Raw genomic sequence first — 57,089 nt, forward strand, 5'->3', positions numbered from 1 at the left:
AGTCGGATCCGCCATATGGGATGTTGCCTTTCCGATACAGAAATTATTGGTATTCAGCCTTGCAAGTATGCAATACAGATACAACTAGCATCGACGTCCGCAGTTTGTGCATGTCGCTCCACGTAACTTCGATAGAATGGTTTCTGTTTTTTTTATAAGAGTCCATTTCTCCATCTCTTGCATCTCTTGTTCTAGCTCAGTTACATGTGCCCAATATGAATTGAAGTGAGCCTTTTCCGGGGATTCAATCAGATCTTCAACAATGGATGCGAGTTTGTCTAACGCTGCCTTTTTCCGATAAAGTTCGACTACATCCAATGACTCAATTTCATTCGTCATCGAGATATTGGAGGCTGTGTTTTCTCGATTCAGCGCTTTTACCCATTGGCCATGTGCGAGCTTGTTGCGAAGCTGACTTGGATCGAAAATATACTTATCAATATATTCAAGTAGCTTTTGGCGAACATTTGGAAGATGATTACTCTGCCCCGCAGGAACTGATTTTAGGGTGAGTTCAACACATTTTTCCCAGCCAGCTTTGACGCCGCTAGCATTTGTTGCAGACTTTATTTGACTGACGAAACTGAGCTCTAGCCCATATGGGGTATGTATTAGTTTTGAGAATTTTGCTTCGGCGAGTGCGCAATAGTTTAGCGCTAAGAATTTGGTATTGATTTTAACTGCCGGAGTATTCTTCGTGCGAATAGCGTCATTAATCTGGCGGTTCAAGTAGGACCATGCCTTTTCAAGTTCCCGCACATTTTGCGTTTGCGCCTGAAAAACTAAAAGGCGCTGACTATTGTCAATCAATGCACATTCCTCGGATGAGGTAGCTAGAGTGCACTCATAGAATGCACTCTAGCTACCTGGAATCGAACCAGGGTTTCACCTTGCGGCGCGTCTTAGCCAAACTAGACGATAGCTCCACAACTATTCTAGCACGTGCTGGGTTAAGTTTCTTTAGGAAATTCTGCGAACACGGCAGGTACGGGATGAGCAATTGACGGCTAACTTGCCCTGTTTAGTTACTTAAGTATTGCACGAAATAGACCGGAGCCGAGGACTGTGAATCCACCAATGCGAAACGCCGATCTGCATGGATCGGCGTTTCGTGAGGGATGTTCTTAGTGGCCTCGGCGCGGAATCGAACCACCGACACAAGGATTTTCAAAACAAGGCTCTGCTGTTCGCGCCTGCAAGTGAATTGGCCCCTCAGCTAGTTACCGCGACTGGCGGCGATTACTGAACGCGCCAAGGATTTCCTTGGCGCATCGGTTTTGGCTGTTGTCGCTGATAAGTACGCGATGCGGCAGTTTTGGGGCCGCTAGAATGGCGTGATCAGCGCAGTGTTTTTGGACCGGCGAACCGGGGATGGACAGGTGACGCTAGAAACGGAAAAACCGGGGCGTCGCGGACATCGTTCAGGTGGCCGTGTCGCGCTTGATTATTAGACTTGCCCATCTTGGTTACGCGACAGGCGTTGGACAGTCTGCGACCATGTCCGTGCGAATTGGATGAACCCCTCGCTATATGCTTGCATTCTTTGCTAAGCGCGCTTTCACCCGTTCAGTAGTCCACGCAACAAATTTTTCATAGAATACAGTGACTATTTCGGCGGCGGGGCCTGCCGAGGTCAAGCTGAACCCATGCCGCTCCCACTTTGTTGTTAAGCCAGGTCTATATTTATCCCATGAAACCTCATCATATTCCATGAAGGAAAAGAATACCTGAACTGTAGTTTTTGAGATTACAAAAGTAAACCAAGCTGCATATTGTATAAGGTTCGGATGCCTTGGTTTTAGAATCATGCGGTATGCCAAAAAAGGCAATCCTTCAACAGCACTTTCTAACCCAGTGACTATTGGCCGAGTCTTTGTGATCATTTTTGACTCGCCACCTGCAATACGCAAGAAAGCATTTATTCCACCACTTTCGACCTCATACGTCTCCGTACCTATTGTCGGTGAGGCAAAGTACTCCTGTTCTTTATTCGTCTTGACCCAATCCCCTAATGTTTTTGGATTGGGTACCGAATCATAATCATCAAACCATTTTGGAAAAATCTCATAGATTCCGTCAAGTTCGGAAGGTGGCGGTGAAATTTCTAATGCGGTTTTCAATGCAACCACAAATGAGCAGGCTTCATCAAGCGTAACGTAACGCTGAGCGTCTGCTTCTACCAATGCAAGTAGAGATGGTGGTTCGATCACTGCAATTGACGAGCTAATTTCGGGTGAGCCGAGACTGTCCAAAACATCCTCCTCATGGGATGGTCTGATAATGAGCGTATTGATCTTTTCACGCGCCTCTACAGGATAAGTTCCAAAGACTTCAGTGTAATCAGCTTGGCTAACGAAAAGTGGGCGTTGCTGTGCTCGTGTCGAAAATGCGTCGGAGATTGAATCAATAACGTCTTTGTATCTAATTGAGTCTGCGCTTGAGGTTGCTACTGACTTCACAAATTCGTATGTGAAATCGCTAATATTTTCATCCGCATACGACCTCTGATCGCTTTGAGAGCTAAAAAGAAAATAGCAGTTGGAGAAAGTATTGGTACTCTTAATATAATCGTCAAATGACGAGCCGTCCTTAATATAAAGTGTCCCAGAATAACAGGCATCTACTACCTTAATAGTCAAATTTGGAGACAAACTTTTAAGCATTGCGTCAAGTTCAGAATTTGCTAAGCTCGTAGCTGCAACACGTGATTTCGAATAATCGCGTAATAGATAGTTGAAGCCATCGTCGGTGTAGTCACCGTGGCCAGTGAAGTAGAAAAAAAGATCTTGGATATCGTCATGCTGAAATCTCTGCACTGTTTCTGCAAGTTTTGCCTTAAGGGTTTGTGCATCACTAGACGGAATAGTAATGACTTCGGAAAAATGTCCGCCGAGGCGCAGCACCATATCTACCAGTTCGACGTCCGCCTTGCATGCGGGCAAATGAACGGTTGTGTCCACGTAGTCCGTGACACCTAAGATGATCGCTATATTTTTTTGCATGTTCGACCTGACGGAAATTGATAAGCGACCATAGTACAAAAAACGGAACGTCAAACCGGCGCGTTGCGGAAGTCGTTCAGGGGGCGGGACTGCCTTATCTGTCGTGGCGGGATTAGCCGATAGACAGCCGTAGGACAGTCGGGCGATCGATAAGTCTACTTCTCACGCCTCGCTACGAGTTATGCTCCAGCGCCGAATATCTCATCGTAGGTAGATGAATTAATGAACTCATCAGTTACAGGGACTTTATAGTTCGGTAAATTTGAAGCATAGCCATAAAATGTTCCAAATGTTGGATCACGACCGAGTGCGCCAGGCGACGTGACATTTGATTTATAGAGGATAGCCGCGCTGGGATCTATGAATCCTGAAGCGACAAAGCAATCTGCTACAAGCTCAGAGCAGAAATAACTACCTTTCTGGGCCGGTGAAGGAGCAAGATTTCCTGCAAAGAAGGCATGAAGTTGATCGTGTAACGTCAGCTCGTGAACTTCCCGCCTGCTACGAAATTTCACTACATCTCGAAGGTTATATTTTGCTTTCGATGCAATAATTGAATCTATAAAAGTCATCAACGCCTGAATACGCTCTACGGGTCGCCAAGCGTCAGGTTGGCGAAAAATAGCTACGTGATCGTATCGTTGTACAAGGGATTGAAGGCCAGTTTTAGTTACGCCGTCAGAAACCGTTGATTCCGCAGCATTGTCAGAGTCAATGCAGATCGCTGCATGTGTATATTCACTGCCTGTTGCGCGAGTTATGACCATACCTGCAGGATCAAATTTCTCGTCTTTGTAGCAGAGAAGAATATCTCCCGCACGAAGTTTACTGATTGGAACTAGCTTATTCGTGTCATCACTGTTCATGTTAAAATCTTTCGAAGGATCGGTACGTCATCTAAGAGGCGAAGGTATATCAGTTCTTGGCCGCTAGGCCAGAATATGCCGGATATGCCGAATTTTATTGATAGGAAGACCCAGCCGATCGTCGGCTCGTCCGAAAGGCTTACGTGATGGCGATGCTAAATTTGTCGTAATCGAAATTAATAGTCCTATGGTTCGAAATAAAATTCTCCCAGAAGGGACGACTTTCACCTGCTATTTCAATAAGGAGTTCTTTTACGTTGTGTTCTTTTAAAATATCAATTGTCTTATTGGTCAAGGCCGTGCCAACTCCTTTTCGCTTGTGATTCGGTGCTACGTAGAGTTTGTAAAGCTCCGACGCATCATCGCCCCAAATTATTGTGGCAACGCCGAGAATTGAACCAGCCTCTTCTGCCACGATGGATGAAGAGTTAAACGAAGCCTTTATATCTACAATGCCCGGCTCCGGATTTTTGTCAAGGATCAGTTGGATTTTGCTTAGCTGCTCTTCGGAAGCTGGGTAGATAAACTTCATTTTTTTGTGATTGGATGGTTGGGTTCCTACGAGTGTAGCAGACAGCGGCACCATTAATCGTTGGCCTTTGGGATTTTTGATTTGTGGATCAGGACTTGTTGACGAGGTTCGATACCAGCTGCGAGGTATTGCGAAGCGTGCTGGACGCGAGATGGGCATAGCGCTGCGTGGTCACACTGGAGGCATGCCCTAAAAGCAACTGTACCTGATACAGCGATGCACCTTCATTGACCAGCATGCTGGCGAATGCATGGCGGCAGTCGTGCAGTCTGCATCGTTCCACCTTGGCTGCGGCGAGGATGCGGCGCCACGCCTTGGTCGGGTTATTGAGCGGCTTCATCGGGTCTTTGCCGGGGAATATCCACGGAGAGTCGTCCAGACGCGGCGCGCTCTTGAATACCTCAATGGCGGCATCATTGAGGACAACGTGACGGGAGCGACCGCTCTTGGTCTTGGGCAGGAACAGCGATCCCTTTTCCAGGTCCAGGTGCTCATGGCGGCTTTGTAGGATTTCTTCCCGGCGCAGGCCGGTCAGAATCAAGGCTGAAATCGCGCTTGCCGCCACCGGGTTCATGTCCAGCGGGGCCACTGCCAATATGCGGCGTATATCTCCCCGTTGCTGCCCCTGAGTGGCCACGAACAAGGCCGTGGGCGGTAATGTTCAGATAGCCCTTTTTTAGGTTATGTTGCAGCCCATTCGCGTCTCTGAATGAACTATTTCGTTTCCCCTCAGACTTCACATCAAAATGGAAGCCATCAGGTAGCTGATAAGAATATTTCCATCCATCAGGGAACTCTGGGTCTCCGTGGCGAGGGCTGTCGTCGTCCCAAATCCAGCGGCCTGTGGACGCTGATGCGATTTGTGATTGGCTGAGCCTCAAGGCTCCGAAAATGAACCGGAGCCGAGGACTACGAATCCACGAATGCAAAACGCCGATCTGCATGGATCGGCGTTTCGTGAGGTATGTTCTTGGTGGCCCGGGGCGGAATCGAACCACCGACACAAGGATTTTCAATCCTCGTGCCACCAGTTATTTCCACGCCTGGCATGGCTTTCATGTCCCTGGTTAGCGTAAGGAGTAGGGCAGTCGCATTAACTAGCGGTTTTTAGTCGCAGAATTGTGGCGCTAGTTGCAATTACTTTGGCGCCCTACGCGTGTCACTCAACAGCTTACACGTCGATGTTGCCTGCACGCAGAGCATTGTTCTCGATGAACGCCCGACGTGGTTCAACATCGTCCCCCATTAGCGTAGTAAAGATCTGATCCGCAGCAATCGCATCCTCAATCTGCACCTTCAGCAAACGGCGCACGGTCGGGTCCATGGTGGTTTCCCACAGCTGATCCGGATTCATCTCACCCAGACCTTTGTAGCGCTGCTTGGACACCACACGTTCCGCCTCGTCACGCAGCCACTGCATCGCCTGGTGGAAATCGACCACGGCCGATTCCTTGGTGCGCTCGCCTTCGCCGCGGCGCACGTAGGCGCCTTCGCCGATCAGGCCCTTGAACGTGGCTGCCGCGCTGGCCAGCACGTTGTAGTCCGCGCCCTGCACGAAGTCCGCATCGATCGAGCTGACCTTGATGTTACCGTGATGCATACGCTCGATGCGCAGCGCGTGCTTCTCGGACAGTTCATCCGAAATCACCGTCACTTTGACCGCGATATCGTTGATCTCCGCCACCAGCGCGCGGGCCGATGCATCGGCCAGCTCCTGCGTGCTCAGATCCAAGGTCACACCGGTCATGATGGCGGTCAGCGCCGCACGGTCGATCACGCGCGTCAGGCGCGTCATGATGACGTTGGCCAGGTTGAACTGACGCACCAGCTCGCCCAGCGGTTCGCCGACGATAGGATCGGCGCCTTCGCGCGGCACCAGCGCGGCGGTGTTCAGCGCCACGTTCATCATGTAGCTCGCTTCTTCCGCGTCATCCTTCAGATAGCGCTCGTCGCGGCCGGCCTTGACCTTGTACAGCGGCGGTTGCGCGATGTAGATGTGGCCGCGCTCGACCAGCTGCGGCATCTGGCGATAGAACAGGGTCAGCAGCAGCGTGCGGATGTGGGCGCCGTCGACGTCCGCATCGGTCATGATGATGATGCGGTGATAGCGCAGCTTCTCGACGTTGAATTCGTCCGGGCCGATCGACGTGCCCAGCGTGGCGATCAGCGTGGTGATCTGTTCCGACGACAGCATCTTTTCGAAGCGCGCCTTCTCCACGTTCAGCACCTTGCCTCGCAGCGGCAGAATCGCCTGGAACTTGCGGTCGCGGCCCTGCTTGGCGGAACCGCCTGCGGAGTCACCCTCGACGATGTACAGTTCGCACAGCGCCGGATCTTTTTCCTGGCAGTCGGCCAGCTTGGCCGACAGGCCCAGGCCGTCCATGATGCCTTTGCGGCGGGTCAGGTCGCGGGCCTTGCGGGCCGCTTCGCGCGCGCGCGCCGCTTCGACGATCTTGCCGCAGATGATCTTGGCGTCGTTCGGTTTTTCCTGCAGGTAGTCCGACAGCGTCTTGGCGACGATCTCTTCGACCGGGCCGCGCACTTCGGACGACACCAGCTTGTCCTTGGTCTGCGACGAGAACTTCGGCTCGGGCACCTTGACCGACAGCACGCAGGTCAGGCCTTCGCGCATGTCGTCGCCGGAGATTTCCACCTTGGCCTTCTTGGCGAATTCCTGCTCTTCGATGTACTTGTTGATGACGCGGGTCATCGCGGCGCGCAGGCCGGTCAGGTGGGTGCCGCCGTCGCGCTGCGGGATGTTGTTGGTGAAGCACAGCACCTGTTCGTTGTAGGCGTCGTTCCACTGCATCGACACGTCCACCGAGATGTTGGTGCCCTGGTCCGACATGCGTTCGCCGGTGGCCTGGAACACGGTCGGGTGCAGCACGGTCTTGGCTTTGTTGATGTACTCGACGAAGCCGCGGGTGCCGCCTTCGAACGCGAAGATCTCTTCCTTGCCGTTGCGCTGGTCGGTCAGCTTGATGTTGACGCCGTTATTCAGGAACGACAGTTCGCGGATACGCTTGGCCAGGATCTCGTAGTGGAATTCGACGTGGTTGAAGATTTCCTCGTCGGCCCAGAAGTGCACGTCGGTGCCGCGCTTGTCGGTGTCGCCGATGACCTTGATCGGCGAGACGGCGAAGCCGTCCTTCTCCGCCAGTTCGCGGTTCTGCGGCACGCCACGGACGAACTCCATGTAGTGCACCTTGCCGTCGCGGCGGATGGTCAGCTTGAGCAGCTTCGACAGCGCGTTCACGCACGATACGCCCACGCCGTGCAGGCCGCCCGACACCTTGTACGAGTTCTGGTCGAACTTGCCGCCGGCGTGCAGTTCGGTCATGACGATCTCGGCGGCGGAGCGCTTCGGATCGTGCTTGTCGTCCATCTTCAGGCCGGTCGGCACGCCGCGGCCGTTGTCGGTGATCGAGATCGAGTTGTCCGAGTGGATGGTGACGTGGATTTCCGTGCAGTGGCCGGCCAGCGATTCGTCGATCGAGTTGTCCAGCACTTCGAACACCAGGTGGTGCAGGCCGGTGCCGTCCGAGGTGTCGCCGATGTACATGCCGGGTCGTTTGCGGACTGCTTCCAGACCTTCGAGGATCTGGATCGATGAGGCGCCGTATTCTTCGGTGTTGACCGGTACTGGTACTGGATTCTCTTCTGGGATGGCGGACATGTGCTGCTTTCTCTGTTATCGATTACTTACGTTCTTACGGCTGCTGCAAAAGGCTAAGCTTCAATGCGTTATATGCGCATCGGCATGACGACGTACTTGAAGTCGGCATTGTCCGGGATCGAGATCAGCGCGGACGAGTTCGAATCGCCCAGCGCGACGTTGACCTGGTCGCACTTCAGGTTGTTCAACACGTCCAGCAGATAGGTCACGTTGAAGCCGATGTCGACGCTGTCGCCGCCGTAGTCGATTTCCAGTTCTTCCACGGCCTCTTCCTGGTCCGCGTTGGTCGAGCTGATCTTCATGCTGCCCGGCGTGATGATGCAGCGCACGCCCTTGAACTTGTCACTGGTCATGATGGCGGCGCGTTGCAGCGAACGCAGCAGCTCATCGCGGCCGATCGTGAATTCGTTCTTGTAGCCCTTCGGGATCACCCGCGTGTAGTCGGGGAACTTGCCCTCGACCAGCTTGGAGATCAGTTCGATGTCGGCAAAGGTCAGCTTGACCTGGTTGGCGGCGATGTCCAGCTGCACGGTCTCGTCGTTCTCTTCCAGCAGGCGCTGCAGTTCGATGATGGTCTTGCGCGGGATGATCACTTCCTGGCGCTCGAACGATTGCTCGGTCTCGACCTGGCAGAACGCCAGGCGGTGGCCGTCGGTGGCCACGGCGATCACGTTCTTGCCGTCCAGGACCAGCAGCAGGCCGTTCAGGTAGTAGCGGATGTCCTGCTGGGCCATCGAGAAGTGCACCATGTTGAACAGGTGCTTCAGCGTTTTCTGCGGCAGCGTGACGGAGGCGCTGTAGCTGTCGGCCTGCTGCACGGTCGGGAATTCCTCGGCGGCCAGCGTCTGCAGCGCGAAGCGCGATTTGCCGGTCTGCACCGTCAGGCGCTTGTTCAGCAGGGTCATCGTCACGTCGCCCGATTCAGGCAGCGCGCGCAGGATGTCGAGCAGCTTGCGCGCGGCCACGGTGGTGCCGGTCACTTCGCTGCCGGAACCGATCTCGGCGTTGGTGGTGATCTGGACTTCGGTGTCGGTCGACAGGAAGGATACGCTCTCGCCCTCTTTGCGGATGAGGATATTGGCCAGAATCGGCATAGTGTGCCGACGCTCGACAATACCGCTCACGATCTGCAGTGGCCGGAGAAGGGTATCTCGGGTGGTTTTGACCAATTGCATAGTTATCCTCAATAGTAAAGATTAAACGATATTTTTATAACAATGTTGCCTTGTGAGCAGACGTGCTTTTTTGCCTAGATCATAAAGCCAAACCTACTGTCCGGCTAGCCTTTCAGCGTTTGCTCCAGCACGTGCAGCTCGTGGTTGCATTCCGGGTTCTTGGTGCGGTCCAGCGCGATCTTGCGCACCGCGTGCAGCACGGTCGTGTGGTCGCGGCCGCCGAACAGTTCGCCGATCTCCGGCAAGCTCTTTTGCGTCAGCTCCTTGGCCAGGTACATCGCGATCTGGCGTGGCCGCGCGATGTTGGCCGGGCGACGCTTGGAGTACATGTCGGCCACCTTGATGTTGAAGAAGTCCGCCACCGTCTTCTGGATGTTCTCCACCGAGATCTGGCGGTTCTGCACCGACAGCAAATCCTTCAGCGCTTCTTTCACGATGTCGATCGTGATGTCCTTGCCGTGGAAGCGCGAGTACGCCAGGATCTTGCGCAGCGCGCCTTCCAGCTCGCGCACGTTCGAACGCAGGTGCTTGGCCACGAAGAAGGCGACGTCGTCCGAGAAGGTGACCCCTTCCTGCTTGGCTTTTTTCAAAAGAATCGCCACGCGCATTTCCAGCTCCGGCGGCTCGATCGCCACCGTCAGGCCGGAATCGAAGCGCGAGATCAGGCGGTCGTCCATGCCGGTGATTTCCTTCGGATAGGTATCCGAGGTGATGATGATCTGCTTCTTGGCAGCGATCAGCGCTTCGAACGCATAGAAGAACTCTTCCTGCGTGCGGCTCTTGCCGCCGAAGAATTGAATATCATCGATCAGCAGCATGTCGAGCGAGTGATAGTAATGCTTGAAGTCGTCGAAGCCCTTGCGCTGGTAAGCCGTCACCACGTCGCGCACGTACTGCTCGGCGTGGATGTAGCGGATCTTGGCGCCCGGCTGGTCGGCCATCACCTGGTTGCCGATCGCGTGGATCAAGTGGGTCTTACCCAGGCCGACGCCGCCGTAGAAGAACAGCGGGTTGTACGACACGCCCGGGTTGTTGGCCACCTGGATCGCGGCGGCGCGCGCCAGCTGGTTGGCCTTACCGGTGACGAAGCTGTCGAAGGTCAGGTCGGTGTTGATGCGGCTCTGTTCGCGGCGCGGCGCGGCCGAAGCCGGCAACTCCGGCACCGACGGCACCGGATCGGCCATGCGCGCGTTGCCGCTCGGGACGCCACCGTTGTAGTCGGGTACGGGCGCCACGGTCGCGGCCTTTTTCGGCATAGCCAAGCGCGGATCGAGCACGAACTGCACCTCGGTAGGCGCTTCCCAATACTGGCAGGCCAGGGCCGTGATGCGGTTGGCGAACTGGCTCTTGACCCAGTCCAGCTTGAACCGGTTGGGGGCGGCCACACGCAACTTGCCCGCCTCGTAGTCGAGGGGGATGAGCGGTTTTATCCACGCGCTGAATTGTTGCGGCGTCAGCTCCAGCTCCAGCTGGGCGGAGCAGGTCTGCCAGAAATTTTCCATGAATCTTTATCTATTCTTTACTGCTGATAAGGGTGTCGGTGAACCCGGGTTCGCCACACGTAACGCGCTATTCTACTCTCGCCGGCCCAAGTTATCCACAGGCACGACGCTTATTTTCGCACTTTGGCCGGCCCCCGAATGGCGGGTCGAGACCATCAGTTGTTGACAAGCGGGACCGAAATGCTGATAATTCAGGGTTCCCCGCCCGTATTCCTAGTTTATTCACATGAACGTCAATATGGAGTAAGCGTGGATTTAGCGGGCGATGAGATGGACCCAGCTTGTGCCGGTAGCGTTGGCATGGGTGCGCGAAGTGTCATTGGCACCAAAAACTGACGGGGCCACAACCCGATTTTGCATTTTTTTCTGCTTTTAGCGAGACCAACATGAAACGTACTTACCAACCTTCCGTTGTACGCCGTAAGCGTACCCACGGCTTCCGCGCACGTATGGCTACCCGTGGCGGCCGCCAAGTGCTTAACGCACGTCGCGCCAAAGGCCGCAAGCGTCTGGCTGTATAAGCCATCGCTTGTTAGCTGATCGCGTGGAAAGCTGTATTTCAAGCGGCTCGACAGGCGAAGGTTCACACGACTTCGCGCGCGTTCGGCGTATCGTTAAAACGGATGAATTTTCATCCGTTTTTCGTTTGCGCCCTACCCAAAAAAGCGCGCACTTCGTGCTCTACACCCGTCTGAATGAATTGCCGCATGCGCGGCTGGGCGTCGTTGTGGCCAAGCGGTTTGCGCCGCGCGCCGTCACGCGCAACACGATCAAGCGCGTGACCCGCGAATTGTTCCGCCAGACCAGCCTGCCGGCGATCGATTGCCTGATCCGCCTGGCCAAGCCGGTCAACAGCAAGGACGGGCCGGCCACCACCGCCAAGCTGAAAGCGGCTTTGCGGGTGGAACTGGCGCGTCTGTTCGCGCAGGCCAAGGCGGCCAAGCTGCCGAAACCGGCCTTGCCTTCGACGCCGCCGCCTCCACCTGTGGCATCATGAAAAAACTGCTCCGCTTCCTGCTGCGTTTTTACCAGCTGGCCATCAGCCCGATGATGGCGCCGCGCTGCCGGTTTTATCCGAGCTGCTCGAACTATGCGCTGGAAGCGTTGCAGGTGCACGGCGCCGCCAAGGGCAGCCTGCTGGCGGTCAAGCGCGTGTGCCGCTGCAATCCCTGGAATTATGGCGGGCACGATCCTGTGCCGCCCGCCGACGGCAAAACGCATTCCTCTTCTACGACCGCTCGCGGTTGCAACCACTCCTGACAAATAGCCTAATGGATATCAATAAACGTACCATCCTGTGGATCGTGTTTGCCCTGTCGCTGGTAGTTCTTTGGAACAACTGGATGGTCTCGACAGGCAAACCTTCCATGTTTGCTCCCGCCCCGGCGCAGACCGCCAAGGCCGCGGAAGCGAAGAAATCCGAACTGCCGGCCGCCACCGCCGCCGCCGCGGCAGGCGCTTCGGCACTGCCGGGCGCGCCCGCAGCGGCCGAGCCGTTCAAGAGTGAGCGCATCACCGTCACCACCGATCTGTTCCGTGTCGACGTCGACACCCTGGGCGGCACCATCAAGCGCCTGGAACTGCTGAAGTTCAAGGACGGCGTGGACACCAGCAAGAACCAGGTGCTGTTCGACGTCGACGCCGGCACCGGCAAGACCTATCTGGCCCAAACCGGCCTGATCGGCGCCGCCGGCCTGCCAAACCACCAGACCGGCTTCGTCGCCAAGCCTGGCCCGCGCATGCTGGGCGATGCCAACCAGGTGCAACTGGTGCTGGAAGCGGAATCGGGCGGCGTCAAGCTGACCAAGACCTACACCTTCAAGCGCGGCGACTACACGATCGACGTGCGCCACGACGTGGCCAACGTCGGCGCCGCGCCGGTCAAGCCTGAGCTGTACCTGCAACTGGTCCACGACGGCAACAAGCCGGCCGGCGACTCCTACTTCAACAGCAGCTACACCGGCCCGACGCTGTACACCGCCGAAGACCACTACAAGAAGCTGAAGTTCGAATCGCTGGAAAAAGAAGCGGCCGAAGCCGCCAAGACCGGCAAGGACGCCGTGCAGGATCACCCGACCAAGGCCGACAACGGCTGGTTCGCGATCTCACAGCACTTCTTCGTCTCGGCCTTCGTTCCGCAGGACAAACTGGCGCGCACCATCTTCACCAAGAAAGTGACGACCAACCAGTACGCGATCGGCACCATCCAGCAACTGGGCACGCTGGCGCCGGGCGCCACCGTGAGCAACGAGGCCAAGCTGTACTCCGGCCCGCAGCAAGCGAAGCTGCTGGAACAGGTCAGCCCTGGCCTGGACCTGGTCAAGGACTATGGCTGGCTGACCATCATCGCCAAGCCTATCTTCTGGGTCATGGACCACATCCACCAGGTGCTGGGCAACTGGGGCTGGACCATCATCGCCTTCACCATCCTGATCAAGCTGGCGTTTTTCCCGCTGTCGGCCGCCGGTTACCGCAGCATGGCCAAGGTCAAGCTGGTCACGCCGAAGATGCAGGCGATCCGCGAGCGCTACAAAGGCGACCCGGCCAAGATGAACCAGGCCACCATGGAGCTGTACAAGACCGAGAAGATCAACCCGCTGGGCAGCTGCCTGCCTATCCTGGTGCAGATGCCGGTCTTCATCGCCCTGTACTGGGTGCTGCAGGCGTCGGTGGAGATTCGCGGCGCGCCGTGGATCGGCTGGATCACCAACCTGGCCGCGCCAGACCCTTGGTACATCCTGCCAGTGCTGTACGCGATCTCGATGTACATCACCACCAAGCTGAACCCGGCGCCTGCCGATCCGATGCAAGCGAAGATGATGTTGTTCATGCCGCTGGCGTTCTCGGTCATGTTCTTCTTCTTCCCGTCCGGCCTGGTGCTGTACTGGGTGGTGAACAACGTGCTGTCGATCGCTCAGCAGTACGTCATCTCCAAGAAGTTTGCGCCGGCAACGGCCGCCAACTCCTGATCGCAAGCTTGTTGCAGAAAAGCCCGTGTTAATCGCGGGCTTTTTTTTACTTTACAATTCCCCTATGAATATCGACTCTTCCCCCATCGCCGCCATCGCCACCGCACCAGGACGCGGCGGCATCGGCGTGGTACGCGCCTCCGGCAAGAACCTGCAAGCGCTGATCACCGCGCTGTTCGGCACCACCGCCCTGCAGCCGCGCCACGCCACCTACATCCCGTTCAAGCAGGCCGACGGCGCGCTGATCGACCAGGGCATCGCCATCTGGTTCAAGGGGCCGCATTCCTACACCGGGGAAGACGTGCTGGAACTGCAGGGCCACGGCGGCCCCATCGTGCTGCAGCTGTTGCTGGCGCGCGTGCTGGAAGCGGGCGCCGAGCTGGGCCTGCGGCTGGCCGAGCCGGGCGAGTTCACCCGCCGCGCCTACCTCAACGACAAGCTCGACCTGGCGCAGGCCGAGGCCGTGGCCGACCTGATCGACGCCTCCACCGAGGCGGCGGCCAAGTCGGCGTCGCAATCGCTGTCGGGCGCGTTCTCGAAGACGGTCAACGCGCTGGTGGACGGCGTGACCGGCCTGCGCATGCTGGTCGAAGCCACGCTGGACTTCCCGGAAGAGGAAATCGACTTCCTGGAAAAATCCGACGCGCGCGGCCAGCTGGCCGGCATCGTCAGCGCGCTGGAGCTGGTGTTCAAGCAGGCGTCGCAGGGCGCGCTGCTGCGCGAGGGCTTGAACGTGGTGCTGGTCGGCCAGCCCAACGTCGGCAAGTCGTCGCTGCTGAACGCGCTGGCGGGCACGGACGTGGCCATCGTCACGCCGATCGCCGGCACCACGCGCGACAAGGTCACCGAGACCATCCAGATTGAAGGTATACCTCTAAACATCATCGACACCGCCGGCATCCGCGCGATCGACGACGGCGTCGACGTGGTCGAGCGCATCGGCATCGAGCGCACCTGGGGCGAGGTCGGCAAGGCCGACGTCATCCTGCACCTGCTGGACGCCGACCACGGCCCGTCGCGCGCGGACGAGGGCATCGTCGCCGCCTTCCCGCTCGGCGTGCCGGTGCTGCGGATCTGGAACAAGATCGACCTGTCGGGCCACAAGCCGGGCGTCGATCCGATGGACGATGCCACGCATGTGTACCTGTCGGCGCACGAGCACATCGGCATCGACCTGCTGCGCGCCGAGTTGCTGCGCATCGCCGGCTGGCAGCAGACCGGCGAATCGCTGTACCTGGCGCGCGAACGCCATCTGATCGCGCTGAAGAACGCCGGCGCCCATCTGGAACGGGCCGGCGAACACGCGGCGCAGAACGACCAGTCGCTGGACCTGTTCGCGGAAGAGCTGCGGCTGGCGCAGGTGCAGCTGTCGAGCATCACCGGCGCGTTTTCGTCGGATGATCTGCTGGGTGTGATCTTCTCGCGTTTCTGTATCGGAAAATAAGCAGCTTGCAGTTCAGGCCGCCAAAGGGGCGGGCTGAACCTGCATCGGAGTTTCCAGGAAGCGTTGTGCAGCTTGCCAAACATCGTAGGCACTTTGCTCTGCCAGCCACAGGCGAGCCTCACCGCCGCGCTCTACGCCCAGCCAGGCCTCAATACGCAACGCCATTTCAGGCGAAATCGCAGCGCGGCCGTTGAGGACGCGGGACAACGTGACGCGGTTGACATCCAGTTGCTGCGCCGCTTCGGTAACCGTCAGGCCCAGCGCGGGTAGAACGTCATCGCGTAAGGTCAGTCCCGGGTGTGGTGGATTAAACATGCGTGCCATGATATTTCTTCCTTAATGATAGTCCTGATAGTCCACAAGGATGGCGTCAGTACCCTCGAACTTAAATGTCAGGCGCCAGTTGCCACTTACCGACACGGAAAAATGTCCCCTAAGTGCTTTGCCTTTTAATGGGTGCAGGCCCCAACCGGGCAGGTTCATTCCTTGGGGAGATGTGGCCTCGTTCAGGCGGCGCAGCATGGCGCCTAGTCTGGGCGCATGGGCTGCCTGAATGCCGGCCATGCTCCCAGTCTCGAAAAAAACTCTCAACCCCTTGTGCTGGAATGTTTTTATCATGAGTCATTGTAGCGCGTAACGTTACGCGCACCAATGTCAATTCATGTTGCCCTCGGCGTAAATTTCGGTCAATGATAAAATTTGCAATGGTCACTGGCTTTAATAAATAGGTTCTCATGATCCTCTACCACAGCATCGCCGCACGTTCCTTCCGTCCATTGTGGATGATGGAGGAATTGGGGCTGACATATGAGTTGCGCATGATGGCTTTCCCGCCGCGCGTGCATGACAAGTCCTACCTTGACATCAATCCCTGCGGCACGGTGCCGGCCTTCTTCGACGGCGACATGTGGATGACGGAATCGGCGGCAATCTGCCAGTACCTGGCCGAGCGTCATCCGTCGGCCAGGCTGAACGTCGCGCTGAACGAGGTGGACTACGGCGCGTGGTTGAACTTCCTGCACTTCGGCGAAGCCACGCTGACCTTCCCGCAAACGCTGGTGCTGCGCTACAGCCGCTTCGAATCACCGGAGCGTTTGCAGCCGCAGGTGGTGGAGGACTATTCGCGCTGGTTTTTATCGCGCTTGAAAACGCTGACGCCGCGCCTGGAGCAGAACGAGTTCCTGTGTGCCGGCCGCTTCACGGCAGCGGATGTCTCGGTCGGCTACGCGCTGCTGCTGGCCGAGCAGCTGGGCTTGCACACGTCCTTCACACCGGCAGTCGCCGCCTACTGGCAGCGGCTGCGCCAGCGTCCCGCCTTCCTGCGCGCGCAGGCCGCCGAGCAGGCTGCCGCGCTGGCGCAGGGCGTTTCATCGCGACCGGCGACAGAACTGCCGGCGTAGCGGCGCGAGAGCTAGCGGTCTGCCTCCTGCTCCCGCGCCTCGTCGCGCAGAAAATCCGAGAACCACGTCAACGCCTCCTGCTCGGTGCGGGTAGGGCGCCAGCACATGTAGTAGGCGCCTTGCGTGGACAGCGTCTGGCTGAACGGGCTGACCAGGGTGCCGCGCCGCAGGTCGTCGCGGATCAGCGCCATGCGGCCCAGCGCGATGCCCTGGCCGTTCAACGCCGCCTGCATCAGCGCGTTGCTGTCGTCGATCAGCGGCCCGCGCAGCGCCAGCGACGGCGCCAAACCCGCCTGCTCGAACCAGCGCTCCCAGTCGTCGCAGCTGTCCTCGTGCAGCAGCGTGTAATGCGCCAGATCGCACGGCTCTAGCAACGGCGGGCCGTCCTTCAACATCGCCGGTGAACACACCGGCAGCAGCTCGGTGCCGAACAGGCGTTCGCACTCCACGCCCGGCCACTTGCCATCGCCCCAGCGTATCGCCAGGTCGATGCTGTCGCGTCCCAGGTCGGTGTGCATCACCGTATGCACCAGCCGCACCTCCAGCTGGCTATGCGCCGCCAGAAAACGGTCCAGTCTATGCACCAGCCAGCGCGAGCTGAAGGCTGGCGTCACCGCCACCGTCAGCCGCTTGCGCGCGCGTCCCTCACCCTGCGCCAACTGCGCCAGCACACGGTCGATGCGGCCGAAGGCGTCGACCAGGCTGCGTTGCAAAATCGCCCCCTCGCCGGTCAGCGTGATGGCCCGCGTCATGCGCTTGAACAGCTTGATCTGCAGCGCGTCTTCCAGCGTCTTGATCTGGTGGCTGACCGCCGCCTGCGAGATGCACAACTCATCGGCGGCACGGGTAAAACTCATGTGCCGCGCCGTGACTTCAAACGTTTTCAACTGCCGCAACAGACTGGAAGAATGAACCAAGGCGCTCTCCATGCATGAATTTTTCTAATGTATCGCATGCATACTGATCATTTGTCAATGTTATTTCGCTCCTACAAGATGGGGTATCCCACCTCGATCAACAGGAAACGACATGGCACCTGGAAAACCCTTTATCCACCCCTACATCCCCAACTCGGTGCCCGCCGTGCGCGACGCCATGTTGCGCGCCGTGGGGGCCACCAGCACCGAAGACTTCTTCGCCGACATCCCCGCCGCCCTGCGCATGCAGGCGCCGCTGGCGATCGCCGCGCCGCACCTGTCGGAGGCGCGTCTCAAGCGCCACGTGGACGGCCTGCTGCGCAAGAACAGCCACTGCGCCGGGCAGCTCAGCTTCCTGGGCGGCGGCTGCTACCAGCACCACGTGCCGGCCGTCTGCGACGAGATCAACGGCCGCAGCGAGTTCGCCACCGCCTACGCCGGCGAGCCGTATGACGATCATGGCCGCTTCCAGTCGTTGTTCGAATACTGCAGCATGATGGGCGCGCTGCTGGAGATGGACGTGGTCAACGTGCCGGTGTACGACGGCATGCAGGCCGCCGCCACTGCCGTGCGCATGGCGGGCCGCCACACCGGCCGCCGCCGCGTCGTCGTGGCCGGCCACGTCAACCCGGACAAGCTGTCGATGATGAACACCTACGGCCGCGCCGATCTCGATTTCATCACCGCGCCCTTCGATCCGAAAACCGGCCTGCTCGACCTGGCCACCGTGAAGCAGCTGCTCGACCACGACACCGCCGCGCTTTACGTCGACATCCCGTCCTTCCTCGGCACCATCGATGACGGCGCCGCGCTGGCCGCCGCCGCGCATGCGGTGGGCGCGCTGTTCGTGGTCGGCGTCGATCCGGTGTCGCTGGGCGTGCTGGCGCCGCCGTCCAACTACGGCGCCGACATCGTCTGCGGCGACATTCAGCCGCTCGGTATGCACATGAACTACGGCGGCGGCCAGGGCGGCTTCATCGCCAGCCACGACGATCCCGCCATCGTCATGCAGTATCCATCGCGGCTGTTCGGCATTGTGCCGACCAGCGTGCCGGGCGAGTACGGCTTCGGCGACGTCGCCTACAGCCGCACCTCGTTCGACAAGCGCGAGAACGGCAATGAATTCGTCGGCACCGCCGCCGCGCTGTGGGGCATCACGGCCGGCGTCTACCTCGCGCTGATGGGCCCACAAGGCATGACAGAACTGGCCACCGGCGTCGCCCAGCGCACCGCCTACGCCAGGCAGCGCATGGCGCGCCTGCCCGGCGTGCGCGTCACGCACGCGGGCAGCTGCCACTTCCGCGAGTTCGTCGTCAACTTCGACGACACCGGCCTGCCGGTTGCCGCCATCAACGCCGCCTTGCTGCAACAGGGCGTCTTCGGTGGCCATGACCTGAGCGCCGCCTTCCCCGCGCTGGGCCAGTCGGCCCTGTACGCCTTTTCCGAAGTCCACACGCAGGAAGATATCGACCTGCTGTGCGCAACGCTAGAGAAAGTCCTCAACCAATGAACGTCATGGATAACATCGCCCACCACCGCAAACAGCAGATGCGCCGCTACCATCAGGCGCGCTGGGACGAACCCGTCATCTTTGAACTGAGCCAACCCGGCGAACGCGGCATCCTGGTGCCGGAAGTGGAGCCGGACATCGTGCGCGCCGCAGGCCAGCCGCTGGCCGGCCTGCCCGCCGCCATGCTGCGCCAGACCGCGCCGGCGCTGCCGGAGATGTCGCAGAACCGCGTGCTGCGCCACTACCTGCGCCTGTCGCAGGAGACGCTGGGCGCCGATCTGAATGTCGACGTCGGGCAGGGCACCTGCACCATGAAGTACAACCCCAAGATCAACGACCAGCTGGCGCGCCAGCCCGGCATGGCGGAGCTGCATCCGCGCCAGGCCGACAGCACCGTGCAAGGCATGCTGGAGGTAATGGACAAGCTGGAAGGCGTGCTGCGCGAAGTGTCCGGCATGGATGCCGTATCGTTGCAGGCGCGCGGCGGATCGCAAGCCATCTTCGCCAACATGGCGATGGTGCGCGCCTGGCACGAGAGCCGTGGCGAAGCAGGCCGGCGCGATGAAGTCATTACCACCATTTTTTCGCATCCGTCGGACGCGGCCTGCGCCAAGCTGGCCGGGTACAAGGTCATCACGCTCTACCCGGACGCCAACGGCTACCCGGACCTGGCCGCCCTGAAAGCGGCAGTGTCGCCGCGCACTGCCGCACTGGTCATCACCAACCCGGAGGACACCGGTATCTTCAACGGCCGTATCCGCGAATTCGTCGACGTGGTGCATGCGGCCGGCGGCTTGTGCGTGTACGACCAGGCCAACGCCAACGGCCTGCTGGGCATCGCCCGCGCGCGTGAAGCCGGTTTCGACCTGTGCCACTTCAACCTGCACAAGACCTTCGCCACGCCGCACGCCTGCGGTGGCCCTGCGGTCGGCGCGGTGTGCTGCACGGCGGCGCTGGCGCCGTTCCTGCCTGGCCCGCTGGTGCGCCACGAGGATGGCCGCTACACCCTGGTGGATGGCGCGGCGCAATCGATCGGCAAGATCAGCAGCTTCACCGGCACCGCCTCCATCATGCTGCGCGCCTATGCGTGGATCATGAACCTGGGCGCCGAAGGTTTGCGCACCGTGTCCGAGATCGCGGTCCTCAACAACAACTACATGATGCACGAGCTGCTGAAGATCGACGGCATGTCCGCGCCCTACGCGGCAGGCAAGCGCCGTATCGAGCAGGTGCGCTACAGCTGGGCGGGCCTGACCGAGGCCACCGGCGTGACGTCGGAAGAAATCGGCCTGCGCGCCGCCGACTTTGGCGTGCATTACTGGACCAGCCATCATCCCTACGTGGTGCCGGAGCCGGCCACCATCGAGCCGACCGAATCCTACTCCCGCGCCGATCTCGATGAATTCATCGGCGTGATGCGCCACATCGCCGGCGAGGCGCACAGCGATCCGGATCTGGTCAAGACCGCGCCGCACAACTGTCCGGTGCACCGCGTGCAGGGCGAGATGCTGGACGATCCGGAGCGCTGGTCCATCACCTGGCGCGCCTATCAACGCAAGCTGGGCGAGCGCGGACTGGCATGAAGATCGGGCTGGTGGTCAATCCCTGGGCCGGCATCGGCGGCCCCGCCGGCCTCAAAGGCTCGGACGGCGCCCACAGCGTGCAGGCCGCGCTGGGGTCCGGCGTCCTGCCTCAGGTGGGCGCACGCCTTGCCGTCATGTTCGGGGTCTGCGGCAGCGCGGCGCACGCCGTCAACTGGTACACGGCCGATGGCGACATGGGCTTGCACGCTTTGCACGCGGCGGGCTTGCAGGCCAGCGCCGTGGTGCCGGTTGCGTCGCCATCGCAGGCTGCGGATACGCGCCGCGCCAGCTGCATCCTGGCTGGCATGGGGATAGACCTGCTGCTGTTCGCCGGCGGCGACGGCACCGCGCGCGATGTGCTGGATGGCCTGCGCGATGCCGGTGCGATGGCCACCTTGCCGGTGCTGGGCGTGCCGGCCGGCGTGAAGATGCAGTCGGCGGTATTCGCCAACCATCCAACCGCCGCCGGGCTGTTGCTGCGCCAGTTGCAGCAAAACGGCCTGGCCATCTGCAGTGACGCCGAAGTGATGGACCTCGACGAGGACGCACTTCGGCGCGACCAGATCGTGCCGCGCCTGTACGGCTACCTGCAACTGCCGCTGGCGCCTTCGCTGACGCAGGGCGGCAAGTCACGCCATGCGAGCGGCAGCGGCGCGCAGCGCATGGCCATCGCCCGCAGCTTTGCGGAAGGGATGGAAGCGCGCTCGCTGTACCTGATCGGCCCCGGCTCGACCACGCAAGCCTTGCTGTCGCTGCTGGGCGTGGACGGCACCTTGCTGGGCGTGGATGCGGTGCTGGGCGACGGCACGCTGCTGGCGCGCGACGCCTCGCGCCGCGAGCTGGAAGACCTGGTCGGCAACTGGCAATCGCCCCCGCATCTGGTGCTGTCGCCGATCGGTGGACAGGGGCTGGTGCTGGGACGCGGCAACCAGCAGATTTCACCGCGCCTGCTGCGCGCGGCCGGCAGGCGCGGGCTGCATGTGCTGGCGCCGCAGGACAAGCTGATGTCGCTGTACGGCGGCGTGCTGCGCATCGACAGCGGCGACGCGGAACTCGATGCGCAATTCAATGGGTATTTGCCGGTGACGACCGGCTACCGGGAGCAGACCATGTGGCCGGTCTCGGTGTAGCGGCAGCAAAGCAAGGCAACAACATAACGATAACTATCTGGAGATTCCAAATGAGACAAAGAACCGGGTTGACCCTTTCGGTCGCCACCCTGGCCCAGCTGGCGGCCATGCACGGCGCCCAGGCGCAAACAGCGCCCGAACCCATACAGGAGGTGGTCGTCACCGGCACCACTGCCAAAAACCGCACCAAGCTGGAATCCTCGGTCGCCATTACGACCGTGGACCTGGCCAAGCTGGAGAAGCTCGCGCCGCATAGTCTGGCCGATTCGCTGCAACAGGTGCCAGGCCTGTGGGTCGAGGCATCCGGTGGCGAGGTGTCGAACAACGTTTCGCCACGCGGCTTGAGCGGCGGCGCCGCCTTCCAGTTCATCAGCCTCCAGGAAGACGGCCTGCCGGTGATCTACGACGGCGAACTGGTGGACGTGTTGATGCGCGAGGACGTCACCATCAAGCGCTTTGAAGCGATCCGCGGCGGCACCTCGGCCATCCTGTCCACCAACGGCCCGGCGGCCATCGTCAACTTCATCAGCCAGAAGGGCACGCAAACGCCGCAGGGCGAGGCCAAGGTCACTATCGGCGACTACGGCATGGTGCGCACCGAAGGCGTGTATTCGGGCCCGATCAACGATGACTGGACCTACGCGGCCGGCGGCTACTATCGCGAAGGCAAGGGCGTGCGCCCGATCGGCATCACCGCCGATCATGGCGGCCAACTGCGCGTGAACCTGACGCGCAAGCTTGAACGCGGGGAGCTGACGCTGTCGGCCAAGTACGTCAACGACCATAACACCTTCTACCTGCCTATCCCGCTGACCAATCCCGGCAACCCGACCGGCGTGCCGGGCGTGAATCCGCATTACGGCTCGCTGGACGGCCCGGACCTGGCGCGCATCACCAACCAGACCACCAACGGCCCCGTGACCACCGACCTCCATACCGGCTTCCACGTGCTGGCCAAGGTGATCGGCGCGGACCTGCAGCATGAACTGGGCGGCGACTGGTCGTTCCGCAACAACGCCCGCTACACCCGCTACGACGTGTCGCCGCAGTCGGTGTTCAATGGCCCGAACAGCTATCTGGTCCGCGCCAGCAATCGGCTCGATCCGGCGCAATCGAGCGACGTCGCCGCGCTGCTCAAGCGCTTCGGCGGCACCGCCAAACTGGCGTACGCCGGCACCGGTCAGCTGATCAACGATCCGTCCACCCTGAACGGCAACGGTTTCACCACCGACGCCGTGGCCGAGACGCGTTTCCGCTCCCTGGGCCACTTCATCGACAAGCTGTCGGTGACGAAGGAGAACGACAAGAACAGCTTCACCGCCGGCATCCTGTTCGCCGCGCAAAAGCTGTATGACGATTCCGACTACGGCGCCCGCATCATCACCGACGTGCGCGACCAACCGAGCCGGCTCGATATCGTCGCCGTCGATGCCAACAACAAGATCCTCGGCTACCTGTCGGACAAGGGCGTGCTGCGCAACGGCTACTTCTACGAACGCCACCAAGGCGATATGAAGTCGATGTCGTACTTCGTCAACGACGAATGGAAGGTCAGTAACAAGCTGCGCCTCGACGCCGGCGTGCGCTACGAAGTGGCCCGCTACGACGTGCAGGACGAAGGCGTGCTGGCGGCCGGCGATGATCTGCCGGGCGACAACCTGACCGAAGGCGCCATCATCCCCGGCGCCTTCAATGCGGACGGCACCGACAAGGACAACATCATCGCCAACAACTACATGCGCCGCGCCGGCACCGGCGTGTGGACGCGCAAGCAGAAGACGATCAAGGAAGCCTCGTACACGGCGGGCTTCAACTACGCCTTCAACGACCACGTGGCCACGTATGGCCGCTACGCCAGCGGCACCAACATGCCGACCCTGTACAGCGCCGACAGCTTCGTCGACGGTGCCAGCCGGCTCAGTTTCACCGAGGCGGGCGTACGCTACATCTCGCCGTTCTGGACCACGTCGGCCACGGTGTTCCACACCAAGTTCGACAATCTGTCTTTCGGCGAAACCAACCAGGCCACGGGCGACTTCCGCCAGGTGTTCGTCAAGACGCTGTCGACCGGGATTGAGCTGGAGGGCATTATCAATCCGTTCAAGCAGTTCTCGCTGGAGTACGTGGCCACCTTGCAGAAGGCCACTATCAACGGCATCGATCCGAACGCGGAAGAGGCCAAGCAAAACGGCAACCAGGTGATGCGCACGCCGAACACGCAGGTGCGCCTGATCCCGACGGTGCATTTCGGCTTCGGCGATGTGTTCCTGGTCTACAGCCATATCGGCAAACGCTTCGCCGACTTCGAGAACGCGCTGGCGCTGCCTGCCTATCACGTGATCGACATGGGCGCGGAGATCAAGATCGACAAGAAGTGGAAGCTGAACCTGAAAGTGAACAACGTGACCAACTCGATCGGCCTGACCGAGGGCAATCCACGCAGCGGCTTTAACCAAAGTTCGAACGGTAGTCTGTTCTACGCTCGACCTATCCTGGGGCGCAACGCCACGGCCTCGCTGTCGTATCGCTTCTGATGCACCAGGGCCGGGCGCCATAAACGCCCGGCCTCATCGTGTTACCCTTCCTGACAACTCGTTTTCATTCCCGCCTATGTCCTCATCTGTTCGCAACCTGCTGCTGATTGCGGCATGCACCGCCGCCTGGGCCGCGCATGCGCAGCCTTCCATCAATCGATACGGAACCCCGACCGCCGCGCGCGATTTCGATGCCGAGCAAAACCAGCGCTTCAATCCCATGTTCGACGCCGGCAGCTGGCACGGTTACCTGCTGCCCGATGTGCCGGCGCTGGCCGGCACCTTCAGCGGCCCGCTGGTGATCGCCGAGGAGTACAGCCTGTACATCGCCTCCGCGCTGGAGCGGCTGGACCTGGGCGATCGCCGCACGGGCCGCAGCTTCCGGCCGGAGCAAGCCCGCTGGACCAGCGCCGCACGACCCGGCGTGTTGAGTCAGCGGTTGGTGTGGCCGGGATTGCAGTTGGACGTGGATCTGCATTTTGTCAGTGCCAGCAGCGCGCTGGTGCGCTACCGCTTGCGCAATACGTCCGGCAAGGCGCTCTCGCTGAAGGCGCACTGGCAGGGCGACCTGATGGCGCAGTGGGGCAAGGACGGCACGGTGGCCGAGCGCCAGCCCGCTTGGAAGCCGCAGCTGGTGCAGGATGCTGGCGGCGTCAGTGTCACCTTCGGCAAGGTGCGCGATGCCGGCAACGTGATGACCAGCGGCCGCTCGCGTTACCGCATCGAGCGCAGCGTGCGCGCGCGGGACAGCGTGGGTAGCCAGCACTACGACAGCAGCGCCGACTTGCCGCTGCTGGGCGCCGGCCGACAGCAAACGATCTACAGCGCCTACAGTTATCAACTGGACGACACGGATGCTGCCTCGGCACGTGCGGCCTCGCTGCTGTCCAGCCCCGCGCGCGTCGAGCAGGCGATTGCGGCAAACGAGCGCCGTTGGGCCGCGTGGCAGACCAAGCTTCCAGCATCCACCCTCGGCACCAAGGCGCTGGAAACCCTGATCGGCAACTGGCGCGCGCCGCGCGGCGCCTTCCGTCATGACGCGATGGTGCCGTCCACCACGGCGCGCTGGTTCAACGGCGCCTGGACCTGGGACACGTGGAAGCAGGCCTACGCGCTGGCGGCCATCGATCCCGCGTTGGCCGCCAACACGGTGCGCTCGCTGTTCGATTACCAGATACAGGCCAGCGACGCGGTGCGGCCTCAAGACGAGGGCATGGTGCCCGACAACGTCTTCTACAACATGGACGCCGCACGTGGCGGCGATGGCGACAACTGGAACGAGCGCGATACCAAGCCGCCGCTGGCCGCGTGGACCGTATGGGAAATCTACCGCCAGTCCCACAATCGCGCGTGGCTGCAAGAGATGCTGCCCAAGCTGGAGGCCTATCATCGCTGGTGGTATCGCAACCGCGACCACGATCACAACGGCCTGGCCGAATACGGCGCAACCGTACACCCGCTGCACAACGACGACGCGGGCCAGTTGCGCTTCCGCGTCAAGCCGTTGTCGCCGGCGCCGCTCGACGGCTGCGGGGCGGAGCAGGGCGGCATGCGCGATTGTCTCGGCCTCGCCGCCTACAGCCGCATCGTCGATGCCGGCCAGTACGCGGCCATTGAACTGCCGGTGCAGCAAGCGGCAGGCTACGAATCGGGCATGGACAATGCGGCGCGCTTCGGCTTCATCGAACCCGCCGCCCTGCAGCGCTATGCGGACAAGGTCCACGGCGGCGACCTGGCCGCCGCGCGACGCGACTGGCAAGTGCGCGTCGTCGAGAACCGCGACAACCAAGGCAAGCTGCTGGGCTACTCCATCGACCAGGAGTCGGTGGACCTGAACGCCTTCCTCTATCGCGAAAAGCTGATCCTGGCGGACATCGCGCAGGCATTGGGCGACCAAACCGCAGTACGCGCCTGGCGCGAACAGGCGGCGCATCTTCGTGAGCAGATCAACGCCAGCTTCTTCGATCCCGCCAGCGGCTTTTACTACGACCGCAAACTGGGCGGAACACTGCTGACCATGCGCGGACGCGGCCCCGAAGGCTGGACCGCGCTATGGGCTGGCGCCGCCGAACAGCGGCAGGCAGACGCAGTGATCGCGAAGATGCTGGACCCGGCCGAATTCGGCACCCCCGTCCCGATGCCGACGGCCGCCGTCTCCAATCCATCCTACGATCCAGAAATCTACTGGCGCGGCAGGGTGTGGCTGGACCAGGTCTACTTCGGCGCGGCCGGCCTGCGCAACTACGGTCACGCTGCGGAAGCCGACGCCATCGCCAAACGCTTCACGACCGGTGCGGAAGGCCTGCAAGGCGACGCGCCGATACGGGAGAATTACCACCCCATCACCGGCCGCATGCAGGGCGCGACGAACTTCAGCTGGAGCGCCGCGCACCTGCTGATGCTGGCGCGGGATGCGGAACCTCGGAAGTGACAACAAGGCCGCGCTCATACAGGCGGTACTTCCACAACGCCCATCCCAGGAACAGCACCACGCCGCCCACGTTGTAGCCCAGCGTGAGCAGCAGGTTCTGGCCGGCCGGGAAAATGGCGGCGATGAAGGCGATGCCAAAGAACGCCAGCAGCACACTGGTAATCGCCAAACCGACGACGCGCGATCCCATGCGGAAGTCGCGCGGAAGATGGTCCAGTTTCAGGCGCAGGTGGAAGTAGGCCGCCATGATGATCAGCGGCGGCAGCAACGCGGTGGCCGCCGTCATGTTGATCACCACGTTGAGCAGCTGGTTCACATTGGACGACCCCAGCGCCGGTATCACCAGCAGCGGCACCACCACGCAAAACTGTATCCACGCGGCGCGCTCCGGCATGTCATGACGGTTCAAGGCGATGGCGCGCTCGCCGAAGATGCCTTTCGGGATCTCCGAGAACAGCGCCTTGACCGGCGCGGCGGTCCACACCATCAAGGTGCCGAAGGAACCGAGCAGCATCACCGCGCCGACCAAACGGTTCAGCAGCATCGGCGACACCTGGTGGTGCGTGCCCAACGCGCCGAACACCTGGAACACGCCGGAGGTGTAGCTCAACCTGGAAGCGGGCACATACAGGTTCAACACCAGCGCCGACACCGAATACAGCACGCCGATCAACAGGCCTGCAAAAACGATGGTGCGCACAAAAGTCCTGGCGCCGCCCCGCACATCGTTCAAGAACACGCCCACCGACTCGGCGCCGCCGGCGGCAAACAGTATCCAGGCCATGACGCCCATGAAGCCCCAGCTGAACGTCGGCGTCATCGCGGCGGCGGTGATGGGCGTGGCGGGGGCCACGCCACCCATCCAGTCGGCCAGGCTCAATCCTACGAAGCCGAACGCCATCAACAGCACCAGCGAACTGCCGATGGATGTCACGCGGCCCACCCATGTCGCGCCTTTGGTGGAGACCCAGGTGGCAAAGGCAAACAGCATGATCGACAGCAGCACCGTCACCAGCGACGAGAACTGGTATTCATAGCCCAGCCACGCATACGACGAATACACCAGGATATTGGGCAGCACCGACGTGAAGTAGAACAGGTTCACGAACCAGTAGCAGTAGGCGCCGACGAAGGCCCACTTGTCTCCCATCGACGAGCGTATCCACTGGTAGATGCCGGACTTGGCGTCCTTGTTCAAGCTGACGAATTCCGCGATGATCAGCACGTAGGGTATGAAGAAGGTCGCCGTCGCGAACAGGAAGGACGGCACCGCCACCATGCCGATGGCGATATTGCTGTTGACGACATTGCGGATGTTGAAGATCGCCGCCACCGCCATCGACAGCAGCATGAAGCGGCCGATTTGCGCGTTACTCGAAATAGCCATGTCAGCTCACTTGTTGTGGAAAGTCGCACCTTCTATCGTCACCATCAGCACCATTTTGCGCAGATGATCGGAGCCCAGCGGCCGGTAGGCGTAGTCGTTGTCGAAGATCAGCAGCTGGCCCGCGCTGGCGGTGTGGCGATGGGCGTCATCGCCGCTGAAGGTCTCGCGGTCGGTTTCGTCGCTGTAGGCCGCAAGGCGGGCCAGTGACGGCTTGGCCGCATACGCAATGGTCTCGCTGCCGGACAGGTAGTAGTGCATCTCGACGTAGCGGCGGTTGCCGGTGAAGCTGGACGCCGCGGCGGCCGGGCCGTCCACCAGACGGTAGACCAGCGAGTCGCCGATGGAGTGGCACACGCCGGGCTTCAGCCTTGGCAGGTTGGCGATGGCCTCGATGCAGCGCTGCCACTTGCGTGCGGAGTGGTAGCGCTGGCGGAATTCGTCCACGCTGTTCAGGATAATCACAGGCGGTCCTCCCCGTTCAGCGGCGATAAATCCACGCTGTAGCTGAACGCCTCCAGGTAGACCCGGTACGAATCGAGCACCTCGGAGCCCCAGGAATTGGAACCGAGCCCGCTCATCCTGTGATCGAGGTTGACGGTCCAGAAGTCTTCTTCTCGCAATTCGTTGTCGTGTCGCGTGGCGGCGATCTGCGCGGCGCTGTAAGGCCATACGCTGAAGTGGATGCCTTGCGGCGCCTGGATCAGCAGGCCCTTGCCATGGCGGTCGCGCATCGAAGCCCACGTCACGTCCTGGCGGTTGCCGTTGTCCTGCGGCTTGGGATAGTACTCGAACATGTCGGCCGCGCTGCTGCGGTAACGGTCGACGATGCTGCAGGCCTTGCTGTCCGGGTAGTTTTCGCCCGGGCCGCGGCCGAAGTATTCGACCTGGTCCAATTGGCGGTTCAAGCCCAGCGTCATGCCGATCTTGGGGATCATGTCGCGGAAGCCGCCGTAGGGCGTGCCGGATACGGTTAGCCGCAGCTTGCCGGCGCCATCGATGTGGTAGTGGTAGCGGCAGCGCATGCCGTAGCCGACTACCGGCGGCGCGATCTGGCAATCGACGATGATCTCCACCGCCGCGTCGCTGCGCCTGATCTCCATGCCGCGCAGGTGTTCCTGCATGATGTCCAGGTGCTGCGGCAGCCACAGGGCCTCGTTCTCCTGCTTGTGGTTGTCGATGCAGGGTTTGTAGAACGTCAGCTGCGGCGGGCGCGCGAGCAGTGGCGTCCCATGCGCCACCCATTCCTGGAGCTTCCCTGTGAGCTTGCAGAACACCATGTGGAAGTCATGGCCGTCGATGCGGTATTCAAGGCGATGTTCGGTGAGTTTTGGCGCGGGTGAAGTGGCGGGCAGTGTGGTAGGCGAGGGCGTGGACGGCAGCGCGAACTGGTACACCGCCAGCTCGTGCTGCGGCGCGCTGTAGGCGGTGGCCTGGTCGCAGACCACGCGCACGTTCAGATAACGCTGGCCGCTGCCCGACGGTGGCTCGGGGATGCGAATCTCCTGTTTCTGGCCGGGCGGCAGCGGCGACAGCGGCACGCGCTGCAAACGGAGCGACTCGCCATCGGCCTTGGTTTCGATCAGCAGCGTGAGGCAATCGAGGCTGCTGAACCAGTGGCGGTTCTCCACTTCCAGCCTGCCGGCGGCGGCGTCAATGGCACGCACCTTCACCGGCGCGATCACCTGCTTGTATTCGCGCAGGCCGGGGCCGGGGCGCTGGTCCGGGTAGATCAGGCCATCGCAGCAGAAGTTGCCGCTGTTCGGATAGTCGCCGTAGTCGCCGCCGAAGGCGTAGAACGGCCGTCCCGCCACCTCCGGTTGCAGGATGGCGTGGTCGCACCATTCCCACAGGTAGTGGCCTTGCAGGTGCGGATGGCGGTCCATCACGGCCTGGTATTCGCTCAGGCCTCCCGGCCCGTTGCCCATCGCGTGCGCGTACTCGCACAGGATGCGCGGCTTGTCCATCGGGTACTCGCCGAAGGCATTCATCATCTGCACGCGCGAATACATGGTGCTGACCACGTCGCACACTTCGGCGTCGCGGTCTTCCTCGTAATGGATCAGGCGTGTCGGATCGATCTGGCGGCAGCGCGCGGCCATCGCGCGGATATTGCAGCCGTAGCCGGACTCGTTCCCCAGCGACCAGATGATGATGGACGGATGATTCTTCTGCGCGTGCACATGGCGCTCGATGCGGTCGACGAAGGCAGCTTCCCATGCCGGATCGTCGGTGATCTGACTGAGGTTGCCGACGTTGACGAAGCCGTGCGTTTCCAGGTCCGTCTCGGCCATGACGAACAGGCCGTACTGGTCGCACAGTTCGTAGAAACGCGGATCGTTGGGATAGTGGGCCGTACGCACCGAATTGATGTTGTGCTGCTTCATCAGCACGATGTCCTGCTCGACGCGCGCCATCGTCACGGCGCGGCCGCGCAGGTGGTCGTTGTCGTGGCGGTTCACGCCATGCAGCTTCAGATAGCGGCCGTTCACGTACATCAGGCCATCCTGCACGCTCACTTCGCGGAAGCCGACGCGCAGCGGCACCACTTCCAGCAGTTCGTCGCCGGCGTCGTACAGGCTGATTTCAAGGCGGTACAGGTAGGGATCTTCGGCGTTCCACTGGCGCGGGGCCGGCACGTCCACTTCCCAGTCCAGCGCCCGGCCGCCGCCTTGCTGCAACGGGCGCATGCCGTCGTACAGCGCCCAATCGATCCGGTAGCCATCCTGCGCCGACACCGTCAGCGCGCAGGACAGGCGCGCGTCGCGGCAGGCATCATCGAAGCGGGTCTGCACGCAGACGTCCTGCACGTGGAGGGCGCCTTTGCCTATCAGGTAGACATCGCGAAAAATGCCGGCGGTCCACCACATGTCCTGGTCTTCGAGATAGCTGGAATCGGCCCATTGCAGCACGCGCACGCTGAGCAGGTTCTCGCCATCCACCAGCAGCGCGGTGATGTCGAATTCCGCCGCCAGCCGGCTGCCCTTGCTCATGCCGGCGTAGCGGCCGTTGACGTGGATTTCGAAATAGGTTTCGACGCCGTCGAAGCGCAGGATCACGTCCTGGTCGCGCCACTCCGGGCCCAGCGTCCAGCGGCACTGGTAGGCGCCGGTGGGATTGGCCGATGGGACGTAGGGCGGATCGACCGGGAAGGGCATGCCGTCGTCGGTGTACTGCAACTTGCCGTGGCCTTGCAGCTGCCACATGCCGGGCACGTCGATGCTGCCCCAGTGCGCCATGTATTCGCTGTAGAACTGCGTCGGCACCTGCAGCGGGTGGCCGAAGAAGGCGAAGCGCCACTGCCCGCTCAGCGACAGGAAGCGGCGGCTGCGTTCACGCTCGAACGTGCGCGCCGCTTCGGCGTCGTCGTAGGCAAAGAAGTAGGCGTGCGGAGGCAGCCGGTGTTCCTCCAGCAGCTGGGGGTTCTCCCACTTGTTCACGGTTTATGCCGATCCGGCCAGGCCACCGCCGTCCACCACCAGCGCGTCGCCGGTGACAAAGGAAGCGCGATCCGATGCGAGGAACAGCACCGCGTGCGCGATCTCGCGCGGCTGGCCCACGCGCATCAGCGGCCGTCCCGCGCCCGCCGTCACCAACGCGGTTTCCTCAAGCCCCAGCTGCTGCGCTTCGTTGCGCAGCATGGGCGTATCGGTGTCGCCGGGGCAGACGCAGTTGACGCGGATGTTCTGCGGGCCGTGGTCCACCGCCATTGCCTTGGTCAGTATCACCACCGCGCCCTTGGAGGCGCAGTAGGACACGGCGTCCTTGCCGCCCACCAGGCCCCAGCCGGAAGCGGTGTTGATGATGCTGCCGCCGCCCTGCTGCTGCATCACCGGCACCGCGTGTTTGCACATCAGGAAAATCGACTTGACGTTGACCGCCATGACCTGGTCCCATTCCTGCTCGGTGGTGTCGATGACGTTGGCGCGGCGGGTGATGCCGGCGTTGTTGAACAGGACGTCGAGCCGGCCGTAGCGCGCCACCGCCGCCGCCACCGCCGCCGCGCAATCGGCCGCCACGGCGACGTCGGTGCGGATGAAGGAGGCGCGCGCGCCGGCCTCGATCAGCGCCGCCGCCGTCAGCTCGCCGGCCACGCCGTCGCGGTCGGCGATCAGCACGGTGGCGCCTTCGCGCGCAAACAATTCCGCCGTGGCGCGGCCGATGCCGGACGCGCCTCCCGTGATCAACGCCACCTTGCCTGCCAGTTCGCCTTGCTGATGCATGTGCTGTCTCCAATTTTATGGGTTATGCACTATGTTGCCCGCTTTTTGCCCAGGTTGACAAATGAATACTCTGCATGGCATGCATAAGCCCAGCTAATGCATGAAAGCCCACGGCGCGGAGCGGCAGGCATGCATGCAGTTGATGGATAGTCAGGCGGCGTTTTGGCCCGGACGGTCGACGATCACGCAGTCGCGGCCGGCGCGCTTGGCGGCGTACAGGCAGCTGTCGGCGGCGGCCAGCATGGTGGCCGCGTCACACAGGCGGTCCTTGTCGTAGGTGGCCACGCCGATGCTCATCGTCACGTGCGGGCGGTTGGCGGCCGGCGCGTGGGTGATCTCCAGCGCGGCGATGCGGGCGCGGATCGCTTCGGCGTGCTGGGCCGCCTGTTCCGGGCCGGTGTCCGGCAGCACGGCGGCGAACTCCTCGCCGCCGTAGCGCGCGGCCAGGTCGGCCGGGCGCTGCAGCATGGCGGCGAAGGCTTCCGCCACCAGGGTCAGGCAGGCGTCGCCCTGCTGGTGGCCGAAGTGGTCGTTATAGGCCTTGAAGGAATCGATGTCCATCAGCAGTAGCGACAGCTGGCCGTTGTTGCGCTGCGCCCGGCGCAGTTCGCGGTCCAGCGCGACGTCGAAGTGGCGGCGGTTGGCGATGCCGGTCAGGCCGTCCACATACGATTGCGCGCGCAGCGCCTCGGCCTGGCCGCGCAGCTGGCGCTCGCGGCCGACGGTGGTGCTGATGTCGCTCACCTCGATCAGGCAATAGCGTTCCTTGCCCTCGGTGAAAGGCGTGACCGACACCGCCTGTTCGACCCGTTCGCCGCCCCAGGTGCCGGTCGGGTACAGCGGGAAGGGCGAGCGGTTCAGCGCCGGCGACAGTTGTTGCGGCAGGTTGCTCTGCATCGCGCTCTGCACCGCCTGCTCCAGCCGCTGGCCGCGCAGCTCGGGGAACTGCTCGAACAGCTCGCTGCCCTGCACGCGGTGGGCGGACAGGCCGGAATGGCTGGCCAGCCACTGGTTCCACATGACGATGCGGCCGCTGGCGTCGAGCACCATCAGCCCCAGGTTGGCCAGCCCGAGCACGCGCCCGGACAGGTGGGCGTGGCTGCCGGCGGCAGGCGGGGTGACGGTGGTGTTTGCTTGCATGCGCTGTTTTCCTGGCGTGACGGGTAGTGACCTCGCGATTATAAGCGCAGTGGTGGCGGCGTCGCCCTTTCTAGGCCTCGGCCATGCGGTGGCTGACCGGCAGCGTCACGCGGAAGGTGCTGCCGCGGCCCGGCGTGCTCTGCACGTCGATGCGGCCGTAGTGGTTTTGCACGATGCCATACGACAGCGACAGCCCCAGTCCCGTGCCCTTGCCGATCGGCCGGGTGGTGTAGAAGGGGTCGAAGATGCGCGGCAGCGCCTCGGCGGCGATGCCGGCGCCGTTGTCGCCGATCTCGACCCACACCTCGGAGCCTTCGCTGCCGCAGCGCACGCTGACGCGGCCGCGCTCGGGGCCGATGGACTGGGTGGCGTTTTGCAGCAGATGCAGGAACACCTGGTTCAGCTGCGACGGCACGCATTCGATTTCCAGCATCGGGCCGAACTCGGTCTGGAGGTCGGCCACCGCGTCCAGCTCGCCGCCGATCAGGTTGAGCGTCGATTGCAGGCCGAGGCGCAGGTCGGCCCATTCCCATTCCTGGGTGGACTCCACGCGCGAAAACTGTTTCAGGTCCTGCACGATCTTGCCGACCCGTTCCATGCCATCGCGCGATTCGGCCACCAGCGCCGGGATGTCTTCCTTCAGGTAGGCCAGGTCGACCCGGTTGCGGGTGCGCGCCACCGCCTCGCGCGCGGCGCCGCCGGGTTCGGCTTCCTCGTAGGCCTTGAGCAACGCGAACAGCTTGTCCAGGTAATCTTCCAGCGTGCCGAAGTTGGACGCCAGGAAGGCCAGCGGGTTGTTGATCTCGTGCGCCACGCCGGCCGCCAGCTGGCCGATCGAGGCCAGCTTTTCCGACTGCACCAGCCGGCTTTGCAGGGCTTTGCGCTCGGCCATCTCCTGCTGCAGGCGCTGGTTCGCTTGCAGCAGCTCGGCGGTGCGTTCCTGCACCCGGCCTTCGAGGTGGTCGTTGGCGGTCTTCAGTTCGGCGTTGACGCGCTGGACCGTGGCGTGGCTGCGCAGCAGCCGCAGCGCGGTGTAGGCCAGCAGCCCGACCAGCAGCGCGGACAGCAGCAGCAGGCCGTAGCGGTAGGCGTGCAGGCGTTGCATGGCCTGTTGCTGTTGTTGGCCCAGCAGGGCGCTGATGGCGTCGAGGGTGTCGTCGGTGGGGGCCGCCGCGATCCCGGCCAGCAGCCGGTCGACCGCGTCCTGTTCGGCCAGCACGGTGCGCGCGTGGGCGCGCATGATGTCGATCCGCGCTATCAGCTCGGCGGACCGGCCGGCGCGGGAGCCCGCCAGGCCGGCCAGTTCCCGCTCGACCTCGGCGCGGCTGCCGTCGGACGGGTTGTCGGCGTAGATCAGCGTGGTCAGCAGCAGGCGGTTGGCGCCCGCCTCCGCATGGCCCATCGCCTCCAGCCGGTGGCCGCGGTGCTGGTTGGCCAGGGCGCCGATGTCCTCGGCGGCGGTGGGCAGGAAGTCCAGCGAGTTGTGCAGCACCGCGTTGTGCGACTTGAACGCCTCCATCAGCGCCGCCTTCGCGGCCAGGGTCTCCTGGTAGGCGTCGAGCGCGGCGGCCAGCGGCGGCGAGGACGCCTCGATCTGCAAGGGCAGCTGGTGCAAGGCCGCCAGCGGACTGGCCAGCGCGTCGTAGTTCGGGTTCTGGCCGAGGCGCGCCTTGACCGCATCGAGCTCCCATTGCGCGTCGAGCTGGCCCACTTGCCGCAGCAGCGCGACGTTGGCGAAGTAGTCGTGGCTGTCGTAGCCGAGGCTGCGCGCGTAGATCGCGCCCAGCAGCACGGCCAGCAGCAGGCAGGCCAGCGGCAGCGAACGCAGGCGTTGCCGCAGCCACAGCAGCGGCGCGCTCACGGCTGCCCCGCCGGCGTGCTGTTGAGCGTGTTGAGGAACTGGATGATGTCGGCCTTGTCCTGCGCGCTGCCGGTGCGGCCCAGCTGGAACTTGAACATGACGTCGATCGCCTGCTCCAGCGTGGCGGCCGAGCCGTCGTGGAAGTAGGGGGCGCTGCGCGTCACGTTGCGCAGGCTGGGCACCTTGAACACGTGCAGGTCGTCGGGATTGCGGGTGACGGCGTAGCGGCCGCGGTCGGCGTCGTTGGCGCCGCCGCGCTGGGCGAAGTAGTCGCCCATGACGCCGAATTTCTGGAACATATTGCCGCCGACGTTGACGCCCTGGTGGCAGGCCACGCAGCCGAACCGCTTGAACTTGGCGTAGCCGGTCTTTTCCGCCGCCGTGATGGCGTTGGCGTCGCCGCGCAGGTACTGGTCGAAGCGGGCGTTGGGGGTGATCAGCGTGCGCTCGTAGCTGACGATGGCGTGGCGCAGGTTGGCGATGCTCAGGCCGTCGCGGTAGGCCGCCGCGAAGCCCTCGCGGTAGGCGGCGTCGCCGGCCAGCTTGGCCAGCACGGCCTCCCACGACGAGCCCATCTCGACCGGATTGCGGATCACCATGTCGAGCTGGGCCTCCAGCGTGTCGGCGCGGCCGTCCCAGAATTGCTTGAAGTTGAGCGCGGCGTTGAGCACGGTGGGGGCGTTGACGGCGCCCGGCTGGCCCAGGAAGCCCAGCGATTTGGCGCGCCGGTCGGCGCCGCCGCGCGCGACGTTGTGGCAGCTGGCGCAGGAGACGCTGCTGTTGCCCGACAGCCGGACGTCGTTGAACAGGCGCCGGCCCAGCGCGGCCTGGGCCGGGTCCTGGTGCAAGCTCAGCGGCACCGGCGTGATCGGTTCGCCGGCCGGCGCGGCCGGGGCGGCGGCCAGGCCGGTGGCCAGGCACAGCAGGATCAGGCGGCGCGCGGTGGCAAGGGGATGCATGAGGATGCTCCTGGGCCGCTCAGGCCGTTTGCCGCTGCGGCAGCACCACGCGGAAGGTGCTGCCCTTGCCGAGCTCGGTGGTGACGTCGATGCGGCCGCCGTGCTGGTGCACGATGTCCTGCGCCAGCGACAGGCCGAGGCCGGTGCCCTGGCCGACCGGCTTGGTGGTGAAGCTGGGGTCGAACAGGCGCGGCACATGGTCGGGCGCGATGCCGCCGCCGGTGTCGCTGACGGCGAACCAGACTTCGCCGTCCTGGGCGCCGGTGCGCAGGGTGATGCGGCCGGGTTGCGGGCCCAGCGCCTGGGCGGCGTTGACCACCAGGTTCATCACCACCTGGTTCAGCTGCGAGGGCAGGCACTGCAGCGGCGGCAGCACGCCATAGTCGCGCACGATCTCGGCCCGGTCCTTGAGCTGCTTGCGCAGCATATTGAGGGTGGCGTCCATGCCGCGGTGCAGGTCGGCCCACTCCCACTGCCGGGGCTGCTGGCCGGCGTGCGCATAGGTTTTCAGGTCCAGCACGATCTGGCGCACCCGCTGCATGCCGTCGCACGACTCCTGCACCAGCAGCGGCAGGTCGTGGCACAGCAGGGGCAGGTCGACGGCGGCGCGCAAGGCGGCCTGCGCCGCCGCGTGCGGGCAGGCGCAGGGCTGCTGGGCGCAGGCTTGCAGCAGCGCCAGCAGGGGCGCCAGGCTCTCTTGCAGCATTTCCAGGTTGGCGCTGACATAGGCCAACGGGTTGTTGATCTCGTGGGCGATGCCGGCGGCGACCTGGCCCAGGCTGGCCATCTTGCCGGCCTGGGCCAGCTGGCGGCGCAGCACCCGCAGCTGTTCGTCGTACGCTTCGTAGCTGGCGTCGACGGCGGCGCTGAAGGCGGCCGGCGGGGCCTGCGGCGCGCCGGGATCGAGCAGGCTGAACTGACTGGACAGCAGCGGATGCATGTCAGCCTCCGGCGCTCGTGGCCAGCTGCGCAGCCGGTTCCTGCAGGCCGTGCAGCTGCCAGTAGTGGCGGAAGGCGGCCTCGATGTTGCTGCGCAAGGTGCGGTTGTCCCAGGGCTTGGTGTAGAAGCGGTACAGGGCGCCGCGGTTGATCGATTCCATGATGGTGTTCAGGTCGGTGTAGCCGGACAGGATGATGCGGAAGGTGGCCGGGTACATCTGCCTGATCTTGTCGAGCAGGTCGGTGCCGCTCATCTCCTCCATGCGCTGGTCGCACAGCACCAGCTGCACCGGGTATTGCGCCAGCAGCGCGAAGGCCTGGGCCGCGCCGTTGGCGGTCAGCACCCGGTAGCCGTCCTGGCGCAGCAGGCGCTGCAGGGAGGTCAGCATGTGCGGCTCGTCGTCGATGATCAGCAAGGTGCGCTCGGGGGCGTCGCCGGCCGCCGCCGGCAGGCGCAGGCGGACGTCGTCGTGCAGCAGTTGTTCCAGCTGTGCCGCCGGCAGCGGCCGGCTGAAAAAATAGCCCTGGATCTGGTCGCAGCGGTGGCGCCCCAGGTAGGCCAGCTGGGCCGCCGTCTCCACGCCTTCGGCCACCACTTCCAGTTTCAGGCTGTGGGCCATGGCGATGATGGCGTCCACCACGGCGGCGTCGTCGGGACTGCTGGTCACTTCGCGGATGAAGGCGATGTCGATCTTCAGCGTGTCGACCGGGAAGCGCTTCAGGTAGGCCAGGCTGGAATAGCCGGTGCCGAAGTCGTCGATGGCGATGTGCACCCCCATCGCGCGCAGCGCGCTCAGGGTGGCGGCGGTGCGGCCGATGTCGTCCATCATCGCGCTCTCGGTCACCTCCAGCGACAGCAGGCCGGGATCGATGCCGTGGCGGGCGATGGCCTCGGCCACGGTCTGCTCCAGCCTGGTGTCGGCGAACTGGCGGCTGGCGACATTGACGGCGACCGGCAGCGGGCCGTTGGCGTGCGGCGCCCAGGCGGCGATCTGGCGGCAGGCCTGGTCGATGGCCCAGGCGCCGACCGGCACGATCAGGCCGCTGCGCTCGAGCGGCGGGATGAACTCGGCCGGCGACACCAGGCCGTGGCCGGGGCGGTGCCAGCGCAGCAGCGCCTCGGCGCCGACCATGCGGCCGGTGCCGAGCTGCACCTTGGGCTGGTAGTACAGCTCGAATTCGCCGCGTTCGCTGGCCAGGCGCAGCGCGTGCTCCAGCTGGTAGCGCGCCTGCGCCTGCAGGTCCATGGCGTCGGTGAAGTAGCAGCAGTGGTCGCGCCCTTCCTGCTTGGCCTGGTGCAGGGCGAGGTCGGCGTAGCGCAGCAGCGTGCCGACGTCGTCGATGTCGGCCGGGCAGGCGGCGATGCCGATGCTGACCGTCATCGCGGTCGGACCGCCGGGCAGCTCGAACGGCTGCTGCAGCGCCGCGCGGATCTGCTCGGCGACCGCGCCGGCCTGTTGCAGCTGGGCCGGCAGCAGCAGCGCGAATTCGTCGTTGCCCAGGCGGGCGAGGATGGCGGGCGGCGGCGCCAGCTGGCCCAGCCGTTTGGCGAACTGGCACAGCAGGGCGTCGCCGGCGGCGTGGCCCTGGCTGTCGTTGATGGCGGTGAAGCCGTCCAGGTCGACCAGCAGCAGGGCGCTGGCGCGCGGCCAGGCCGCCGCCAGCTGCGGCACCATGGTCTGCGCGAACAGCTGGCGGTTGGGCAGGCCGGTCAGGTGGTCGTGGCCGGCCATGCGCAGCCCGTAGTTGCGGCTGCCGGTGTAGAGCAGCCGCACTTCCAGCATATTGCGGATGCGCGACAGCAGTTCGTCCAAATCATAGGGCTTGCAGATGAAATCCTTGGCGCCGGCCGTGAGCGCGCGCAGCTTGTAGTCCGGCTCGGCGGACACCACCAGCACCGGCAGGTATTGCTCGACCTCGATCTGGCGCAGGCTGTCGAGCACCTGGAAGCCGTCCATGCCCGGCATGTTCAAGTCCAGCACGATCAGGTCGTAGCGGTGCAGGCGGTGCATGGCGGCCACCGCCGGCGCGTCGCTGGTGCTGCTGACGTTGGTGTAGCCGGCGCCGGCCAGCAAGTGTTCGAGCAAGGTCAGATTGAGCGGCTGGTCGTCGACCAGCAGGATCTTGGCGGCGTGCAGTGGGGTGGTCGCGTTCATGGCCGTGGGCCTCCGTTGCAGGGCGCCGCCGCCGGGCGGCAGGCCAGGCTGAGGGTGTCCAGTAGTAATTGATCGTTGACGGGTTTGCTCAGGTAGGCCAGCGGCCGGTGTTGTTGCGCCTGCGCCTGCTCGGCCGGGGTCGGGTGGCCGGTGAGGATGATGACGCCGACCTCGGGCGCCAGCGCGGCCAGCCGCGCCTGCACTTCCAGCCCGGACAGGCCCGGCATGTGCACGTCCAGCACCACGCTGCAGGGATGGCCGCCGTCCAGCGCGGCGAGGAACTCGGCGCCGCCGGCGTAGGCCCGGGCGGCGATGCCGCTGGCGCGCAGCAGGCGCAGCAGCGCGCGCCGTACCGCCTCGTCGTCGTCCACCACAGCCACCCAGGGAAGTGAGGTATCCATGACTGCACAATAGCCCGGCGGCAACTGCGCCGCTATTGGACCTTGGGCCTATGGACTCTTGCGCCGGCTAGCCGCGGCGCGCGCGGTCGACCAGGCGCACCAGTGCGGTCACCGAACGCACTTGCATTTTCGCCATGACGCGCGCGCGGTGCACCTTGACGGTCTTCTCCACCGTGCCCAGCGCGGCCGCGACCTGCTTGTTGAGCAAGCCTTCGACGACCAGGTGCAGCACCTCGGTCTCGCGCGGGGTCAGGGTGGCCAGCCGCTGGCGGATCTCGTCCAGTTCGGCGCCCGCGCTGCGCGCCGCGCGCTGCCGGGCCAGCGCCGCGTGGATGGCGCCGATCAGCCGTTCCTCGTCGACCGGCTTGGTCAGGAAGTCGGCCGCGCCCAGTTTCATGGCCAGCACGCCGCTGTCGATATCGCCGTGGCCGGTCAGGAAGATGATCGGCAGGGTGCAGGCGCGCGCGACCAGCGCCTGTTGCAGCGCCAGCCCGCCCATCTCCGGCATCGCCAGGTCCAGCACCAGGCAGCCGTCGGCGCCGTCGGCCGCCTGCGCGTCGAGGAAGGCGCGGGCGCTGGCATAGGGCTGCACCGCGAAGCCGGCCGCGCCCAGCAGCCGCGCCAGCGCCTTCAGCACGGCCGGCTGGTCGTCGACCAGGAACACCCGCTGCGCGCCGCTCATGGCGCGGCCCCGGCCAGCGGCAGGCGCAGGTGGAAGCTGGCGCCGCCGTCCGGGTTGTTGTGCGCCCACAGCGTGCCGTGGTGGGCGCCGGCGATGCTGCGGCAGATCGACAGCCCCAGCCCCATGCCGCGCGCCTTGGTGGTGAAGAAGGGATCGAAGATGCGCGGCAGCAGCTCCGGCGCGATGCCGGGGCCGCGGTCGATCACGCTGAACTGCACGGCGTCGCCGTCGCGCCCGCAGCGCAGCACGATCACACCGTCCGCCAGTGGCGGCGCGGCCTGGGCGTCGCAGGCGTTCATCAGCAGGTTGATCAGCACCTGCTGCAGCTGCACCGGATCGGCGTTGAGCGTCAGCGCTTCCTCGCCCAGCTCGGTGCGCACGGCCAGGCCGTGGTGGATCAGGTCGTTGCGCACCAGGCGGATCACGCCGTCCACCAGCTCGGCGGCGGCCAGCCGCTGGCGCGGCAGGTCCTGCTTGCCGAACATGCGCCGCAGGCGCTGGATGATGTCGCCGGCGCGCTTGTCCTCGTCGACGATGTCGTCCAGGATCTCGGCCACTTCGGCCAGGTCGGGCGCCGGCTGGGCCAGGAAGCGGCGGGCCGCCTGGGCGTTGCTGAGGATGGCCGTGAGCGGCTGGTTCAGTTCGTGCGCCAGCGCGCCCGACAGCTCGCCCAGCATGGCCACCCGCGCCAGGTGGGTGACTTCCTTCTGCTTTTGCTGCACCTCCAGCTCGGCCTGCTTGCGCAGGGTGATGTCGAGCGAGACGCCGCGCACCCGCAGCGGCTGGCCCTGTTCATCGTGCTCGATGCTGCCGTGCGAGCCTATCCAGCGCTGCGCGCCGCCGGCCAGCAGCAGCCGGTATTCCATGTCGTAGCGCAGCGCGCCGTGGCGGCTGAGGCTGAGGGTGTCCTGGACGGCGGCGCGGTCGTCCGGGTGGACCTTGGCCAGCAGGTCGGCCAGGCTCAGCTGTTGTTCCGGGGCGAAGCCGAACAGCGCGCGCCACTGCTCCGAGCACCAGATGCGCTGGTCGCTCAGCTCGCGGGTCCAGATGCCCAGGTGGGCGGCGTTGGCCGCCAGCGCCAGGCGCTGCTCGCTTTCGCGCATGTCGGCGCGGGCATGCCGCACGCTGAGTGCGGCCTCGCGCAAGGCATGGCCCAGCTCATTGGCTTCGCGGAAGTGCAGCGGCGGGATCGCCAGGCTGGCGCCGGCGCCGACCGCGCGCGCCGGCGCCACCAGCGCCTGCACCGAATCGGCGATGCGCCCGCCCAGCAGCCAGGCCAGCGCCATGCCGGCGCCCAGCGCGGCCACCGTCGCCGACACCAGCCAGGCCAGCGTGCTGTACAGCCGGGCGGTCAGCTCCGCGCTCGGGATGCCCAGCACGGCGCTCCAGCCGGTGCGGGTCGAGCGGCTGTAGACCACGTAGACGTCCTGCCCGTCCAGCGTGCGCGTGGCCAGGCCGGACTCGCTGGCGCTGGCCAGCTGCCGGCGCAGCGCGGCGCTGACCTGGCGGCCGGCGTAGCTGTCCTGGTCGTGGGAGCGGGTGACCACCCGGCCCTCGGTGTCGAGCACGCTGACGCGCCAGTTGGCCGCCAGCTTTTGCTCGCTCAGCAGGTGTTGCATGCGTTGTGGCGTGAAGACGGCGTTGAGCGTCATGACGATGGCGCCGGCGCGCACCACCGGCACGCCGACCACGAAGATGGGCCGCCCGTACAGCGGGCCGATGAACATGTCGGACACGCCCGGCCGGCCGCTGGCCAGGATGCGTTGCAGCAGCGGCGCCCGCCCCAGCCTGGCCAGCGGCGCGCCGTAGGGGCGGCGGGTCGACAGCAGCAGGGCGCCGTCGGTATCGATCAGGACGATGCTGTCGGCGCCCAGCTGGTCCACCAGGCCGGTGGCGCGCTGGTGGAAGCCGCGCAAGTCCTGCTGGAGCAGCATGTTCGAGGTGCTCAGCGTTTGCAGCGCCAGCTGGGTGCTGGCGATGTCGCGGTCGGTGGCGGTGATGATGGAGCGGGCGCGGCTGACGGTGTGGTCGATCAGCTGGGCCCGTTCCCGCTGGTAGAAATGCACGATCAGGTAGGCCGTCACGGCGGCGACTGGCAGGATGCAAGCGACGACCAGGAGCGCAAGACTGGCGCGCACGCCGGGAGCGTGGTGCCGGGTCGGGGCGGGCGCGGAGCTCATGGATCGCTGGGGGCTTTATCGGCGGCGTCGGGACGGCGGGAGTGCCGGGCGATGGTGGTCGAGTTTGCCCCGAGACGGCCGGCAAGTCACGACAAATCGCGGCCTGATGTTGCCTCTCGGACTCACTATCATGGTTGACTTTTCCATTAATAAATTTTTCTTCATTCTACAGCGCTGGCGCTGCGGCTGGGCCGCCACGTTTTTGGGCTTTTGGCGCATGGGGCCGCTACGCCGAACCTGCTATCATGATTTGGTTGAGAATTCTCATACATCGGATATTCCGCTGAAGTAATCTTGCAAACGTGGACCTGAGCACTGCCTGGAAAGGAGGCGATCGTGGAACCGACACAAGAGAGCGTACCGGATGATGGCGCCGGCGTTGCGCCGTCCGCCACGGCGCCGCCCGCGCCCGCGCGCACCCGGCAGACGCTGCCGCCCAAGGGCGCCTGCTGGTACTGCGACAAACCGTTGGACAATGTGCGCCGCTTCTGCGACAAGGAGTGCGCCGACGCCTTCGACGAGGAAAAGGAATATACCCGCTGAGTTCAGGCCGCGTGCTTAGCCCGGGGCGGCGCGCAGCTCGGCCAGCGCCGTCTCGAAATCGAACTGGTGGGCCGCGCTGGCCACTTGCGCGTAGCGCGCCACGCCCAGCGCGCCGGCCAGCACCGTGGCCGACTGTTCCAGCACATCGAGCGCCGCCCCATCGCCTTCCTCCAGCAGCCGCGCCAAGTGCCGCAGCAGCATGCGCGCGTCCGGCGCCGCGGCCGGCACGGCCGGGCTGTCGGCCGCCGGCGCGGCCGCCAGCAGCGTGGCGATCGCCTGCATCAGCTGCGCCAGCGCCTGCTCCAGCGGCGCCAGCGGCGCGGCGCCGCCCGCCGCCTCCAGCGCCGCCGCCAGCTGCTGCACCTGGCGCGCCCCTATCATGCCGGCCGCGCCCTTGATGGTGTGGGCGATGCGCACCGCGCCGGCGCGGTCGCCGGCCGCCAGCGCCGCGCCCACCTCGGCCGCCGCCGCGTGATAGCGCTGCTGGAAGCGCCGCAGGATGTTCAGGTACAGCGCGTAGTCGCCCATCAGCTGTTGCAGCCCGCTGGCCACGTGCAGCACGGCGTCGGCGGGCGCGTTCATCGGGTGGTGAAGGACCAGTTGCGGGTCACCGGCACGCCGGCCACCGCGCCGCTGAAGCTGACGTCGTAGACGGTGGCGCTCTTGAGCGGCGCCAGCGGCACGATGGCGGCCGCCGTCTCCGGCGTCAGGGCGTCGGCCGCGTGGCTGAGCAGGCGCACCTCCAGCGCGGCGCCGCCGCGCGGCGCCACCGTGAAGCTTTGCACCGTGACGCCGACGCCGGTGCGCACGGTGTCGGCATGGACGCTGATCGGATAGCCGACCTCGTTGCGTCCCGGCACCGGGTCGGGCGATTCGCTGTCGCTGAAGAAGTTGACCGGCACCCCGCTCTGGTTGGCGGCCGGGTAGTTGACGATGCGGCCGGCGCCCAGGCCGGCGCCGTAGCCGCCGACGGCGCTCAGGTCGGCGGTGAAATAGGTGTAGCTGGCGCTGGTGGTGGCGGCGCCGGTGCCGATTTCCTTGAACACCGGCTCGAACATCACGAAGCGGTGGTAGATCGCGGTGATCAGTTCCTCCGCCTGGTAAAAGCCGGACGGGTTGCTGGTGGCGGAAATCACTTCGCCGATCGCATACGGCGGCGTCACCTGGTAGCCGGCGCTGGTCAGGCGGTTGAGCAGGGTGACGCCGGTGTAGCCGGGCAGGCCGGGCGTCTGCTCGTGGGTGACGGTGTTGTTCAGGCGCTGGTAGTCGGAATGGCTCTGGGCGGCGGCGTCGATGCGGGCGTTGCGCGCCAGGACGGACAGGCCCAGCAGCGCGCGCCGGTAGTTGATCCAGTTGTAGCCGTCGAGCGCGGTGTTGCCGGTGTAGGCTGGCGCGCCCGGCGCCTGGGTCAGGTCGGGCGGCGCGACGCCGGTGCTGCCGGCGGAGGCGGCGCCGCCGCCACCGCCGCCGCAGGCGGACAAAAGCAGGGTCAACAGCAGAGCCGGCAGCAAGGCGGACAGCGCGGAGGCGCGGCGACGGTGGGTCATCATGGGAACTCCTGTGCAGTGTGCCGCCGGGCCGTGGCCGGCTGTTGCAATTTTATGCCAGATTTCAGTCTGGCAGCACCCGGTATGAACAAGGTGGCCAGCGGGTTAAAATGGTAAGCTTGCCGTTTGCTGTGCAGCGCGGCGTTTTTTTGATTGCCCCCAATTTGAAGCCATTACACCATGCGCGCGTGCAGCGCGCCAAGTTCGCCTTGCCCAGCCTGGTCACCCTGATGTCGATCGCCTGCGGCTTCGGCAGCATCGTCATCTCGGTCGACAACGCCCTGGTCGGGTCCGCCCATGACTACCGGCTGGCCGCCGTGCTGCTGGTGCTGGCCGGCGTGTTCGACGCGCTCGACGGCCTGGTCGCGCGCGCCACCAACACCGCCTCCGCCTTCGGCATGCAGCTCGACTCGCTGGCCGACATGATGAACTTCGGCTGCGCGCCGGCCTTGCTGTTGTATTGTTACGGCTTCGTGCAGCTGGGCGTCGACCATCCGACCCTGCTGCGCCTGGGCGGCATCGCCAGTTTCTTTTTTGTCGCCTGCGGCGCGCTGCGGCTGGCGCGTTTCAATGTGAACGTCGGCCGCACCGATCCGCGCTATTTCGTCGGCATGCCGAGCACGGCGGGCGCGGCCTGCGTGGCCTCGGTGGTGGTGGCGTGGCCGGACCCGGCGGCCTCGGTGCTGCATGGCGGCCTGATCGTCGCGCTGCTGTTCGTGGTGGGCGCGCTGATGGTGACCACGGTGCGCTTCCCCAGCTCCAAGCAAAAGAAAAGCCAGGCCGCGCTGGTGCTGCTGCTGGTCAACCTGGGCTTGCTGGCCTGGTTGCAGGCCATGTATTTCGCGTTGTTCTTCGCCGTCTACATCGCCGGCACGCTGGCGCTGAACCTGGCGTGGCGGCAGGGCTGGCGCGGCATCGCGCCGCCCTTGGTCTACCAAGACTAAGTTCTCACGCCACTTCGTGGCCGCGCGCCGCGCGCAGGATGGCGAACCACTGGCTGCGGCTCAGGCTGAACTGGGTCGCCTCCACCGCCTCGGCCACCGCCTGGATGCGGCCCGAGCCGGTCAGCGGCAGCGGCCGGCTCGGCAGCTGCATAATCCACGCAAACACCACGCTGCCGAACGGCCGCTGCAACTCGTCGGCCACCTGCTGGATCGCGGCGCGCACGCGGCTGCCGTCGGCGTCGTCGCGGCTGAACAGGCGGCCGCCGGCCAGCGGCGACCAGATCATCGGCGCCACGCCCAGGTCTTGCAGGCCGTCGAAGGTCTGGTCGAACAGCGGCGCCACGCACAGCGGCGAGAACTCGACCTGGTTGGTCGCCAGCGGAATGCGGCGGTTCAGGCATTCGAACTGGTGGCGGCTGAAGTTGGACACGCCGAAGTGGCTGACCTTGCCGGCCTGGCGCAGCTGCCCGAAGGCGCCGGCGATCTCGTCGAAATCCATCAGCGGGTCGGGGCGGTGGATCAGCAGCAGGTCCAGGTGGTCGGTGCCCAGCTGGCGCAACGAGTTTTCCGCCGAGGCGATGATGTGGCTGGCGCTGGTGTCATAGTGCTGGATGGTGTGGTCCGGCCGCGCCTCGTTGACCAGCTTGATGCCGCACTTGCTCACCAGTTGCATGCGCGCGCGCAGCGACGGCTGCAGCGCCAGCGCTTCGCCGAACAGCGCCTCGACGCCGTAGCCGCCGTAAATGTCGGCATGGTCGAAACTGGTGACGCCCATCGCCAGGCAGCGCTCGATGAAAGCGACGCGTTGTTGCGGCGTCAGCTGCCACTCATTCATGCGCCACATGCCGGCCACCACGCGCGACAGGGTCGGCCCGCCTTTGCTGGTGACGATGGCGGGGCAGGTCAGGTCGGTCGGCGGGGCGTAGCTCATGGTCGCGCTTTCTGGGGTGAGGGGAGTGACGCAGATTATAGCGGCAAGCTTGTACTTTAGTTACGCAGGCCTATGTTTGTCTGGCAATGAATTTTTCGGCGGCGGGCGTTTTCCAGCCGGTTTTTCATTGTATGATCGAAATTAATATTCGGTGATGGAGGGTAAGCAAGTGGGCTTCTTATCGTTTCTGAAAACCAAACCGGAACCCGCGCCTGCGCCGGCCGTCGCGCCCGCCAAGGCAGCGCCGGCGCCTGCCCCCGCCCCCGAACATGAAGGCGATCCCGAGGCGATCGTGGTGCGCGCCGAGATCGTCGACGAGCGCCACCGCCTGTGCGGCTACCGTTTTTCCGTGCCGTTCGGCGGCAACCGCGCGCCGCTGCCGGAGCCGGTGTTCGTCGAGACCCTGGTCGCGGCCCGCCTGCCGCAGTTTGCCCAGAACCGCATCGCGCTGGTGTTGCTGAGCATGGACGCGGTGATCTTCAACCGCCATGCGCCGCTGGTGGCGCCGCACACCGTGTTCATGCTCGACCGCAAGGGCGTCGGCCTGCCGGTGGAGCAGATCGCCGGCCGCATGACGGCGCTGCGCGAGACCGGCTGCAAGGTGGCGCTGCGCGGCGTGTCGCTGGACCCGGCCGAGGCGCCGCTGCTGGCGGTGTGCGACGTCGCCATGCTGTCGCTGGGCGATCATACGCTGGCCGATTTCCAGTCCCTGATCAAGCAGTTGCGCATGCGCTATCCCGACATGAAGCTGGCGGTCGACGGCGTCGAAACCTGGGACGAACAGCGCATGTGCATGTCGTGGGGCTGCAATTACTTCATGGGCCACTTCCTGACCACCAGCGACAAGGTGGACCCGGACGCCAAGGTCGACCAGAGCCGCATGACCTCGATCGAACTGCTCAACCTGCTGCGCACCGACGCCGAGCTGCCGGCCATGATCGAGGTGGCCAAGCGCGATCCCGGCATGACCTACCAGGTGCTGCAGTGGGCCAACGCGCCGAGCAACGGCCAGACCACCAAGGTGACCAGCTTGCAGCAGGCGTTCATGGTACTGGGGCGCAATCAGCTGTACCGGGGCTTGACGGTGTCGATGTTCCGCCTGGGCGGCGGCGCCAACCAGGCGCGCGATGAATCGCTGCTGGAAGTGGCGCTGACGCGCGCGCGTTTCCTCGAGACGTGCAGCAAGCTGCCGCAGGCCCAGCGCGACGAGTTGTTCCTGGTGGGTTTGCTGTCGCTGTTCGACGTCCTGCTGGGCGTGCCGATGGCCAACCTGGTCGACAAGATGCATCTGTCGGACGATATCCGCGACGTGTTGCTGAACAGTGATGGGGTCTATGGGCCGTATCTGACGATCGTGCTGCTGCTTGAGCGCGACAAGGTCGACCGGGCGCTGGAGATCGCCGAGAAGGAAGGGTTGGATATGGACGGCCTGGGCATGGTCGGCCAGGAGGCCTTCAGGTGGGCGCAGGAATCGATGCTGCACACCCACGCCAACGACGATTAACAACTGGGGTCAAGTCTGACATTCGGACACGGGCTCTGCCGTAACCTGCGCTACGGCAGAGCCCGTGTCCGAATGTCAGACTTGACCCCCGGGTTTTATTTCAGCCAGAGGCGGATCGAGTCCCAGGCGCGGCCGAAGATCGAGGCTTGATCGACGGTTTCCAGCGCCACCACCGGCAATTCCAGCAGCGGCTTGCCGTCCACCATCATCTTCAGCGAGCCGACGCGGCTGTTCTCGGCCAGCGGCGCGACCAGCGGGTCCTTGCGCTCGAGCAGCGGCTTCATCTTGGCGGCCACGCCCTTCGGCACCGTCACCAGCACGTCGTTGGCGAAGCCGATCTTGACCACGTTCTTGGAACCCTTCCAGATCTCCGGCGTGGCGATGGCCTGGCCCTTGGAGTACAGCTTGACCGTGTCGAAGTTCTGGAAGCCCCAGTTCAGCAGCTTCTGGCTTTCCTGCGTGCGCGACTGGTCGGACGAGGTGCCCAGCACCACCGACACCAGGCGGCGCTCGCCGGCGCCGTTCGGACGGTGGGCCGAGGCGATCATGCAGTAGCCGGCCGCTTCGGTGTGGCCGGTCTTCATGCCGTCGACGGTCGGATCGAGCCACAGCAGGCGGTTGCGGTTGGGCTGGGTGATCTTGTTGTAGGTGAAGCTCTTGACCGAATCGATCTTGTAGAACTCCGGGAAGTCCAGGATCACGCGCTTGGCCAGCACCGACAGGTCTTGCGCGGTCGAATAGTTCTCCGCGCTCGGCAGGCCGTGTGGGTTGGCGAAATGGGTGTTGGCCAGGCCCATGCGCTGGGCTTCCTTGTTCATCATCACCACGAAGGCGGATTCGTCGCCGGCGACCGCCTCGGCCAGGGCCACGGCGGCGTCGTTGCCCGACTGCACCATCAAGCCGTACAGCAGGTCGTTGATGCTGACCGGGGTGGCCGGGTCGATGAACATCTTGGAGCTGCTCGAATCGACCTTCCACGCCTTGGTGGAGACGTTGACCATCTGTTTCAGGTCGATTTTCTTGTCGCGCAGCGCGCCGAAGGTGACGTAGGCCGTCATGATCTTGGTCAGCGAGGCCGGTTCGATGCGGGCGTTCGGGTCTTGCGAGGCGATGATCTGGCCGCTGGTGGCGTCCAGCAACAGCCAGGATTTGGCGGCGATGGTCGGCGGCGGCAGGGTTTGGGCAACGGCGGCGGACATCAACATCACACTGGTGGCCAGTGCCGCGATAATTTTTTTCATGGGGTGCTTTATTCGGTAAAAAGTTAAAGGCGCAGCGATTATAGGACCTTAGTCGACCGCTGCGGTGTCCGTTTCCATCTCGGCAACGTCGCTGCCGCGCTGCCACAGCTGCGTCACCCAGCTCTTGATGTGCTGGAGTTTGCGGTGGAAGAAGTGGTCGGCGCCGGGGATCACGATGACCGGTATGTCCTGCGGGCGCAGCCAGTCCAGCACGTCGCTCAGCGGAATGGTGTCGTCGTTTTCGCCGTGGATCAGGATGGTGTCGGCCGGGATCGCGGCCATGTCCCACTTCTTGGCGGCGGCGCCGACCAGCACCAGGCGCTCGGCCGGCGTGCCGGCGGCGGCCAGGCGCGGCGCCAGCTGCGACTGCACGAAGGTGCCGAACGAGAAGCCCGCCAGCGCCACCGGCAGGCCCGGATATTTGGCCGTCATCCAGGCGTGCAGCACGGCCATGTCGTCGGTCTCGCCGAGGCCGTGGTCATGCACGCCCTCCGAGGCGCCGACGCCGCGGAAGTTGATGCGCGCCACCACGTAGCCCAGGTTGACGAAGGTGCGCGCCAGGGTGACGGCGACCTTGTTGTCCATGGTGCCGCCGTACAGCGGATGCGGATGGGCGACCAGCGCGACGCCGCGCGGCGCATGCTTCGGGTGGTCGAGGACGCCTTCCATTTGGCCGGCGCCGCCGGCCAGGGTGAATTTTTCGTTCTTGTTCATGGCTCTTTAGATTTTGAGACGGTCGACAACCTTGCCCTGCACCAGATGGGTGTCGATGATTTCATCGATGTCGCTGGTGTCGACGTAGGTGTACCAGGTGCCTTCGGGATAGACCACCAGCACCGGGCCTTCTTCGCAACGGTCCAGGCAGCCCGCCTGGTTGATGCGGACCTGGCCCTGGCCGTTGATGTTGAGTTCCTTGCAGCGCTTCTTGGCGTGCTTTTGCGCGCTTTCCGCGCCGTGGTCGCCGCAGCTGTTGCGGCCGTCGTCACGCTGGTTCATGCAGAAGAAGACGTGGTGTTTGAAATAGGGTGTATCGCTCATCGCTGTGTCTCGGGGAAAGTGGTAGCCGCTATGATACCCGCTCAGGGCTTATTGAGCTTGTGTGAGGGCAGCCACAGGAACCAGACCGCGAACAAGGGCCACAGCAAGGTCAGGAACTGCGCCGCGCCGTTGAAGTTGAGGAACTTGCCCTGCACCCAGGTCTGCAGGGTGGCGACGAAATATGGATTGGCCGGCGTGGTGTTGACGATCACCAGGCTCAGCAGCAACGTCGTCACCGCCAGCCGCCGCTGCGCCACATGCGGCGCGAACGCCAGGCCGGCCAGCATGATGGCGCCGATCAAAAAGCCGCCCTCGGCGCCCGGCGTGACCCAGACGAAGGCGTTCTCCGGCGAGAACAGCAGCGCCGTCGCCAGCGCCTTGACGACGATGGCGGCGCCTATCATGGCGGCCACCAGCAGGCCGCGCGGGGCCGGCTTGCGCAGCAGGCACAGCAGCGTGAGCGCCGCGCCCACCATGCCGCAGGCGGTGATGATGGTTTCGGACAGCCAGTATTGCTCTACCGTCAGGATGGCGTCCGGCCGCACATAGCTGGCCAGGTCGATCTCGGTGTCGAGCAGCTGCGACAGCCATTCCGAAAAGATCGGCAGCAGCTGGCCCAGGCCGAACAGAAAACTTTGCGGGTACATCTGCGCCAGCGGCCACAACGCCAGCAGCACCAGGCCCTGGCTGGCGTGCGGCGCGAACCAGGCCTGGCGCAGGCGCTGCAATTGGCTGCGGTCCAGCAGGCGGCGCACCGTCAGCACGCCGATCAGGGCGCCCAGCGCGCAGCCGGCGGCGTTGGTGTAGAAGTCCAGGTTGGAGGAGACCCGGCTGGGCAGGTAGGTCTGCACGCCTTCCATCAGGCCCGAGATCAGTACGCCGCTGGCGGCCGCCATCAGCCAGGCCACGACGCCCTTGAAGCGCGGGTACAGCGCGTAGACGATCAGCATCCCCAGCGGCATGTAGCCGACCACGTTGGTGATGGCGTCGAACTTGGTCCAGTAGCGCGGCATGCTGGTGTGTTCCAGGAAGATCAGCGGCGACAAGCCCTGGTTGTGCCAGCCCGAGAACGGGAACCAGCTGGCGTAGACGATCAACAGCACATAGGCCAGCAGCGCCGCCCGCGTGAACGGTGACGGCTTGCTGGCCGGCTCCGGCGCTGGCGGAGCCGGCGTGACGCTGGTGGTCTCCGTCATGCCTACTGCGACGGCAGCGCCGTCAGCCATGCCAGCACATCGGCGGTGACGGCGTCGGTGGCGGCGGCCAGCGCCTGGGCGCCGCCGGCGGCGTCCTGGCTCGGGGCCGGGCTGCTGCGGTTGAAGGTCTTCTGGTCCACCAGCTTGTGGTTGCGGAACAGCGAGGCGCGCAGGCTGACGACGCCGGCGCTGTTGGTGGCGCTGTCGAAGTTCTGCGCGAAGTCGTTGACCTCCATGCGCAGCACGGTGGGGCTGGCGGCGGCGTCGGTGGTCGACAGCACCTTGACGCCGGCCTGCGCGATGCGCGCCTTCATGCGCTGGGTCATCAGCTGGAACGGCGTGGCGGTCCACTGGTTGTAGGCGTAGGGGCGCGACTGGCGCGCGTCCGCGTACAGCAGGCGGTATTGCATGCGTTCCGTGTCCAGCGCGGCGGGGCCGACGATATCGGCCACGATGACGGCGCCGATGGTGGCCGGGGCTTGCGCCTGCGCCTGCGGCAGCGGGCCGAAATCGTATTGCGCGGTCGGCTGGCCCTTGCTGGCGCAGGCGCCCAGCAGCACGCCGATGGCGGCGACGAGGACGGCGTTGCGGATGGCGGTAGTCATCTCAGTGATCCTTATTTGGACGAGGCGGTGAAGCCTTCTTCGCCGGGGCCCGGCGGCGTGCCGGGCGAACCGAAGATCAGGCTTTGCGGACGGTCGTTGATCTTGTTCATGGTCTTGCGCAGCGCGCGCATCGAGGCCTTGGTGTCGTCGGACAGCGAATTCACTTGCGGCAGCGTGTCGAGTTCTATGCCGCCGGCCACCGCCTCCACCGAGCCGCCGATGCGGTCGGCGGTGGCGGCGATGCGGGCGATCGGGCCGTCCGGCGCCTGCAGGGTTTTGACCAGGCGGTCGGAATCGGTGGCCAGCGTGTTGAAGGAGCTCAGCGTGCGCTGCGTTTGTTCGGTCAGGGCCGGCAGCTTGGCGATGGTCGGTTCCAGCTTGGCCGGCAGTTCGCGGTAGGCGTTGGCGGTGGCGCTGACGTCGGAGAAGGCGCCAAGGATGGTCTTCTGGTTTTCAGGGCTGAGCAGATTATTGAGTCTGCGCGTGACTTCTTCGGACTGCGTCAGGATTTCCTTGCCGCGCTTTTCCAGCTGGTCGAAGAAGCCGGCGCGCAGCGGTATGCGGGCCGGGTTGTCGCCGCTGGTGGCCAGCAGCGGCGAGCCGACCTGGTCGTCGTCCAATTGGATGAAGGCGATGCCGGTCACGCCCTGGTAGCCCAGCGTGGCGAAGGTGGTCTTGGTGATCGGCGCGTCGGTGTTGATGTTGAGGGTGACCAGGATCTGGCCGGCCATCTTGGGATCGAAGGCGATGTTGGCGACCTTGCCCACTTCGAGCCCGCGGTAGCGCACCGGCGCCTGCGGGTTCAGGCCCGGCACCGATTGCGCGGTGGCGATGACGTAGGGCGCGCGTTCGACGCGGTCGCGGTTGAACCACAGGCCGAACAGGACCGCTGCGATCAGCAGCGTGATCGTGAAGAAGCCGGTGGTGAGTGCGTGGGATCTGTTTTCCATCAGTGGGACTCCGTATTGGTTTTTTCGTCCAGCGCTTCCAGCGCGCGGCGGCCGCGGTCACCGAGGAAGAACTCCTTGATGAAGGGGTGGTCGACTGTCAGCACCTCTTTCAGCGGCCCCAGCGCGATCACGTGTTTTTCGGCCAGCACGGCGATGCGGGTCGACAGGGCGAACAGCGTATCGAGATCGTGGGTGACCATCACCACCGTCAGCCCCAGTTCGCGGTGCAGCGATTTGATCAGCGAGACGAAGGCTTCGGACAGGTCGGGATCGAGGCCGGCGGTCGGCTCGTCGAGAAACAGCAGCTTGGGTTCGAGCGCCAGCGCGCGCGCCAGCGCCACGCGCTTGACCATGCCGCCCGACAGGTCGGATGGCATCTTGTTCGCTTGTTCTGGCCCCAGGCCCACCATGTTCATCTTCAGCAGCACGGCGTCGAGGATCAGGTCTTCGGGCAGGGTGTGCAGCTCGCGCATCGGCTGGGCGATGTTGTCGAACACCGTCAGCGCGGAATACAGCGCGCCCTGCTGGAACAGCATGCCCCAGTGGTTGCGCAGCTGCTGCAACTGCTCGGAGTCGACCTCGCTGATGTCCTCTCCGAACACGCGTACACAGCCGCGCGCCGGCTTCTCCAGCCCGAGCATCTGGCGCAGCAGCGTGGTCTTGCCGGTGCCGGAACCGCCGACGATGGACAGGATCTCGCCCTGTTCGATCTCCAGGTTCAAATCCTGGTGGACCACGGTGCGGCCGTACTTGGTCCACAGGCCGGTGATCTCGACGATGGGCACGCTGCCGTCCAGCGTCAGTTCGCCGGTGCCGGGGCCGCAGGCTTTTTCGGGAACGAGTGCTTGATTGCCCATCAGAACCCCACGCCGCTGAAGACGATCGCGAATACGGCGTCGGCCAGGATCACCGCGGTGATCGCCGTGACCACCGAGGTGGTGGTGCCGCGTCCCAGGCTTTCCGTGTTGGGCTTGATGCGCAGGCCGAAGTGGCAGGACACCAGCGCGATCAGGATGCCGAACACCACGCCTTTGCCCAGGCCTATCATGTAGTTCGCCAGCGGCACCGCGTCCGGCAGCTTGAGGATGAAGTACTGCGGCGACAGATTCAGTTCGACCTTGGCCGACACCATGCCGCCCAGCAGCGCGATGGTGTCGGTCCAGATCACCAGCAGCGGCATGGCGATCGCCAGGGCCAGCACCTTGGGCATGATCAGGCGAAAGCCGTGCGAGATGCCCATCACCAGCATGGCGTCGAGCTCCTCGGTCACGCGCATCACGCCCAGCTGCGCGGTGATGGAGGAACCGGAGCGGCCGGCCACCAGGATCGCCGCCAACAGCGGGCCCAGTTCGCGGATGATGCTCATGCCGAGCAGGTTGACCAGGAAGATGTCGCCGCCGAAGTTGCGCAGCTGTTGCGCCGACAGGTACGAGAACACCACGCCGATCAGGAAGCCGACCAGCGCCGTGATGCCCAGCGCCTGGAAGCCGGCATGGAAAATATTGGCGGAGATTTCCTTCCACGGCCCGCGCATCGGCGCGCGCAGGAAGCGCCAGAACTCCTGCACCACCTGGCCGATCAGCGCGGTCAGCGCGATCAGGTGCTCGAAGAACAGCAGCATTGCGAAGCCGAGTTTCATCACCCACGTCAGGCGTTGCGCGCGGGCGCGCGGCAGTTCGAGCTTGCCGGCGGTTTCGAGCCGGCTGAAGAATTCTTCCTGGCCGGGCGCCAGTTGCAGGTTGGCGGGGCGGGCCTTGCCCCAGGCGTTCCACAGCAGTTGGGCGCCGATGTGGTCCATGCTGTCGATTGCCGTCAAATCCCATTTGACGTTGTCGGCCTTGAGGGTCTTGATCAACGCCGTGATGGTGGCCATGGAGCGGCCCTGCGCCAGCGCGTGCACTTGCCAGGTGCCGCCTGCGGCGACCGAAGGCCCCTTGGCGGCACCGGGATTGAGAGTGAGTGTGGGCTCTTTGGCAATAGGCATTTCGTCAGTTTAAGGGAGTTTCGCCCCGGCGGCTACCAATGGATGTGCAGCGGGGTGGGCTGCCCTGTTCAGGCGGCCAGCCTGCGGGCCTGTCGCTTGGGCGCTGGCGTCTCGACCGGTTTCGGCTTGGCGCCCGCATAATCGCTGGCCAGCAGCGCTTCGGCGGCGTCCTTGTCCATGCCCTGGCTTTGCAGGTATTTGCACACCATCGCCACCAGGCGCTCCAGCGCGATGCGGTGGGTGGCGTCGGTATTGGCGTACAACCAGTCGGCAAACGCCATGAAGCGGCCGAAGGCGTCGTCGCCCAGCAGCACCGGCAGCGTGTGGCCGAAGCGGCCGGAGTTGGCCACCAGGTCCCAGTAGCGGGCGAAGCGCACCAGGCGTTGCATGGTCGGGAAGTCGATGTCGCGGTTGGCCAAGATGGTGTATGGCGCATACGGTTCGAACACCAGCCCGAATTCCTGCGTGTGGCGGATGATGGGCGTGCCGCGCAGGCGTTTGAGGATGCCGAACTGGATCTCGTGCGGATTCAAGGCCCACAGCTTGTTGAAGCCTGCGGCGAAGCTTTCCACCGTTTCGCCGGGCAGGCCGGCGATCAGGTCCACGTGCATGTGGGCGTTGGAGTGGTCGGTCAGCCAGCGGATGTTGTCGGCGGCTTTCTGGTTGTCCTGCTTGCGGCTGACCAGCGTCTGCACCGCCGGGTTGAAGCTCTGGATGCCGATTTCAAATTGCAGCGCGCCGTGCGGGAATTTGCTGATGCCCTCTTTCAGTGCGTCCGGCAGGTGGTCCGGCACCAGCTCGAAGTGGGCGTAGACCGGGTCGTCCGGGTTCGCTTCCAGCTTATCGAGGAAGAACTGCATGATCTTCAGGCTGGTCTTGATATTCAGGTTGAAGGTGCGGTCGACGAACTTGAACAGCCGCGCGCCGCGCGCATGCAGCGACTCCATCTCCGCCAGGAAGTTATCCAGGGCGAAGGGCCACGCCGTCTTGTCCAGCGCAGACAGGCAGAACTCGCACTTGAACGGGCAGCCGCGTGAGGCTTCCACATAGATGGTGCGGTTTTTGATGTCGTCGTCGGTATAGAGCGAGTAGGGCAGCTTGATCTCGGCCATTGGCGGCTGCACGCCGGCGTGGACTTTCATCAGCGGCTTGGGGCCGTGAATGATCTCGCCGCACAGCTTGGGGAAGGTGACGTCGCCCCAGCCGGTAATCAGGTAATCGGCCAGCCTCACGATCTCCTGCTCGTTCGATTCGTAGGACACTTCCGGTCCGCCCAGAACCACCACCACATGCGGCGCCACGCGCTTGAGCATGGCGACGACTTTGGTGGTTTCTTCGACGTTCCATATATAGATGCCGAAACCGACGATCTGCGGCGCATGCGCCAGGATGCGTTCGACGATCTCGGTGGTCTTCGCGCCGATGACGAATTCCTGCAAGCGGGTCTGCTCCTGCAGCGCTCCCATATTCGCTAATAGATAGCGCAGTCCCAGCGAGGCGTGGGTGTAGCGGGCGTTGAGGGTAGTGAGCAGAATGGACATGACGTGCTTATGTTTCGGTGAAACCGCTATTTTACCCTTGCCAGCGTGGATGCCCTTTGCTATAGTTCGCCTCCCCGCAAAACGCAGCATGCAAATGCAGCGAAGAGCGGAGAAAAAGAAGGTTGACGAAATGCTGAAAACGCCTCATAATCTTCCTTCTTCGCAACTGACAAACACAACGCTTTGTCAACGGTTGCAAGCAGTACCGAATTGAAGTTCTTTAAAAATTTACAGTCGATAAGTGTGGACGTTTGATGAAAGTGCACAGCAGGCTAGTCCTGCTGATACTTAAAATATCAAATGTTCACAAGAAGTAATGAAATAGGCGCTACGCAAGTAGTGGCCTGTCAGTATTTTGAGTGAGCGACCCGTCAGCAATGACGGTGGCACGAAAGTGTCAAATAAACAGAGATTAAACTGAAGAGTTTGATCCTGGCTCAGATTGAACGCTGGCGGCATGCCTTACACA

51 protein-coding genes and 1 tRNA gene (1 of these 52 cut by a window edge) are annotated in these 57,089 nt (G+C 64.0%); 15 read left to right on the forward strand and 37 right to left on the reverse strand.

All coding sequences use genetic code 11. The features are described from left to right. From AC07OK_RS18565 to dnaA, 10 genes are all read right to left on the reverse strand, one after another. Nucleotides 1–15 carry the beginning of a hypothetical protein gene (locus AC07OK_RS18565; RefSeq protein ID WP_494691688.1) on the reverse strand. 606 nt of this gene lie to the left of the window's left edge, so the window shows 15 of its 621 coding nt (coding positions 1–15); the start codon lies at nt 13–15; its stop codon lies beyond the left edge, outside the window. A gap of 69 nt (nt 16–84) precedes the next feature. Continuing rightward, the gene (locus AC07OK_RS18570; RefSeq protein WP_494691689.1) at nt 85–810 is read right to left on the reverse strand and encodes a hypothetical protein; all 726 of its coding nucleotides are present in this window, start codon (nt 808–810) and stop codon (nt 85–87) included. A 716-nt stretch (nt 811–1,526) separates the two neighbouring features. After that, the gene (locus AC07OK_RS18575; protein WP_494691690.1) at nt 1,527–3,002 is read right to left on the reverse strand and encodes a caspase family protein; all 1,476 of its coding nucleotides are present in this window, start codon (nt 3,000–3,002) and stop codon (nt 1,527–1,529) included. A gap of 179 nt (nt 3,003–3,181) precedes the next feature. Further along, nucleotides 3,182–3,868 (reverse strand): hypothetical protein, encoded by a 687-nt coding sequence (locus AC07OK_RS18580; protein WP_494691691.1) that lies wholly within the window; start codon nt 3,866–3,868, stop codon nt 3,182–3,184. A 139-nt stretch (nt 3,869–4,007) separates the two neighbouring features. Then, the gene (locus AC07OK_RS18585) at nt 4,008–4,400 is read right to left on the reverse strand and encodes a GNAT family N-acetyltransferase (protein ID WP_494691692.1); all 393 of its coding nucleotides are present in this window, start codon (nt 4,398–4,400) and stop codon (nt 4,008–4,010) included. A gap of 88 nt (nt 4,401–4,488) precedes the next feature. Next, nucleotides 4,489–4,989, reverse strand: coding sequence for a site-specific integrase (locus tag AC07OK_RS18590; protein WP_494691693.1), 501 nt, complete (start codon nt 4,987–4,989; stop codon nt 4,489–4,491). Between the two features lie 382 nt (nt 4,990–5,371). Then, nucleotides 5,372–5,444, reverse strand: a tRNA-Ser gene (locus tag AC07OK_RS18595). Between the two features lie 127 nt (nt 5,445–5,571). Further along, nucleotides 5,572–8,076 (reverse strand): DNA topoisomerase (ATP-hydrolyzing) subunit B, encoded by a 2,505-nt coding sequence (gyrB, locus tag AC07OK_RS18600; protein ID WP_494691694.1) that lies wholly within the window; start codon nt 8,074–8,076, stop codon nt 5,572–5,574. A gap of 68 nt (nt 8,077–8,144) precedes the next feature. Beyond that, nucleotides 8,145–9,251 carry a DNA polymerase III subunit beta gene (dnaN, locus tag AC07OK_RS18605; RefSeq protein ID WP_008453129.1) on the reverse strand — a complete coding sequence of 369 codons (1,107 nt, stop codon included), beginning with the start codon at nt 9,249–9,251 and terminating at the stop codon, nt 8,145–8,147. 104 nt (nt 9,252–9,355) lie between these two features. Then, nucleotides 9,356–10,753 (reverse strand): chromosomal replication initiator protein DnaA, encoded by a 1,398-nt coding sequence (dnaA, locus tag AC07OK_RS18610; protein ID WP_494691695.1) that lies wholly within the window; start codon nt 10,751–10,753, stop codon nt 9,356–9,358. Between the two features lie 386 nt (nt 10,754–11,139). Between dnaA and rpmH the strand changes: the two genes are divergently transcribed. The 5 genes from rpmH to mnmE all read left to right on the forward strand — a co-directional run bounded on the left by rpmH (nt 11,140) and on the right by mnmE (nt 15,166). After that, nucleotides 11,140–11,274, forward strand: coding sequence for a 50S ribosomal protein L34 (gene rpmH, locus AC07OK_RS18615; RefSeq protein ID WP_040378179.1), 135 nt, complete (start codon nt 11,140–11,142; stop codon nt 11,272–11,274). A gap of 35 nt (nt 11,275–11,309) precedes the next feature. Next, nucleotides 11,310–11,750: a ribonuclease P protein component gene (gene rnpA, locus AC07OK_RS18620; protein ID WP_494691733.1), complete on the forward strand. Its 441-nt coding sequence runs from the start codon at nt 11,310–11,312 to the stop codon at nt 11,748–11,750. After that, a complete protein-coding gene (gene yidD / locus AC07OK_RS18625; RefSeq protein ID WP_494691696.1) occupies nt 11,747–12,013 on the forward strand; it encodes a membrane protein insertion efficiency factor YidD in 267 nt (88 codons plus the stop codon). Before rnpA ends, yidD begins: the two co-directional genes overlap by 4 nt. A gap of 11 nt (nt 12,014–12,024) precedes the next feature. Beyond that, on the forward strand, nt 12,025–13,722 hold the full coding sequence (gene yidC / locus AC07OK_RS18630; protein WP_494691697.1) for a membrane protein insertase YidC: 1,698 nt from the start codon (nt 12,025–12,027) through the stop codon (nt 13,720–13,722). 64 nt (nt 13,723–13,786) lie between these two features. Then, nucleotides 13,787–15,166 (forward strand): tRNA uridine-5-carboxymethylaminomethyl(34) synthesis GTPase MnmE, encoded by a 1,380-nt coding sequence (gene mnmE, locus AC07OK_RS18635; protein WP_494691698.1) that lies wholly within the window; start codon nt 13,787–13,789, stop codon nt 15,164–15,166. Between the two features lie 12 nt (nt 15,167–15,178). On the opposite strand, the gene AC07OK_RS18640 is transcribed toward mnmE, so the two are convergent. Both AC07OK_RS18640 and AC07OK_RS18645 read right to left on the reverse strand, forming a co-directional pair. Beyond that, complete coding sequence (locus AC07OK_RS18640; RefSeq protein WP_116993993.1) at nt 15,179–15,490, reverse strand: HigA family addiction module antitoxin; 312 nt, start codon at nt 15,488–15,490, stop codon at nt 15,179–15,181. A gap of 12 nt (nt 15,491–15,502) precedes the next feature. Then, nucleotides 15,503–15,784: a type II toxin-antitoxin system RelE/ParE family toxin gene (locus AC07OK_RS18645; RefSeq protein ID WP_116993994.1), complete on the reverse strand. Its 282-nt coding sequence runs from the start codon at nt 15,782–15,784 to the stop codon at nt 15,503–15,505. A gap of 116 nt (nt 15,785–15,900) precedes the next feature. On the opposite strand from AC07OK_RS18645, the gene AC07OK_RS18650 reads away from it, so the two are divergent. Continuing rightward, on the forward strand, nt 15,901–16,566 hold the full coding sequence (locus AC07OK_RS18650) for a glutathione S-transferase family protein (RefSeq protein WP_494691699.1): 666 nt from the start codon (nt 15,901–15,903) through the stop codon (nt 16,564–16,566). 11 nt (nt 16,567–16,577) lie between these two features. On the opposite strand, the gene gcvA is transcribed toward AC07OK_RS18650, so the two are convergent. Continuing rightward, nucleotides 16,578–17,495 carry a transcriptional regulator GcvA gene (gene gcvA / locus AC07OK_RS18655; protein WP_116993996.1) on the reverse strand — a complete coding sequence of 306 codons (918 nt, stop codon included), beginning with the start codon at nt 17,493–17,495 and terminating at the stop codon, nt 16,578–16,580. 100 nt (nt 17,496–17,595) lie between these two features. Between gcvA and gcvPA the strand changes: the two genes are divergently transcribed. The 5 genes from gcvPA to ygjK all read left to right on the forward strand — a co-directional run bounded on the left by gcvPA (nt 17,596) and on the right by ygjK (nt 26,671). Next, complete coding sequence (gcvPA, locus tag AC07OK_RS18660; RefSeq protein WP_494691700.1) at nt 17,596–18,993, forward strand: aminomethyl-transferring glycine dehydrogenase subunit GcvPA; 1,398 nt, start codon at nt 17,596–17,598, stop codon at nt 18,991–18,993. A gap of 5 nt (nt 18,994–18,998) precedes the next feature. After that, nucleotides 18,999–20,576 (forward strand): aminomethyl-transferring glycine dehydrogenase subunit GcvPB, encoded by a 1,578-nt coding sequence (gene gcvPB, locus AC07OK_RS18665; RefSeq protein ID WP_494691701.1) that lies wholly within the window; start codon nt 18,999–19,001, stop codon nt 20,574–20,576. Beyond that, on the forward strand, nt 20,573–21,706 hold the full coding sequence (locus tag AC07OK_RS18670; protein WP_494691702.1) for an ATP-NAD kinase family protein: 1,134 nt from the start codon (nt 20,573–20,575) through the stop codon (nt 21,704–21,706). Before gcvPB ends, AC07OK_RS18670 begins: the two co-directional genes overlap by 4 nt. Before the next feature lie 50 nt (nt 21,707–21,756). Continuing rightward, nucleotides 21,757–24,240, forward strand: coding sequence for a TonB-dependent receptor (locus AC07OK_RS18675; protein ID WP_494691703.1), 2,484 nt, complete (start codon nt 21,757–21,759; stop codon nt 24,238–24,240). A gap of 76 nt (nt 24,241–24,316) precedes the next feature. Beyond that, nucleotides 24,317–26,671: an alpha-glucosidase gene (gene ygjK, locus AC07OK_RS18680; RefSeq protein ID WP_494691704.1), complete on the forward strand. Its 2,355-nt coding sequence runs from the start codon at nt 24,317–24,319 to the stop codon at nt 26,669–26,671. Here the strand turns inward: ygjK and AC07OK_RS18685 are convergent. The 12 genes from AC07OK_RS18685 to AC07OK_RS18740 form a co-directional block, all read right to left on the reverse strand. Next, nucleotides 26,613–28,058 carry an amino acid permease gene (locus AC07OK_RS18685; RefSeq protein ID WP_494691705.1) on the reverse strand — a complete coding sequence of 482 codons (1,446 nt, stop codon included), beginning with the start codon at nt 28,056–28,058 and terminating at the stop codon, nt 26,613–26,615. The genes ygjK and AC07OK_RS18685 overlap by 59 nt on opposite strands. Before the next feature lie 6 nt (nt 28,059–28,064). Beyond that, nucleotides 28,065–28,520, reverse strand: a complete 456-nt coding sequence (locus tag AC07OK_RS18690; protein ID WP_494691706.1) for a beta-galactosidase subunit beta — start codon at nt 28,518–28,520, stop codon at nt 28,065–28,067. Then, a complete protein-coding gene (gene ebgA, locus AC07OK_RS18695; RefSeq protein ID WP_494691707.1) occupies nt 28,517–31,495 on the reverse strand; it encodes a beta-galactosidase subunit alpha in 2,979 nt (992 codons plus the stop codon). The genes AC07OK_RS18690 and ebgA overlap by 4 nt, the downstream gene beginning before the upstream one ends. A 3-nt stretch (nt 31,496–31,498) precedes the next feature. Continuing rightward, nucleotides 31,499–32,278 carry an SDR family NAD(P)-dependent oxidoreductase gene (locus AC07OK_RS18700; protein ID WP_494691708.1) on the reverse strand — a complete coding sequence of 260 codons (780 nt, stop codon included), beginning with the start codon at nt 32,276–32,278 and terminating at the stop codon, nt 31,499–31,501. Nucleotides 32,279–32,428: 150 nt separating this feature from the next. Further along, entirely contained in the window at nt 32,429–33,418 is a 990-nt protein-coding gene (locus tag AC07OK_RS18705; protein ID WP_494691709.1) for a diguanylate cyclase, read from the reverse strand. 70 nt (nt 33,419–33,488) lie between these two features. Beyond that, nucleotides 33,489–35,279 (reverse strand): DAHL domain-containing protein, encoded by a 1,791-nt coding sequence (locus tag AC07OK_RS18710; RefSeq protein WP_494691710.1) that lies wholly within the window; start codon nt 35,277–35,279, stop codon nt 33,489–33,491. Beyond that, on the reverse strand, nt 35,276–36,238 hold the full coding sequence (locus AC07OK_RS18715) for a cytochrome-c peroxidase (protein ID WP_494691711.1): 963 nt from the start codon (nt 36,236–36,238) through the stop codon (nt 35,276–35,278). Before AC07OK_RS18715 ends, AC07OK_RS18710 begins: the two co-directional genes overlap by 4 nt. Nucleotides 36,239–36,257: 19 nt before the next feature. Continuing rightward, nucleotides 36,258–37,178: a sensor histidine kinase gene (locus AC07OK_RS18720; RefSeq protein ID WP_494691712.1), complete on the reverse strand. Its 921-nt coding sequence runs from the start codon at nt 37,176–37,178 to the stop codon at nt 36,258–36,260. Nucleotide 37,179: 1 nt separating this feature from the next. After that, nucleotides 37,180–39,333, reverse strand: coding sequence for an EAL domain-containing protein (locus AC07OK_RS18725; RefSeq protein WP_494691713.1), 2,154 nt, complete (start codon nt 39,331–39,333; stop codon nt 37,180–37,182). Then, on the reverse strand, nt 39,330–39,734 hold the full coding sequence (locus AC07OK_RS18730) for a response regulator transcription factor (protein WP_494691714.1): 405 nt from the start codon (nt 39,732–39,734) through the stop codon (nt 39,330–39,332). The genes AC07OK_RS18725 and AC07OK_RS18730 overlap by 4 nt, the downstream gene beginning before the upstream one ends. Nucleotides 39,735–39,801: 67 nt before the next feature. Next, entirely contained in the window at nt 39,802–40,416 is a 615-nt protein-coding gene (locus tag AC07OK_RS18735; protein ID WP_494691715.1) for a response regulator transcription factor, read from the reverse strand. Further along, nucleotides 40,413–42,596: a sensor histidine kinase gene (locus AC07OK_RS18740; protein WP_494691716.1), complete on the reverse strand. Its 2,184-nt coding sequence runs from the start codon at nt 42,594–42,596 to the stop codon at nt 40,413–40,415. The genes AC07OK_RS18735 and AC07OK_RS18740 overlap by 4 nt, the downstream gene beginning before the upstream one ends. Nucleotides 42,597–42,726: 130 nt before the next feature. Between AC07OK_RS18740 and AC07OK_RS18745 the strand changes: the two genes are divergently transcribed. Both AC07OK_RS18745 and AC07OK_RS18750 read left to right on the forward strand, forming a co-directional pair. Then, complete coding sequence (locus tag AC07OK_RS18745; protein ID WP_494691717.1) at nt 42,727–42,888, forward strand: hypothetical protein; 162 nt, start codon at nt 42,727–42,729, stop codon at nt 42,886–42,888. 44 nt (nt 42,889–42,932) lie between these two features. Continuing rightward, complete coding sequence (locus tag AC07OK_RS18750; RefSeq protein ID WP_445233943.1) at nt 42,933–43,139, forward strand: hypothetical protein; 207 nt, start codon at nt 42,933–42,935, stop codon at nt 43,137–43,139. A 15-nt stretch (nt 43,140–43,154) separates the two neighbouring features. Here the strand turns inward: AC07OK_RS18750 and AC07OK_RS18755 are convergent, their stop codons facing one another. Beyond that, entirely contained in the window at nt 43,155–43,721 is a 567-nt protein-coding gene (locus AC07OK_RS18755; RefSeq protein WP_494691718.1) for an Hpt domain-containing protein, read from the reverse strand. Then, nucleotides 43,718–44,689 (reverse strand): CAP domain-containing protein, encoded by a 972-nt coding sequence (locus AC07OK_RS18760; protein ID WP_494691719.1) that lies wholly within the window; start codon nt 44,687–44,689, stop codon nt 43,718–43,720. The genes AC07OK_RS18755 and AC07OK_RS18760 overlap by 4 nt, the downstream gene beginning before the upstream one ends. A 185-nt stretch (nt 44,690–44,874) precedes the next feature. Here AC07OK_RS18760 and pssA point away from each other — a divergent pair, with 185 nt between their 5' ends. Beyond that, nucleotides 44,875–45,630: a CDP-diacylglycerol--serine O-phosphatidyltransferase gene (gene pssA / locus AC07OK_RS18765; RefSeq protein WP_494691734.1), complete on the forward strand. Its 756-nt coding sequence runs from the start codon at nt 44,875–44,877 to the stop codon at nt 45,628–45,630. Between the two features lie 4 nt (nt 45,631–45,634). Here pssA and AC07OK_RS18770 read toward each other — a convergent pair whose 3' ends face one another. Then, a complete protein-coding gene (locus AC07OK_RS18770; protein WP_494691720.1) occupies nt 45,635–46,561 on the reverse strand; it encodes an aldo/keto reductase in 927 nt (308 codons plus the stop codon). Nucleotides 46,562–46,730: 169 nt separating this feature from the next. Between AC07OK_RS18770 and AC07OK_RS18775 the strand changes: the two genes are divergently transcribed. Next, nucleotides 46,731–48,065 (forward strand): EAL and HDOD domain-containing protein, encoded by a 1,335-nt coding sequence (locus AC07OK_RS18775; RefSeq protein WP_494691721.1) that lies wholly within the window; start codon nt 46,731–46,733, stop codon nt 48,063–48,065. A 95-nt stretch (nt 48,066–48,160) separates the two neighbouring features. On the opposite strand, the gene AC07OK_RS18780 is transcribed toward AC07OK_RS18775, so the two are convergent. From AC07OK_RS18780 to AC07OK_RS18820, 9 genes are all read right to left on the reverse strand, one after another. Next, a complete protein-coding gene (locus AC07OK_RS18780; protein ID WP_494691722.1) occupies nt 48,161–49,306 on the reverse strand; it encodes a D-alanyl-D-alanine carboxypeptidase family protein in 1,146 nt (381 codons plus the stop codon). A 48-nt stretch (nt 49,307–49,354) separates the two neighbouring features. Further along, complete coding sequence (locus tag AC07OK_RS18785) at nt 49,355–50,020, reverse strand: alpha/beta hydrolase (protein ID WP_494691723.1); 666 nt, start codon at nt 50,018–50,020, stop codon at nt 49,355–49,357. 6 nt (nt 50,021–50,026) lie between these two features. After that, nucleotides 50,027–50,344, reverse strand: a complete 318-nt coding sequence (locus AC07OK_RS18790) for a (2Fe-2S) ferredoxin domain-containing protein (protein WP_494691724.1) — start codon at nt 50,342–50,344, stop codon at nt 50,027–50,029. A gap of 41 nt (nt 50,345–50,385) precedes the next feature. Next, nucleotides 50,386–51,540: a VanZ family protein gene (locus AC07OK_RS18795; protein WP_494691725.1), complete on the reverse strand. Its 1,155-nt coding sequence runs from the start codon at nt 51,538–51,540 to the stop codon at nt 50,386–50,388. A gap of 2 nt (nt 51,541–51,542) precedes the next feature. Beyond that, nucleotides 51,543–52,145, reverse strand: a complete 603-nt coding sequence (locus AC07OK_RS18800; protein ID WP_494691726.1) for an ABC-type transport auxiliary lipoprotein family protein — start codon at nt 52,143–52,145, stop codon at nt 51,543–51,545. 11 nt (nt 52,146–52,156) lie between these two features. After that, the gene (locus AC07OK_RS18805) at nt 52,157–53,095 is read right to left on the reverse strand and encodes an MlaD family protein (protein WP_494691727.1); all 939 of its coding nucleotides are present in this window, start codon (nt 53,093–53,095) and stop codon (nt 52,157–52,159) included. Then, nucleotides 53,095–53,952, reverse strand: a complete 858-nt coding sequence (locus AC07OK_RS18810) for an ABC transporter ATP-binding protein (protein ID WP_494691728.1) — start codon at nt 53,950–53,952, stop codon at nt 53,095–53,097. Before AC07OK_RS18810 ends, AC07OK_RS18805 begins: the two co-directional genes overlap by 1 nt. Further along, entirely contained in the window at nt 53,952–55,079 is a 1,128-nt protein-coding gene (locus AC07OK_RS18815) for an MlaE family ABC transporter permease (RefSeq protein WP_494691729.1), read from the reverse strand. The genes AC07OK_RS18810 and AC07OK_RS18815 overlap by 1 nt, the downstream gene beginning before the upstream one ends. A 68-nt stretch (nt 55,080–55,147) precedes the next feature. After that, nucleotides 55,148–56,620 (reverse strand): B12-binding domain-containing radical SAM protein, encoded by a 1,473-nt coding sequence (locus AC07OK_RS18820; protein ID WP_494691730.1) that lies wholly within the window; start codon nt 56,618–56,620, stop codon nt 55,148–55,150. Between the last annotated feature and the right edge of the window lie 469 nt (nt 56,621–57,089).

The sequence above is a fragment of the Duganella sp. GW821-FHT07G03 genome (genome assembly GCF_059418605.1).

Excerpts from the sequence above, each read along its gene's own strand:
- AC07OK_RS18715 (WP_494691711.1), bottom strand. The coding sequence starts at position 36,238 with ATGCATCCCCTTGCCACCGCGCGCCGCCTGATCCTGCTGTGCCTGGCC.
- AC07OK_RS18755 (WP_494691718.1), bottom strand. The coding sequence starts at position 43,721 with ATGAACGCGCCCGCCGACGCCGTGCTGCACGTGGCCAGCGGGCTGCAA.
- AC07OK_RS18725 (WP_494691713.1), bottom strand. The coding sequence starts at position 39,333 with ATGAACGCGACCACCCCACTGCACGCCGCCAAGATCCTGCTGGTCGAC.
- dnaA (WP_494691695.1), bottom strand. The coding sequence starts at position 10,753 with ATGGAAAATTTCTGGCAGACCTGCTCCGCCCAGCTGGAGCTGGAGCTG.
- AC07OK_RS18815 (WP_494691729.1), bottom strand. The coding sequence starts at position 55,079 with ATGCCTATTGCCAAAGAGCCCACACTCACTCTCAATCCCGGTGCCGCC.
- ygjK (WP_494691704.1), top strand. The coding sequence starts at position 24,317 with ATGTCCTCATCTGTTCGCAACCTGCTGCTGATTGCGGCATGCACCGCC.
- AC07OK_RS18735 (WP_494691715.1), bottom strand. The coding sequence starts at position 40,416 with ATGAGCGGCGCGCAGCGGGTGTTCCTGGTCGACGACCAGCCGGCCGTG.
- AC07OK_RS18645 (WP_116993994.1), bottom strand. The coding sequence starts at position 15,784 with ATGATAAAAACATTCCAGCACAAGGGGTTGAGAGTTTTTTTCGAGACT.
- AC07OK_RS18585 (WP_494691692.1), bottom strand. The coding sequence starts at position 4,400 with ATGAAGTTTATCTACCCAGCTTCCGAAGAGCAGCTAAGCAAAATCCAA.
- AC07OK_RS18795 (WP_494691725.1), bottom strand. The coding sequence starts at position 51,540 with ATGACGGAGACCACCAGCGTCACGCCGGCTCCGCCAGCGCCGGAGCCG.
- AC07OK_RS18675 (WP_494691703.1), top strand. The coding sequence starts at position 21,757 with ATGAGACAAAGAACCGGGTTGACCCTTTCGGTCGCCACCCTGGCCCAG.
- gcvPB (WP_494691701.1), top strand. The coding sequence starts at position 18,999 with ATGGATAACATCGCCCACCACCGCAAACAGCAGATGCGCCGCTACCAT.
- AC07OK_RS18670 (WP_494691702.1), top strand. The coding sequence starts at position 20,573 with ATGAAGATCGGGCTGGTGGTCAATCCCTGGGCCGGCATCGGCGGCCCC.
- yidC (WP_494691697.1), top strand. The coding sequence starts at position 12,025 with ATGGATATCAATAAACGTACCATCCTGTGGATCGTGTTTGCCCTGTCG.
- AC07OK_RS18580 (WP_494691691.1), bottom strand. The coding sequence starts at position 3,868 with ATGAACAGTGATGACACGAATAAGCTAGTTCCAATCAGTAAACTTCGT.
- AC07OK_RS18730 (WP_494691714.1), bottom strand. The coding sequence starts at position 39,734 with ATGGATACCTCACTTCCCTGGGTGGCTGTGGTGGACGACGACGAGGCG.
- AC07OK_RS18770 (WP_494691720.1), bottom strand. The coding sequence starts at position 46,561 with ATGAGCTACGCCCCGCCGACCGACCTGACCTGCCCCGCCATCGTCACC.
- AC07OK_RS18685 (WP_494691705.1), bottom strand. The coding sequence starts at position 28,058 with ATGGCTATTTCGAGTAACGCGCAAATCGGCCGCTTCATGCTGCTGTCG.
- AC07OK_RS18640 (WP_116993993.1), bottom strand. The coding sequence starts at position 15,490 with ATGGCACGCATGTTTAATCCACCACACCCGGGACTGACCTTACGCGAT.
- dnaN (WP_008453129.1), bottom strand. The coding sequence starts at position 9,251 with ATGCAATTGGTCAAAACCACCCGAGATACCCTTCTCCGGCCACTGCAG.
- AC07OK_RS18810 (WP_494691728.1), bottom strand. The coding sequence starts at position 53,952 with ATGGGCAATCAAGCACTCGTTCCCGAAAAAGCCTGCGGCCCCGGCACC.
- AC07OK_RS18745 (WP_494691717.1), top strand. The coding sequence starts at position 42,727 with ATGGTTGACTTTTCCATTAATAAATTTTTCTTCATTCTACAGCGCTGG.
- gcvPA (WP_494691700.1), top strand. The coding sequence starts at position 17,596 with ATGGCACCTGGAAAACCCTTTATCCACCCCTACATCCCCAACTCGGTG.
- AC07OK_RS18760 (WP_494691719.1), bottom strand. The coding sequence starts at position 44,689 with ATGATGACCCACCGTCGCCGCGCCTCCGCGCTGTCCGCCTTGCTGCCG.
- AC07OK_RS18820 (WP_494691730.1), bottom strand. The coding sequence starts at position 56,620 with ATGTCCATTCTGCTCACTACCCTCAACGCCCGCTACACCCACGCCTCG.
- AC07OK_RS18790 (WP_494691724.1), bottom strand. The coding sequence starts at position 50,344 with ATGAGCGATACACCCTATTTCAAACACCACGTCTTCTTCTGCATGAAC.
- mnmE (WP_494691698.1), top strand. The coding sequence starts at position 13,787 with ATGAATATCGACTCTTCCCCCATCGCCGCCATCGCCACCGCACCAGGA.
- gyrB (WP_494691694.1), bottom strand. The coding sequence starts at position 8,076 with ATGTCCGCCATCCCAGAAGAGAATCCAGTACCAGTACCGGTCAACACC.
- gcvA (WP_116993996.1), bottom strand. The coding sequence starts at position 17,495 with ATGGAGAGCGCCTTGGTTCATTCTTCCAGTCTGTTGCGGCAGTTGAAA.
- AC07OK_RS18575 (WP_494691690.1), bottom strand. The coding sequence starts at position 3,002 with ATGCAAAAAAATATAGCGATCATCTTAGGTGTCACGGACTACGTGGAC.
- AC07OK_RS18805 (WP_494691727.1), bottom strand. The coding sequence starts at position 53,095 with ATGGAAAACAGATCCCACGCACTCACCACCGGCTTCTTCACGATCACG.
- AC07OK_RS18785 (WP_494691723.1), bottom strand. The coding sequence starts at position 50,020 with ATGAACAAGAACGAAAAATTCACCCTGGCCGGCGGCGCCGGCCAAATG.
- rpmH (WP_040378179.1), top strand. The coding sequence starts at position 11,140 with ATGAAACGTACTTACCAACCTTCCGTTGTACGCCGTAAGCGTACCCAC.
- AC07OK_RS18740 (WP_494691716.1), bottom strand. The coding sequence starts at position 42,596 with ATGAGCTCCGCGCCCGCCCCGACCCGGCACCACGCTCCCGGCGTGCGC.
- AC07OK_RS18700 (WP_494691708.1), bottom strand. The coding sequence starts at position 32,278 with ATGCATCAGCAAGGCGAACTGGCAGGCAAGGTGGCGTTGATCACGGGA.
- AC07OK_RS18650 (WP_494691699.1), top strand. The coding sequence starts at position 15,901 with ATGATCCTCTACCACAGCATCGCCGCACGTTCCTTCCGTCCATTGTGG.
- AC07OK_RS18780 (WP_494691722.1), bottom strand. The coding sequence starts at position 49,306 with ATGAAAAAAATTATCGCGGCACTGGCCACCAGTGTGATGTTGATGTCC.
- AC07OK_RS18705 (WP_494691709.1), bottom strand. The coding sequence starts at position 33,418 with ATGCAAGCAAACACCACCGTCACCCCGCCTGCCGCCGGCAGCCACGCC.
- AC07OK_RS18720 (WP_494691712.1), bottom strand. The coding sequence starts at position 37,178 with ATGCATCCGCTGCTGTCCAGTCAGTTCAGCCTGCTCGATCCCGGCGCG.
- AC07OK_RS18800 (WP_494691726.1), bottom strand. The coding sequence starts at position 52,145 with ATGACTACCGCCATCCGCAACGCCGTCCTCGTCGCCGCCATCGGCGTG.
- yidD (WP_494691696.1), top strand. The coding sequence starts at position 11,747 with ATGAAAAAACTGCTCCGCTTCCTGCTGCGTTTTTACCAGCTGGCCATC.